Source organism: Nocardioides sp. (assembly GCF_964228225.1).
GTDB lineage: Bacteria > Actinomycetota > Actinomycetes > Propionibacteriales > Nocardioidaceae > Nocardioides.
Window position 1 is genome coordinate 1 of the sequence record NZ_CAXQZB010000059.1, and the last position, 55,549, is coordinate 55,549.

The following is a 55,549-nucleotide window of genomic DNA, read 5'->3' on the forward strand; positions in this document are numbered from 1 at the left end:
GCCGGGCCGGTCCCGAGGAGGACCGGTCCGGCCGGGGCCGTCGCGCTGATGCGTCGTGGTCGGCCGCGCCGCGCTCAGAAGCCCCAGGAGCCGCCCGCGGCACGCCACCAGGCCCGCACCCGGTGGTGCGACGACTCCGCCGGGCGACCGCTGGGTGCCACCACGCGGTTCTCGCAGCCCCTGAGGATGTCGGTGCGGTCGGCGATCACGGTGTCGGTGCCGCCTCCGCAGTCGATGGTCTCCTTGGTGCCGTCGGCGGCGACGATGTAGTCCGCGCCGACTCCGGCGTCGACGGTGTCCTTGCCGGCCTGGGCGTTGATGCGGTCGTCGCCGCTGCCGGCGTCGATGCGGTCGTCGCCGGTGCCGCCGTAGACGCAGTCGTTGCCGGCCTTGGCGTCGAGCAGGTCCTTGCCCGCGAGGCCGGTCAGGGTGTCGGCGCGTGCCGTGCCGCGCAGGGTGTCGTTGCGGCCCGTGCCGGTGATCGGACGGGCGGTGCCGCACCGGGTGGCGGTGGCCGGGGCGGCCTCGGTGGTGTCGCTCGCGGAGGTGCAGCCGAGGTCCTGGGGGAAGTCGGCCGCGCCGTTGCCGTCGTTGTCCTTGCCGTCGCCGCACGCGGCGCGGGGGGCGGCGGCGATCGTGATGCTCACCGTGAGGTCGTCCTCACCGGCACTGTTGGAGGCCGTCAGGGTCAGTGACGTGGTGCCTGCTCGGCTCGGGGTGCCCGAGATCGTGCCGGTGCTGGGGCTGAGGCTCAGCCCCGGCGGGAGCGCGGTGCTCGTCACCTGCACCGGTCCGGTGCCGGTCACGGTCGGGGTGTAGGTGAAGGGCGTCCCGACGGTGCCGGTGGCGGTGGCGGGGCCGGTGATGCCGGCCGGGCGGACGACGGTGACGACGAGGCCGAGGTCGGCGCTGCCGGAGGCGTTGGCGGCGGTGAGGGTCACCGGATAGGTGCCGGGGGTGGTCGGGGTGCCGGAGAGCACGCCGGTGCCGGCGGCCAGGGTGAGGCCGGGGGGCAGGGCCGAGGTGGTGGTGACCGTGGGTGCCGGGTGACCCCCCACGGTCGGGGTGTAGGTGAAGGGGACACCGACCGCCGCGTTCGCCGTGGCCGCTCCCGAGATCGTCGGAGCTGCCGGTGCGGGCTCGATGGTGAGGGTGATCGGCAGTGTCGCCGACGGTGTCTGGCCGTTGATCGCCACCAGGGTGACGGCGAAGGTGCCCGCCGTCGTCGGAGTCCCACTGATGATCCCCGTCGCGTCGGCGACGCTCAGGCCCGGCGGAAGTGTGCCGCTCTGCACCTGCACGTGCGGCGCGGGCGTGCCCGCGAGGCTGGTCGGGGTGTAGGTGAAGGGGCTGCCGACGGTGCCGGTCGCGGTCCCCGGACCGGTGAGGGTCGGGGGTACCGGGATCTCCTCGACGGTGAGGGTGACGTCCAAGGTCGCCGTCCCCGAGGCGTTGCTCGCCGAGAGCGTCACGGGGAAGGTACCGGCCGCGGTCGGCGTGCCCGTCAGGGCGCCGGTGCCCGGGTCGAGGGTGACCCCCGGCGGGAGCGCCGAGGTCGTCGTGATCGTCGGTGCCGGGGCGCCGGCGACGGTCGGGGTGTAGGTGAAGGGCGTGCCCACACGGCCGAGGGCCGTCGCCGCTCCGGTGATGCTGGGCGCGACCGGGACCTGGGTCCACTGGGCGTAGTAGGTCAGCGCGACGGCCGTTCCGTCGGTGCTGCTTCCGGGCAGGGTCGTGGTGGTGGTCAGCGTCGTGCCCGAACCGTCGGCGGCGCTGTTCCAGCCCTCGAAGGTGAACCCGGCGCGCGTCGGTGTCGGCAGGGCGCGGGAACCGGCCTGGAGACTTGCGGCGAAGACCCGGACGGTCCCCACGGCGGAGCCGCCCCGGGAGTCGAAGCTGAGCGCGTAGTGCTGTCCCTTGATCGGCACGCCGCCGGAGACCGAGGTGCTGGCGAGGGTGATCGCGCCCGCGTTCGCGATCGAGCCCGTCCCCTCGATGGTCCCGGGCGCGCTGCCGTCGGTGCCGGGGGCGCCGCCGACGATCCGTCCGCCGCTGAGGATCGAGACCTCGTCGCCGCCCGTGGAGTTGTTGATCAGCAGGCTGGTCCCGGTCGTGGCGTTGCCCAGGCGCAGCGTGCCGGACAGGATCAGGGAGCCGAAGGTCTTGTTGTTCTCCGCGGCGTTGCCCACGGCGGTGCCCCCGAAGACGGTGACGTCGGCGCTGTCGGAGATGGTGAGGTCGCCACCGTTGGCGACGCGACCGCCGCCGATCGCCGCGGCGAGCCTGCTCCCGGTCGCGGTCACCACGGCGTCGCCGCTGATCGTGACCGTGCCGCCTGCGCCGCGGTTGCCGCCGCCGATGGCGGAGGGACCCTCGCCGTTGGGGTTGCCCAGAGCGGTGGCGGTGACGGTGCCGCCACTGATCGTGATCGGTCCGCCGGCAGCACCTTGGCCGCCGCCGATCGCAGCACCCATCACCGAGGTCGCCGTCACCGTTGCGTCGCCGGAGATCGTGACTCCCGAGCTGGGCTGACCGGCTCCGCCACCGAGGGCGGCACCGGCGTCCGCAGACGCCGTCACCGTGGCGTTGCCGCTGATCGAGACGGTGCCCGAGGCCCCGTTGGAGCCGCCGCCGATCCCGGCCGCGCTGCTCTCCCCGGTCGCGAGGACCGTGGCGTTGCCGCGGATCGTGACCGTGCCTCCGGCGCCGCCGAAGCCGCCGCCGATGCCGGCCCCACCGATGGCGCCACCGCGTGCCGTGACGTCGGCGGTGCCCTCGATCGTGACGGTGCCGCCGGCGCCCAAGCCACCGCCGCCGATGGCGGCGGAGTTCTGTCCGCCGTCGACGGTGATGCGCCCGGCGTTGACGACCAGCGTCGCGCCCGAGGTGGAGATGCCGGGGCCGCTCGAGGTCGAGGCGTCGATCGAACCGCCGCCGACGCTGTCGGTGATGGTGAGCGTCCTGCCGCCCGCGATGCCGATGGTCCCGTTGGTGGTGATGTTGCGGCCGGAGAGGTCCAGCGTGAGCGAGCAGGCGACCGTGAATCCACCGCCGCTGATGTTGGCACCGATCGACACCACGTCGCCGTCGGCGCAGTTGGCGGCGCCTGTGGCTGCCACCAGGGCGCTCGATGTCGTCACGGTCGACGAAGCGGCACCTGCGGGGGCCGCGGACAGGCCGGCCAGGCCCAGGGCGAGCACCGCGAGGGTGACGGGCCGGGATCGACGGGTGCGGAGGGGGACGGATCTGATCACGACGCTCCTAGGGGGGACGGAGCCCGAGGGGCTCCGGACGGGGGAGTGCGGGACGACTCCTCGTGGCCCGGATCGGCCCGCCGGACCCGGCGATGCCAGGGGTGACCTGCGTGGGTTCTCGAACGCATCGGGTCCTCGGGGAGATGGGGCCGAGCGAGGAGGAGCCCGGCTGCGGGCACTGTAGTGGGCGTGACCGTCGTCACGACAGGACGCCGGGCGGGTGGTCTGGACCGGTGCCGCGGTCGCGGCACCGGCCCGGGTCCAGCCGGGTCGGGCGGGGCGTTACCGCTCGGTCGCCGGGGTCCCCGCGTGGCGGGCGGAGGCGATCGGTCGTGCGGGCCGGTCGGGGCGGGGGGTGGCCCGCCGCTCGCAGCCGCGCAGGACGTCCACGCGGTCGGCGATCACGGTGTCCGATCCTGCGCCGCAGGTCACGACGTCCTTGGCGCCGTCGGCCACCACGAGGTAGTCGTTGCCGGCGCCGGCGTCCACGGTGTCGGCGCCCGCTTGGGGATTGATCCGGTCGTTGCCGGGGCCGGCGTCGATGTCGTCGTCGCCCGCGCCGCCGTACACGCAGTCGTTGCCGGCCTCGGCGGTCACGGTGTCCTTGCCGCCCAGGCCGCTGATCGTGTCGGCCTGGGCCGTGCCACGCAGGGTGTCGTTGCGCGGCGTTCCCGCCACCGGGCGCCGGGTGCCGCACTGGGAGGCCGTGGCCGGGCTGGCCTCGGTGGTGTCGGTGGCGGCCGTGCAGCCCAGGTCCTGGGGGTAGTCGACGGCGCCGTTGCGGTCGTTGTCCTTGCCGTCGCTGCAGGCGGGCGGGACGACCGGCGCCGCGGCGATGGTCACCGACACGGTGTGGGTGGCGCTCCCCGCGGCGTTGGTGGCGGTGAGGGTGACCGCGGTGGTGCCGGCCGTCGTCGGGGTGCCGCTGAGCGCTCCGGTGGCGGGATCGACGCTCAGCCCGGGGGGCAGCGGCGCGGCCGTCACGGTCGGTGCGGGATCACCGGTGAGGCTCGGGGTGTACGCGAACGGCGCGCCGACCCGGCCGGTGGCCGAGGGTGCTCCGGTGAGCGTCGGCGCGGTCGGGGCCGCCGGATCGGTGACGGTGATCGTGACCGTGCGGGTGGCCTCACCCCCGATGCTGGTGGCGGTGAGCACGACGTCGGTGCTGCCCGCCGTGGTCGGCGTCCCGGTGATCGCGCCGGTGGTGGGGTCGAGGGTCAGCCCCGGCGGGAGCGTGTCGGCGTCGACGGTCGGCGTCGGCGTGCCGGTGAGGGTCGGGGTGTAGCCGAACGCGGTGCCGATGCTGCCGGTCGCCGTCGCGGGGCCGGTGATGCCGGGCCGGGTCGCGACCGTGACTGTGAACGAGACGGTGCGACCGGTCCGGTCACCGCGCACGACGTAGAGCCCGGACGCGGTGCCGAGCTCGGTGGGCGTCCCGCTGACCACGCCGGTGGCGGCGTCGAAGGACAGGCCCGCCGGGAAGACGACCGGGTCGCCGGCGTCGTTGGCGTACATCTCGTACGTGTAGGGCGGCAGGCCGGTCACCGTCGGGGCCCAGCTGAAGGGCTCACCGAGGATCGCGACGGGGTTCAGGTCCCCGGTGATGACCGGGCGCTGGCGCACCTCGAAGGTGATCGTGAAGTCGGCGAAGCCCGAGGGGTTGGTGGCGCGCAGCGTGGCCGTGGAGGTGCCGCGGGTGGTGGCCACACCGGCCACGCGGATCAGCCCGTTCTCGGTCACGATCGACATCCCGTCCGGCAGCGGGCCCGAGCCCGGCGCCAGCGCCACGGTGGGCGTGGGGTAGCCGGTGACGGTGAGCCGCACGCCGCCGGGCGTCGTGGTCAGCAGGACCACGTTGCTCAGGGTGCTGAGGGTGGGCGCGGCCGGACGTCGGTCGATCGAGATCGTCACCGGAAGGGAGGCACCGCCCCGGTCGTTGGTCGCCCGGATCGTCACCTCGCTGCTGAGCGGCGTCGTGAGCGCCTCGGTCGGGGTGCCGCTGATCGACCCGGTGTCGGGATCGAAGCTCAACCCGTCGGGCAGGACGCCGTCGAGGGTCAGGGTCGGCACCGGGAAGCCGGTCACGGTCGGGGTGAGGCGCAGCGACTCCCCGACGAAGCCCGACACGCTGCTCGGTCCGGTGATCGTGGCCGGACCGGGGGTGGCGTCGACCGTGATCCGCACGGACAGGTCGGCGGAGCCGGTGCCGTTCGTGGCCCGGAGCACGAGGTCGAACGTCCCCGCCTCGAGCACGCGGCCGGTGATCGCGCCGGTGGCGGGGTTCAGGCTCAGGCCGTCCGGCAGGGTGCCCTGGTGCAGCGTGACGACGGGGGCGGGCTCACCGGTGACCGTGGGTCGGTAGTCCACGACGTCGCCGGCGAGCACGGCCACGCGGGCGGCGCCGGTGATCGCGGGGGCCTGGGTCCAGCGGGCGAAGAGCGGCACCACCGTGGCCGCGCCGGTGGTGCTGGGGGAGGCGATCGCCGTGAGCAGGGTGTCGGCACCGACCGTGGTGCCCGTGCCGTCGGCGGCGGTGTTCCAGCCGACGAACGTGAAGCCGTCGCGGGTGGGGGTCGGCAGGGCGCGGGCACCCGTGGCGACGCTCGCGGCGAACACGGTCACGGCGCCGGCGGCGACGCTGCCGCCGCGCGGGTCGAAGGTGAGCCGGTAGTGACGGCCCTTCACCGCCGTGCTCACGCGGTCGGTGGCGAGCAGGATGGCGCCGTTGTTGGTCACCTGGCCGGGGCCGGTGAGGAACGCGCCGGTCCCGCCGGTGCCGTCGGCGCTGGAGCCGCGCAGCACCCCGGTGGTGCCGATGGTGATCTCGTCGCCGGCCCGGGTGTCGCGCACGGTGAGTCCGCCGCCCGTGGTGGTGAGCGCCGGTGGCGGGTCGATCTGGAGGGTGCCGCGCAGGTCGAGGCGACCGAAGGCGCCGCCGCCGTCGGCCGGCGCACCGACGGCGTTGCCGCCGCTGACCCGGGTGAGTCCGGTGGAGGTGATCGTGAGGTCGGCGCCGTCGCTGACCGTCGGGTTGTTCGCGCCGTAGCCGCCGCCGATGCCGGCGGAGCCGCGACCCACGGAGGCCGTGACCGCGGCGGTGCCGCCGATCGTCACGGTGCCGCCGGAGGGCCCACCGCCACCGGCGCCGATGCCGGCGCCGCCGCGGCCGGCGTTGTCGGCGCCCACGGTGGTGGTGATGGTGCCGCCGGTGATCGTGATCGACCCGCCGCTGCGGTTGCGGCCACCGCCGATGCCGGCGCCGCCGGTGCTGTACGTCGTGACGCTCGGCGTGCCCTCGATCAGGATCGTCGGGGTCGGCGCGGCAGCGTCGAACGCGCCCGCGCCGCTGCCGATCGCCGCGCCGCCGAACTCGCCGCCGTAGGCGACGACCTGGGCGGAGTCGCGGATCGTGATCGTGCCCGCGCCGCCGGCGTTGTCGCCGCCGCCGATGCCCGCACCCTGGGCCTGGTAGCTGCGGGCGAAGACGTTGGCGGTGCCGGAGATCGTGATGGTGCCGGCCGTGGTGCCGGGCGAGCCGGTGCCCCCGCCGCCGGAGCCGATGCCGGCGCCGTAGCCGGGGGTCTGCGTGTCGCCGGTGTCGGCGCCCACCGTGCCGCCGCTGATCTCGACGACGCCGCCGGAGGAGGTGATGGCACCGCCGATGCCGGCGCCGTGCGAGTTGCCGCTCGTGGTGGCGAACAGGGTCCCTCCGGTCACGCGCAGGGTGCCCGCGTCACCGCCCGTCGCGGTGCCGACGTTGATGCCCGAGCCCCCGACGCCGGCCGAGCTGCTCGCGCCCACCGCGGTGGTGCGGCCCCCGCGCACGACCAGCGTGGCGCCGGTGGTCTGGATCCCGGCGCGGAAGAACTGCTGGTTCGCGCTGACGAAGAGCTGGCCGCCGCCCGCCGCACCGGTGGGGTTGGTGCCGTCGTCGACGGTCAGGGTCTACCCGGTCCCGATCACGACCGGACCGATCTGCAGGTAGTGGCCGTTGATGTCGAGCGTGACGTCGCAGGAGACCGTGAGGACGGTGAGGTTGCCCTCCGCCATGTCGCCCGTGGCTCGAAGCACGGTGCCGTCCTGGCAGCCGGGGGCGACCGCGGCGGTGAGCGCGACGTAGTTCGCGACCTCGATCGTCGCGGCCGCGGCGGTGCCGGCCAGCGGGACGAGCGCCGTCGACACGGCGACCGTGAGCCCCAGTGCGGACCCGACACGGCGGCGACGGTGGCGTGGGGTGGCGGGACGGGTGGAGCGCAGCGGCATGGGGCACCTGGGGGGAGGAGGGGAGAGCCGTCTCGCGACGACCGGACGTGCGGCATCGTAGGGCTCCGGTCGGGGCGCCGGGGAGATGTCCGGCCGCCGACCCCGGCCGACGGTGACGGTGGTCTGGACCGGTCGGAACGCCGGTGCGTCCGCCGCGGGGGCGTGGGACGATCGGGTGCGTGTGGGGAGTGACCGACCTGGGCACCTACGTCGTGGGCCTGGTGCTGATCGTGCTGCTGCCGGGCCCGAACTCGCTGTTCGTGCTCTCGGTCGCCGCACGCGACGGGGTGCGGCGCGGCTACGCGGCCGCGGCCGGGGTGTTCACCGGCGACGCCGTGCTCATGGTGCTCTCGGCCGCCGGGGTGGCCTCGGTGCTCAAGACCAACGAGGTGCTCTTCGGGATCGTGAAGTACCTCGGCGCCGGCTACCTCGGCTGGCTCGCGATCGGCCTGCTGCGCGCCGCCTGGGCCACCTGGCGCTCGCGGCACGAGCGGGTCGTGGCGTTGGCGCCCGACCTCGAGCCCGAGGGGGTGGCCGGACCGGCGGCGCTGGACCGCGGGCTCGCCACCGCCTACCGCCGGGCGCTGATCATCAGCCTGCTCAACCCCAAGGCGATCCTGTTCTTCATCGCCTTCTTCGTGCAGTTCGTCGACCCCGACTACGCCTACCCCGCGCTGTCGTTCCTCGTGCTCGGCACCCTGGCCGAGATCGCCAGCCTCCTCTACCTCAGCACCCTGATCCTGTGCGGCGCCCGGCTCGCGGCGGCGATGCGGCGTCGTCGGGTGCTCTCGGCGACGGGCACCACCGCGGTCGGGGTCGTGTTCCTCGGTTTCGCGGTCAAGCTCGCGACGGCGAGCGCCTGAGTCGTCGGACGCGGCGGGCCGGGCGTGAGGCGGGCCCGGCAGGTCAGGCCTTGTGGGGGATCTGGTTGACGGTGCCGCCGTCGACCACGAACTCGGTGCCGGTGGCGAAGGAGGACTCGTCGCTGGCCAGGAACAGCACGAAGGAGGCGACGTCCTCGGGCTGCCCCGCACGCCCCAGCGGGATCGGGATGAAGTCGTCGGGGATGCCCTCGGTGATCGGGGTGCGGATCAGGCCCGGGTGCAGCGAGTTCACCCGGATCCCGTGCGGCGCCAGCTCCATGGCGACCGACTTCGTCAGCCCCCGCAGGCCCCACTTCGAGGCCACGTAGCCGTGGGCCCAGGGGGTGCCGCGCAGGCCCTCGATGCTGGAGTTGTTGATGATCGACCCGCCTCCGGCGGCGATCATCGCGTCGGCCGCGGCCCGCATCCCCAGGAACGGGCCGGTGAGGTTGACGTCCAGGATCTGGTGCCACTTGTCCATCTTGAACCGCTGCAGCTGGCCGCCGTTGGCGATGCCGGCGTTGTTGACCAGCACGTCCAGCCGCCCGAAGCTCTCCACCGCCAGCGCGACGGCGGCGGTCCAGCCCTCCTCGTCGGTCACGTCCAGGTGCACGTAGAGGGCCCGCCCGCCGTGGCCGGCCGCGAGCTCGGCGGCCAGCGCCTCGCCCTCGACGTCGAGGACGTCGGCCAGCACGACGCTCGCGCCCTCGGCGACCAGGGCCCGGGCGCAGGCGGCGCCGATCCCGCGCGAGGCGCCCGTCACGAGGGCGACCTTGCCGGCGACGCGTCCCGAGCTGCTGGGGGTGCTGGGGAGGGTGGTCATGGGACTCTCGCTCTCAGGAGTGGGGGAAGCCGGTCGCGAACAGACCGGTCGGCAGGGTCAGGGGCAGGTCCAGGGGCGTGCGCACGCCCGGCGCGGCCGCGACGACGTCGGGGATGGCGTTGACGATCCGTCCGGCGCCCAGGGCGATCGCGGCGTAGTTGTGGTCGCCTCGGCGGCTCGTGGGGCACACGTCGACGACGTAGGAGGGCTCGCCGTCGATCTCGAGGCGGTAGGAGCCGCCCTCCTGCGCCGCCTGCGGCCAGTCCGGCCGCAGGTCCGGGCGCAGCCGGGTGGTGTGGTCGACGACGAGCACCTCCCGGCCCCCCACGACGCCCGCGATGCGGAAGCGCACCGCGGCCACGCCACCGGCGGGGATGGTGCCCACGGCGACGTCGAAGTCCTCCGGGGCCGGCTCCTGCTCGAACCACTCGGTGATCTCGTCGAGCTCGAGGCCGAAGCCGCGGGCGAGCAGGCGCAGCGAGACGCCCCAGGCCGAGGCCAGCATCCCGGGCTGGAAGAGCATCGGCAGGTCACCCACCGGGCGCCCGAAGCCCATGACGTCGACCATCACCGGCGCGCCGTCGTAGGTGGCGTAGTCGGCGATCTCGTAGCAGCGCACCTGGTCCACCCGCTGGCAGGTGCTCGCCACCGCGAAGGGCAGCACGTCGTTGGCCCAGCCGGGGTCGACGCCGCTGACGAACAGGCTCACCCCGTGGGTGCGGCCGAGCTCCTCGAAGGGCTCGATCATCGAGTCGGGCAGCAGCCCCCACGGGTGCAGCATCGGCACCGGCGAGGTGGCCACGACGTCCGCCCCGGCGGCCAGGCAGGTCTGCAGGTCGGTGAGCGCCTCGAAGAAGCGTGTCTCGGCGAGCGCGCAGTAGACGACGACGTCGGGGGAGGTGGCGGCCAGCGCGGCCGCGAGGTCGTCGGTGGCGGTGACGCCGGTGCTGCGCCCGACCCCGGCCAGGGCGCCGGCGTCCTGGCCGACCGTGGCGGGCGTGGAGGTCACGACGCCCACCAGCTCGAACCGCGGGTCGGTGATGAGCTGGGCCAGGGCGATGCGTCCGACGTTGCCCGTGGCGACGTGGAGCACCCGGAGGGGGGTCGGCATGGCCGCTCCTCGGGGTCGTTCCGCGGTCGGGACCGCGGGACCGGACAGGTGTCCGCACACTAGAACCTGTTCTAGTCCGGCGGCAAGGGATCCGTCGGCGTCCCGGTCGGGGCGCCACTACGATCGCTGGTCGTGAGCGAGAGCACGACGTACGAGAACGTCACCCTGGACACCCGCCCCAACGTCTACTTCGACGGTGCGTGCGTGAGCCACACCTTCTTCCTCGCCGACGGCACCCGCAAGTCGGCCGGCGTCATCATGCCCGCGACGCTGGAGTTCGGCACCGCCGCCCCGGAGGTCATGGAGCTCACCGCCGGCCGGTGCCGCGTGCTCCTGCCCGGCGCCGCGGAGTGGGCCGAGCTCGGGGCCGGGGAGTCCTTCTCCGTGCCGGGCGACTCCTCCTTCAGCATCGAGGTCCTCGAGACCCTCGGGTACGTCTGCCACTACGGCTGAGCCCGGCCGCGCGGGTCCTCCCGGTCCCGGGGTGCGGCGTCGTGGCTCAGGCCTGTCGCGCCACCCCGACCAGGTCGCGCACGGGCCCGGCCGGTGGGGCCGCGGGGCCGCTCCACACCGCGCGGAAGGCGCGGGTGAGGTCCAGCCCCCGGGTCGGGACGACGACGAGGCGGCCGGCCTCGACGTCGCGCCCCACCAGCCGGGGTGAGAGGAAGGCAGGAGCGCTGCCCGCGATCACGGCCTCCCGCACGGCCGTCGCCGTCGTGTGCTCCACCACCGGCGTCGCTCCGGTCAGCGCGTGGGCCGCGAGTGCCCGTTCGACGACCTCCCGGGTGCCGGAGCCGGGCTCGCGGTTGGTGAGCGGGAGCGCTGCCACCTCCTCAGGTGCGAGGGCCGTGCGGCGTCGCGCGAGCGGGCTGCCCGGCGCGGCCACGAGCACGAGGGTGTCGGAGCCGACGGCCTGGGAGCGCAGTCCCGGCGGCGGCTCCCCGCCCTCCACGAATCCGAGGGTCGCGGTGCCCTCGCGCACCGCCTCCAACACCTGGCGGCTGTTCGTCGCGTGCAGGCTCACCGTCGTGGGCCGGTAGCCCTCGCCGGCCTGACGCTGCTGGAGCAGCACCAGCCACCGCGGGAGCAGGGTCTCGGCGACCGTCATGCTCGCCCACACCACCAGGTCGCGGTCGCGGTCGCCGCGCAGGCCGAGGATCGCGGTGTCGATCTCCTCGGCCACCTCGAGCAACCGCGCCCCCCACTCGGCCACGACGACGCCGGCGGCGGTGAGCGTCGAGCCGCGCGCGCCGCGCTGGACGAGCGTGAGCCCGGTCGTGGCCTCCATGCTGCGCACCCGCTCGGAGGCCGACTGCTGGGTCAGTCCCTGGGCGCGTGCGCTCGCCCCGATGCTGCCGTGGCGACCGATGCCGACCAGCAGTCGCAGCCCGTCGAAGTCCGGGACATGGTGGATGGTCACAGGCAGATCCTATGTCTCACCACAGGGCGAGCCTGTGGATCGACAGGATCCGGGCGGCTACCGACGTCGTCCGGGCTCGCCGAGGCTGGGGTCATGACGTCGCTCGTCCGCGCTCCAGGCCACTCCGACCGGCACACCCCCGTCCGTCCGGTCTCCTCGGGGGCGGCGGCCGCCGTGGCGCGTCCTCGGCCCGTGATCGGGCCCGCGTGGTGGTCGGCGGTGCTCGGCACCGCCACCGGAGTGCTGGCACCCCACGCCGTGGCGGCGGTGCCGGGGCTGCCGGCCGGGGTGTCCGAGAGTCTGGGGCTCCTCGCCCGGGCGATGGTGCCGGTGGTGCTCGTCGTCCTGGCGGGGGTGCTGGCCCTCAGCGTGGCGCAGTGGTGGCGCGAGCCCGCGGCGGCGCGCCTCGCCTGGGCGGATCCCCAGCAGGGCCAGGCCGCCGGTGCGCTGCCGATGGCCCTGATGGCCGTGGCCACCGCCGTGCTCGTCGGCGGCCCGGGGGCGTGGACGGCGCCGTGGGTCACCGCCGGTGCCGTGGGCTGCTGGGCGGTCGGTGCGGTGCTGGCGGTCGTGGTCGCGATCGCGGTGCCGCGCCGCACCTGGCGCGGCACGGAGTCGGACGTCACCGGCACCTGGCTGATGCCTGTCGTGGCGCCGATGGTCGCCGCTGCCACCGCCCCGGCGCTGCTGCCCGTGCTACCGACGGTGCTGCCGGCCGGGCTCGCCGACGCCGTCGTCGTCCCACTGCTGGTGGGTGGGCTCGCCTGCGGCGTCCTCGCCGGGGTCCTCGCGCTGCGGGTCGTGGCCCGTCTGCGGCTCCGGCTGCGGTGGCGCGCCTTCCCCGCGGCCGCGGTGCCCACCCTGTGGGTGGTGCTGGGCCCCTGCGGGCAGGCCGCGACGGCCGCCCACACGCTCAGCGCCGCGGCCGCGACGCACTGGCCCGACGCCGCGACCCCGCTCACGCTGCTGGGCGCCCTGCTCGCGGTGCCCCCGCTGGTGCTCGGGTTGGCGTGGCTGGCCGTCCTGCTGCGCCTCACGCCGGCGATGCGACGACGGGTCCCCGCCTCGGCGGGGCTGTCCTGGTGGGCCCTGACTTTCCCGGTGGGCACGCTGGTCACCGGTGCCGCCGGCCTGGCGACCGCCACCGGGGTGCTCGCCCCCGCCGTGCTCGCACTGGCGCTGCTCGCGGTGGTCGCCGCGGGGTGGGTGGTGGCGGCCCGGGCGAGCGTGGCGCTGCTGCGCAGCGGGGTGGAGTCGTCCGCGTCGCCGGGTAGGACGGAATCCTGACCCTTGCATCGGGGTGACCGCCGGTGTCGGCGGCGCCGTGCACCCGACCGAGGGCGGCCGACGTTGGCTCTTCACGCCGTCGTCCGATGGTCGCTACAGTCCGGCCCGTGCTGATCTCCCCGACGGTTCCGCGTGCCGCAACCTCCCTGATCGTGGCACTGCTGCTCACCACCGGCCTCGCGGCCTGCGGTGATGACGGTGATGGTGGCCCAGCAGGTGGTGGAACAGACCGGGCTGCCGCGTTGACCGACTGGTGCTCGGGTGCGCTGCCGGAAGCCACGCTGGCGGGTGCCGGCCTGCCGGGCACGTTCGCGACCGCCGCCGGGTGGGGTGAGCCTGGGGAGGAGGTGATGGGGGTGATCTGCGGCTTCACGTCCGACACTGCCGTCGGATTCGCGATGGGCCGCGCCGAGTTCCCGACCGAGGCGGACGCCGCCGAATTCGTGGGCCAGCTCCCGGACGAGACTGGTTCAGTGGACACCTTCGACAGCTTCTCGACGTCGCTGAACCCATACATGAACTACTCGATGAAGGTCCAGCGTGGCCGGATCGTCGTGCAGAGCTACATCGAGCAGTGCCCGGATGAGGAGACCTGTGACGAGGCCTCAGCAGCTCTCGCCATCGTCGTCGCCGATGCGGCGGCTCCCGACGTGTCCGGGGCGTGCGCAACGGATGACGGTGACGAGTACAAGGTCCTGCCTCTCGTCGCGGACGTCGAGGGAGAGCACGCCTTCGCGCTGCTCGATGACGCCGGCAAGGTCGCCTACCTCACCGCGACCGGTGCTGGTGGCCTGTCGACGAACGTCATGTTCACGATGGCGGGCCACGCCGTCTCGCCGGACGACGTCGAGTCCGACTCCTCCGGCGGTGTCGTCTCCGTCGAGGGCCGTGCGGTCCTGCGTGCAGGGGATGGACTCGAGGACCTCGGGTACGTCCTCGAGAAGTCGTGGGCGATCAACCTCGGCGGCGGGAAGGCTGCCGTGACCAGCTACGAGGGCGAGGCGGAGCCTCCGGCCATCGACGGTCGGTTCTTCGTGAGTTCGGCGACTCCCTGCACCACGCTGTAGCCGAGCCCACCCCGACGCGCCGTCCGGAACAAGCGGTCTGGCCTGCCCGCGCCGCGGCGGACCACCTCGCGCGCGCCTCCCGGCCCCAGGGCTTGTCGCCTTGGCACGATGCAGCCGACGGAGGAGGTATCCACAGACCCTTTCCGCAGGCGTCGGAACTGTCGGTGGTCCCGTGTTGACTTCTCATATGGAGATGGCCACCCCGGAGGCGAGCGTTGCGGCGCTGACGCACGCCGCTCGCACTGCGCTGGGCTCGGCGGCGTGTGGGGAGGTGTGGCGTCTCGGGGCTGCTGAAAGCCTGATGGTGCTCCAGGAGCTCGCTGAGCTGGAGGCCGTCGCGGCGGCGCTGCGGGCGCGGGTGCTGGTGCATGCCGAGACCACCGGAGCGCACGTGAACACGGGGGCGGAGTCCGTCGCCGTCTGGCACGCCCGCGCGACCCGGACCACGGTGGCCCAGGGGCGGGCGGCGCTGCGGGCGGCGGTCGCGCTGGAGGCGCGGCCCGACGTCGCGGCAGCGCTCGCGAGCGCTGACATCAACCCCGCGCAAGCGAAGGTGATCGTCGACGCGGTGGTGGAGGTGCCGGAGGAGGACCGCGAGCAGGCGTCGACGTATCTGCTGCAGAAGGCCGAGACGCATCACGCGAAGGACCTGCGGGTCCTCGGGCGGCGGATCTGGGAGGTCCTGGACCCGGTCGCGGCGGATGCCCGGGAGTCGGCGGCGTTGGAGCGGCAGGAGGCGCGTGCTGCGCAGCGTGTCCGGTTCTCGATGGTCGAGCACGACGACGGCACGATGGAGGGCTGGTTCCGGGTCCCGGTGCTGCACGGGGCGATGCTGCGCAAGATGCTGGTCGCGATCGGCGCCCCGAAAGCCAAGCGGGCGGCGGAGGGCGCTGGTGCTTACGACCCGACCGTCAGGACTCCGGCGCGGTGGGGGCAGGCGTTCTGCGACCTGCTGGAGCGCATCGAGGACAAGGACCTCCCCGACCGCGCCGGGTGCGGCGCCACCGTCGTGGTCACGATGACGATTGAGAACCTCCAGGGCCAGCTGGAACAGGCCGGGCTGCTGGACACGGGCGAGAAGATCAGCGCCACGGCCGCCCGCAGGCTCGCCGCGAAGGCCGGGATCATCCCCGCCGTCCTCGACGGCGCCGGCATGGTGCTGGACTGGGGTCGCACCCGCCGGTTCCACACCAGGGCGCAGCGTCTGGCGATCGCCACCATCCACCGCACCTGCGTCCACCCCGACTGCGACGTCTCCGCCAGCCACTGCGAGATCGACCACGACCCACCCTGGGAATCCGGTGGTGGCACCGACCTCACCGGGAAACCACGATGCCCGAAACACCACCGCGAACGACACCGGGACCAGGGCACCGACCCACCTCGCCGCGTCTCGTGACGGCGCCGGGGCGCCTCCTCGACGACCGCGTCGACGGACGGTCGTCGAGGAGCGAGCGCACGCGAGCGTCACGAGACGCGCGCACCCGCAGACCTGACGCGCCGTCTCGTGACGGCGCTGGCGCGCCTCCTCGGCGAACGAGGGGGTGGCGCCAGGACCACGGCGGTCGTGTCGGTCAGGTGGGGTGGCCCGAGAGCGGGAGGCGGGCCTGGGCCACGAACCGGTCCTCCACCGCCGAGGCGAACAGCGTGCCGCCCACGGCCGCCAGCCGACGACGCATGCCGGCCAGGCCCTGACCGCCGCCCGGGGTCCGCGTGCCGAGGTGGTTCTCGACCTCGATCACCAGCTCCGCCCCCCACCACTGCGTGACCAACACCGGTGCGGTGCGGTCGCCGTGGCGCAGGGCGTTGGCCAGCATCTCGCGCAGCACCCGCCCGGCGACGACGTCGAGGTCGGGGGGCAGGGGCCGCGGGGTGCCGTGCACGGCGCTGCGCAGCGCGGTGCCCGACGCCTCGGTCTGGGCCAGCACCTCGGCCACGGCGCCGCCGCGCGGCGGGGGCGCGGTGGTGCCGGCCAGCACCGCGCCCACCTCGCCGAGGGAGGTGCGGGCGGTCTCGGCGATCGCGGCCAGTCCGGCCCGGATCCGCTCGTCGACCTCGGCCCGGTCCTTCGCCGCGATCCCGCGGGGGTCCTCGCCCCGGGAGGCGGCGAGCAGGGCCGCCGCCTCGGCCTGCGCCAGGATCACCGCCAGGGAGTGTCCGACGACGTCGTGCACGTCGCGCGCGAGGTCGGCCCGCGCGCTCTCGGCCTCGGCGCGCGCCGCGGTGGCGCGTTCGAGGGCCGCGGTCTCGGCGCGGGCCAGCTCGGCCCGTTCCGCGGCGCGCCGGGACGCCTCCGCCCGGTCGCGCGCCCGCAGCGCCACGCCGACCAGCCAGGGCAGCACGGCGATCGTGCCGCCGAGCACCAGCACGAGCAGCGCGAAGCGGGGCCCCACCTGCAGCGCGTCGATGATCCCGAGCGCGCGCAGCAGCTCCACGATCTGGTCCCGGGCGTAGGTCACCAGGGTCACGGCCCCGGCCGGGACGGCGAGCAGCCCGAGCCACAGCGTGAGCGGGCGGCCGTAGCGCGCCGCGCCGTACACGACCAGCGTGCCCGCACCCTCGGCGAGCAGCAGCGGCAGACCGAGCACGACGTGCGAGCCCAGGACGCCCACCACGAGCAGCGCCACCGCGACCCCCGGCCGCCGTCGGCTCAGGGCGATCGCCCCCACCAGCGGCACGAGCGTGGGGGAGGCCGCGACCAGCGCCGCCGGCCCCGAGCTGTCGGAGCGCGCCAGTGCCTCCAGCGCCCCGAGCACGGCGGCCACGGTGCCGAGCAGCACCTCCACCGCCCATCCCCGGCGCTCGCCGGGGCGCTGGGGGGCCAGGGTGGGGGAGTCGGGCACGGATCGTCCTGTCGGCGTCGGGCGGGGCGGGTGGAGGGGCGTCGGAGGGGTCGGCACGGGCGTGCCGACCCCCATCCTCGCGCGTCCACGCAGCCCGGCGCCTCCGTCGCAGGTACCGGATCCACTCCGGTCCCGTGGTACCGGTGACGCGGTACCCGCGGTGGAGGCGCCCGCACCGGGCCGGCCCCGAGTCTGGACCCATGACCGCCACCCTGGGAACCCTCGGACCCGCCACCGGCACCACCCGCCGCCCGGCGCCCGCGCCGCTCACCCCGCAGGTGAGCCTCGACCCCGCCGCCGTCCGTCACAACGTGCGCACGCTGCAGGCCCACACCCACGCTGCGCTGATGGCGGTGGTCAAGGCCGACGGCTTCGGCCTGGGTGCCGCCGCCCTCGCCCGGGCCGCGCTCGACGCGGGCGCCCAGCGACTCGGGGTCGCGACGCTCGCCGAGGCCCGCGCGCTGCGCGCCGCCGGCGTGCGGGTCCCCCTGCTGTGCTGGCTGTGGCACGCCGACGACGTCGTCGCGCTCGCCGCGGCCGTGCGGAGCGGGGTGGAGGTCGCCGTCGCCGACCTCGCCCACCTGGCCGCCGTGTGTGCCTTCGCCCCCGGCGCGCGGGTGCACCTGCACCTCGACACCGGTCTGGGACGCGACGGCGCCGAGCCCGAGCGGTGGGACGCGCTCGTGGCCGCCGCCCGCAGCGCGGAGCTGGCCGGGCGGGTGCACGTCGTGGGCGTCATGGGGCACCTCGCCGAGGGCGCGCGCCCCGACGCCGCCTCCACGCGGCACGCCCTCGCCCTGATGACCTCCGCCGTCGCTAGGGCCGAGGCCGTGGGCCTGCGACCGCGGTGGCGCCACCTCGCCGCCACCGCCGCCACGCTCCACGTCCCGGCCGCGCACGGCGACGTCGTGCGGGTCGGCGCCGGGCTGGTGGGCATCGATCCCGCGGGTGGCGGTCTGCTGCGCCCGGCGGGCACGCTGCGCACCCCGATCCTCACGGTCCGTGCGGTGCGGGCCGGCACCGGCGTGGGGTACGGCCACACCTGGGTGGCCGCCCACGACACCCGCCTCGGGCTGCTGCCGCTCGGCTACGCCGACGGACTGCCCGCCACCGCGCCCGGCGTCGCGGACGTGCTCGTGGGCCGCCGTCGCCGCCCCCTGGTGGCGACCTGCATGGACATGGCGGTGGTCGACCTCGGGGCACCCGATCCCCGCGCTCCCGGCGTCGAGCAGGAGGCGGTGGTGTGGGGGCCCGGCGACCACGGTGAACCCACGCCGCGGGACTGGGCCGGCTGGGCCGCCGTCCTGGAGCACCAGGTGCTCACCGGCCTCGGCACGCGCGTGCGCCGGGTGAGCAGCGGTGCCCGATGAGCCGCGTGGCCGTGGTCGGCGGTGGCACCAGCCCCGAGCACGCCGTGTCGCTGGCCTCGGCCGCCGCGGCCGTCAGCGCCCTGGCCAGTGCCGGCCACGAGCCGGTCCCCCTCACCATCGACCGCGACGGCTGCTGGCTCGACCGGGGACGCCGCCCGCTCGGCCTCGCGGGCGCGGTGCACGTGCTGCGCAGCTGCGACGTCGTGCTGCCGATGCTCCACGGCCGGGGCGGGGAGGACGGCGCCCTGGCGGCGCTGTGCGACCTCGCCGCCGTGCCGGTGGTCGGCTCGCCCCTGGCGGCCGCGGCCACCGCGATGGACAAGTGGCTCACGAAGCTGGTCGCCGCCGCGATCGGCGTGGACGTCGCCCCCGGACGGCTCCTCGGCCGCGCGGAGGACCACGGGCCCGCGGCCGAGCTGCTCGCGCAGGGCCCCGTCGTCGTCAAGCCGGTCGGCGCCGGGTCCAGCCTGGGTGTCGCGCGGGTCGACCACGTCGCCGACCTGCCCGGCGCACTCGCGGCGGCCTTCGCCCTCGACGACCGGGTGCTGGTGGAGCAGGTCGTGGTCGGGCGGGAGGTCGACGTCGCCGTGCTCGGGCGCCCCGACGGGAGCCGCGAGGTGCCGCCGCTGCTGGAGATCCGGCCCCCGGAGGACGCCGCGCCCGGGGTCTTCGACCACGCGACCAAGTACGACGGCAGCGCCCGGTTCCTGGTGCCCGCGCCGCTCACCCCGGCCGAGTCCGCCGCCCTGCGCGCGGCGGCGGTGCGCGTCTACGACGCCCTGGGCTGCCGCGGGCTCGCGCGCGTCGACTTCTTCCTCACCGACGCCGGGCCCGTGCTCAACGAGGTGAACACCATCCCGGGCTTCACCCCGCACAGCCAGGCGCCGCTGATGTTCGCCGCCGGCGGCCTGTCCTACCCCGACCTGGTGGACCGCATGGTCCGCGACGCCGTCCCGGGCGCACGACGACCGCACCGCGCGGCCCGGACGGTCACCCCCGCCTGATCGGGGCCGGTGGGCCGCGCCGGCCGGGAACGGCGGGCGGGGGATGGCTGCCGGGGAATGGCGGGTCGGGGATGGCAGGCTGTGCTCGTGCCTGCCGCCGCCGACGCCGACATCCGGGTGCTGCTGGTCGACGACCAGGAGCTGTTCCGCGAGGGCGTGCGGGTGATCGTGGACGCCCAGCCCGGGATGGCCGTGGTCGGCACGGCGGCCGACGGGGTGGAGGCCGTGGCGCAGGTCGCCGCGCTCGAGCCCGACGTCGTGCTGATGGACATCCGGATGCCCGAGATGGGCGGGGTGGAGGCGACCCGGCTCATCTTCAGCCCCGACGCCGTGGCCGCCCGGGCCCGTCCGGTCCGGGTGGTGGTGCTCACGACCTTCAACCTCGACGACCGGGCGCTGACCGCCATCCGGCACGGCGCCAGCGGGTTCCTGCTCAAGCACGCCACGCCGGCGATGCTGCGCGAGGCCATCCGCACCGTGCACACCGGCAACGCCGTGCTGGCCCCCGACGACCTCGCCACCCTCCTGGCCGGCTCGCTCGCCGCGCCGGCCGAACCCGCGGCGCCCGCCGGACCGGACGCCGCCGGCCGGGCGATGATGGCGACCCTCACCGAGCGCGAGCGCGAGGTGTTCGACGGAGTCGCCCGCGGCTGGTCCAACGCCGAGATCGCCGCGGCCGTCTACGCCAGCGAGTCCACCGTCAAGACCCACGTCGGCGCCCTGCTGCGCAAGCTCGGTGCCCGCGACCGGGTGCAGCTGGTGGTGCTGGCCCACGAGCACGGCCTGGTGCCCCCGCGGTGACCCCGGGGCCCCGCGACCCGGTGCCGTCGGTCCAGTCGGCCCCGGAGCACCCGCCCGGGGGCCACACCGTGCTCGTCGTGCCGGTCCCGCCGCTGGAGGAGTTCGTGCGGGCCCGCACGGCCTTCTACGACGACTCCTTCGTCTCCACCGATCCCGGCTGGAGCCACGCCCATCTCACCCTGCTGGGGCCGTGGGCGCCCACGCCCGATCCGGCGCACCTGGCCCGGGTGGGCGAGGCCCTGACGGGCGTGGCCGCCTTCGAGGTGGTGCTCGCCCGGGTGGGCCGCTTCCCCGACGGCATCCTCCACGCCGTGCCCGAGCCCGACGCCGGCCTGCGCGCGCTCATCGCCCGCCTGGTCGCGGCGTTCCCCGAGTTCCCGCCCTACGGCGGCCGTCACGGCGTCGCCCCGGCGCCGCACGTCACCCTCGACCTCGACGGAGCCGCGGGACCCCACGGCCCGGTGACACCCGCCGCGCTCGCCGCCGAGGTGGCCCCGCTGCTGCCGGCCCGGCTGGAGGTGCGCGAGGTGCACCTGCAGCGCTGGGCCAACCACGGCTGCCGGCTGCTCCACCGCTGGTCGTTGACCCCCGCCGAGGAGGCCCCATGACCGCCCGCTCGATCCTGGTCACCGGCGGGGTGCGCTCGGGGAAGTCGCGGCATGCCGAGCAGCTGGTGGCGGGGCTCGACGGCCCCGAGGGCGTGGTCTACCTCGCCGCCGGCGACGCGGTGGGCGACGCCGACTGGCAGGCCCGGCTCGCGGCCCACCGGGACCGCCGTCCGGTGTCCTGGCGCACCGTCGAGGCCTCGCACCGGGTGCCCGAGGAGCTCGCGGCGCTGCCGGGCCCGGTGCTCGTGGACTGCCTGGGCACCTGGCTCACCGCGGTCCTCGACGACGCCGGCGTGTGGGACGCCCCCGAGCCGACGATCGCGGCGGCGCTGGCCCCGCGGGTGGACGCGCTCGTGGACGCGCTGGCGCGGCCCCGGTCCGGCCCGGTGGTGGTGGTGACGAACGAGGTCGGGCTGGGCGTCGTGCCGGCCCACCGGTCGGGGCGGATCTTCCGCGACCACCTCGGCAGCCTCAACCAGCGCGTCGGCGCGGTCGTCGACCAGGTGCACCTGGTGGTGGCCGGTCGCGTGCTGGTGCTCTGAGCCCGCTCACACGAGCAGGGTCACCAGCACGGCGGTGAGTGCGGTCTCCACCCCGGCCCCGAACACGTCGCCGGTCACCCCGCCCAGCCGCGCGGCGGCACGTCGCAGCAGCAGGGCGAGTGCGGCCGCACCCACGACCACGGCCGCCGCACCGCGCAGCGCCCCGATGCCGGGCACGTCCGCGATCGCCGCGGTGGCGGCCACGAGACCGACGGCCACGCACCAGCCCAGCACCACCCGCACGGCGGGCACGGTGCCCGCCATGGCCGCGCCCAGGCCGTCGGGGCGAGCGGCCGGCACGCCGGCCGCGCAGGCGCTCGGGACCGCCCAGCGGCTCACGACGACCGCCACCCCGGCGAGGAGGGCGCCCGCGTCGGCGGTGGAGAGCAGTCCGAACGCCGTGGCCTGCAGCCCGAGCACCACGACCAGCGCCACGGCGCCGCTGGGACCGACGTCGCCGCGCCGCATCACCTCCAGCGCCCGCGCGCGGTCGTAGGACGCGCTGAGCCCGTCGACGGTGTCGCTGAGCCCGTCCAGGTGCAGTCCCCGGGTGAGCAGGGCGAGGGTCGCTACGGCGATCAGTCCGGTGAGGAACGCCGGTGTCTCGGCCAGGTTCCCGATCAGCAGGACGGCCGTGACCGCCAGTCCGAGCGGTAGGGCGGCCACCGGCGCGAGCAGGGCCCCGGCGCGGGCCACGTCGCGGTCGACGCGGCTCGGGGGCGGGGTGGGGACGACCGTCAGGGTGCCGACCGCCAGCCGCAGCCCGTCGCTCCACACCCCGGGTGCCGGGGCCACCGACGGCACCGACGGCACCGACGGCGCCGCCGGGGGCGGGGGTGGCGGAGGCGGGGGAGCGGCGGGCAGGTCGCGCAGCGTCGGGTCGGGCTCGGGGCTCGGCGGGGTGACGTCGTCCACCCCTCGACCCTAGGCCGGGGCCCCGACCGGGACCGACCCCGGTCGCCTCGCCGTCAGGCGAGGGTCACCGGGTGCCGCACCACGGCGTCGAAGAAGTAGCCGGCGTCGTTGACGGCGGCGACGTCGGGTTGGGTGCGTCCCCGCACGTCGGTGGCCCGCACCGCGATCTCGGCCGGTCCGGCGGCCGGGGTGTCCCAGTCCAGGGACCACCGGGTCCAGGCGCTGCGCCGGTCGTCGAGGCGGGCGGGGTGCCAGGTGCGGGCGCCGTCGGTGCTCACCTCCACCCGGGTGATCGGTCCGGCGCCGCTCCAGGCCCGGCCGGTGAGCCGCACCCGGGAGCTGGCCGGCAGCGTCGCGCCCCAGGCCAGCTCGAGGGCGGAGCGCACCGGGTTGATCGTGAGCGGGGGACCGTCGGTGCCGAAGTCGCCGCCGGTGAGGCGGTAGAAGGTGGTGTTCCACGGCGAGGTCAGCTCGGTGCGGGAGACCTCCAGGGTGCCGAGCCACTTGATGCTCGCGATGCCGATCCAGCCGGGCAGCACCAACCGCAGCGGCGCCCCGTGGTCGGGCAGCAGGTCCGCGCCGTCGGCACCCCACGCGAGCAGGGCGTCGTCCCAGGCCACGTCGATCGGGAAGGGGCGCCGCACGCGCCCGTAGTCCACCCCGCCGCTCACGAAGGGGTCGTCGAGCCCGGTGGCCATCACCGAGACGGCCCGCCGGTCGACGCCCACACGGTCGAGGACCTCGCCCAGGCGCACGCCCTCCCAGCGCACCGCACCCACCGCGCCCAGGGTCCAGGGCGTGCCGGGAGCCGGTCGGCCCTGCTGGCTGCCGAAGAAGGAGCGGCCGTTGCCGGTGCACTCCAGCACGGTGGTCCGGGAGGTGCGCGGCATCCGCCGCAGGTCGGCCAGGCTCAGGCTCCGGGTGCGCGGGCCATCGCCGCGGCCGCGCAGGCCGTCGCCGACGACGGTGAGCCGGTAGGTGCGCGGATCCACCAGCGGAGTGCGCGTGTGGTTGCGCACGAACAGGTCGGCCTGCGGCGTGAGGTAGCGCCGCGGATCCACCGAGTCCCAGCGCATCTCGGCGTTGGTGCCGAGGTCGCGGAACCGGTCGGGCGGCAGCGGCTTGAGGATGTTCGGGGCGCCGGCGTGGGCGGGAGCCGCACCGATCCCCGGGAGGCCGATCCCGGGGAGCACGGGGGCGAGTGAGCCGGCGGCGGCGGCGGTCAGGACGGTACGACGAGAGGCCCGAGTCATACGGACAACACTAAACCGATCGACAATAAAGACTTCGGGTGGGTGGACCTGTCGCGGGCACTCCGGGCCGGTCCGGCCGCATCAGGGCAGGTCGGCGTCCATCGCGGCCACGAAGTCCCGCTTGACCGCGCGCCACGCCTCGTCGGTCATCGTGCGGCGCCAGTACGGCGAGCACGACATGTCGCCGCGCTCCAGACCCCGCTCCCCGAGCAGGTGACGCCGCACCGCACGGATCTCCTCGGCCTCGCCGTGCACGAACGCGTGCACCCGACCCTCGGAGAAGCGCAGGGCCGCCACCGCCTCGGCCAGCGCCGTCGTGTCGGCGGCCCCACCGGTGCGGTGGATCCACTGCAGGTCCAGGGCGCCGGGGGAGGACAGCGCCAGCTCGTGGTCCGGTCCGTCGCACAGCAGCCGCACGACCACCGGGACGCCCGCGGGCACCGCCTCGAGGGAGGCCGCGATCGCCGGCAGCGCGGACTCGTCGCCCACCATCAGGTGCCAGGCCGCGGTGGGGTCGGGACGGTAGCCGCTGCCCGGACCGGTGAGCACGAGCAGGTCGCCCGGCCGGGCCGCGCGCGCCCAGGGCCCCGCCACGCCCTCGGTGCCGTGCACCACGACGTCGAGGGTGAGCTCGCCGCGGGCGGCGTCCCAGGCCCGCACGGTGTAGCGCCGGCGCACCGGCCACCACTCCCGAGGGTGGGTGGCCTTGACCTCGTCGGGGTCGAAGGGCGCGGTGTAGGGCGCGCCGGCCGGGGGGATCGCGATGTTGACGTAGGCGTCGGTGTCGCCGTCGGGGCCGGGACCCGCGAACCCGGCGAGGCCGGGGCCGCCGAGGACCAGCCGCACGAGTGACGGGGTGGGGGAGGTGGTCGAGAGGACCGTGCCGTACATGGGGACTCCGATCGGGGGGTTCACTGCCGACCCTAGCCACCCCCGGCCACCGGCTCGCGCCCGCCGGCGGACGGCCGGCCCCCGGCGGCGCGGATCGCCCTAGGCTCTGCCGCTGTGAGACCCGTCACCCTCCTCGCCCCGGTGCGCCGCCACGCCCACCGGCAGTTCCACCGGGGGCTGCACGCCTCCTGGTCCTGGCTGCAGCGCCGCGGCGACATCGTGCCCGGTACCGCGGCGGCCGAGCGGTTCGGCAGCCTGGGGGAGGGCGCGGCCATCGGCTTCCCCCACGCCACCTTGATGAACGTCGGTTCCATCCACATCGGCGCCCACACCCTCATCGGCCGCCACGTGACCCTCTCGGTGGGCTACGGCCCCGGCGACCCCGGCGCGCCGGCCCGCGGACTGGTGATCGGCGAGCGCTGTGTCATCGGCGCGCGCTGCAGCCTCACCGCGCACGCCGGCATCGAGCTCGGGGACGCCGTGTGGCTGGGCCAGGACGTGTTCATCAGCGACGCCAGCCACGGCTACCAGGACCCCGAGGTGCCGATCGGGCGCCAGTTCGGCAGCCACCAGCCGGTGAGCATCGGCGCCGGATCGTGGATCGGGCACGGCGCGATCATCCTGCCCGGCGCCCGGATCGGCCGGCAGGTCGTGGTGGCCGCCGGGTCCGTGGTGCGCGGGGAGGTCGAGGACCACGCGGTCGTGGCGGGTGCCCCCGCCCGGATCGTGCGGCGCCTCGAGCCCGGCGTGGGCTGGGTGAGCGCCGGCGGCGACGTCCGGCCGGTGCTCGGCGGCACCGGCCGGGCCTGACGGCTCCCGAGCGCGGACCCGGAATCAGCGCACGACGCGGGCGGCCACGGCGAACCGCTTGCCGTTGTCGAGCGGCCGGCCCTGGCAGGCGAGGTCGGTCTTGACGCCGCAGCGGTAGCGGGTGGAGGCGTTGGCCAGCACGACCGTCACCCAGGCGACGTCCTTGCTGCTGAACGGCACCGTCACCGCGCCGACGCCGCGGCTGTTGAGCTTCACGCGCACGACCCGCAGTCCGCCGCCCCGCTTCTTGGTCACCACGACCGCGGCCGGGGAGGACTGGGCCTCCGGACCGTCGACGCCGATCTGCACCTTCCAGGCGCCGCGCAGCGAGTCGGCCGGCACCAGCCGGGCGGCGGCGGAGGAGAGGTGGTCGATCCGCACCGCGCCGGAGGTGCTGCGACGGCCCGTGCTCAGGGTCGTGGTCGAGCGCGGCTTGGCCGTGGGCCAGGCCTTGCCCTCGGGGTAGGTGCGGGCCGGGTCGAGGTTCGCCGCCGCATAGCCGGCGAAGTTCGCCGCCAGCCCGCCGCGCGTGCGCAGCACGCCCGCCAGACCCTGCACCGAGTAGTCGTCGGGCAGTCCCCGGCCGGTGCCGGTGCGCTCGATCACCTGACGCACGATCTTCTGGCCGTAGCGCTGCTGCAGGAACTGCCACCAGGTCCAGTTGCCGTACTGGTTGAACCCGCGGGGGTCGAAGACGTCCAGGGACGACCCGGGCCGCGCCACCTGGCCGTAGGGGAGGTAGTTGCGGTTGTCGTTGACGTCGTCGGCGTACCGCTCCTCCATCCAGGTCGCGGTGGTCTCGAGCAGCCAGCCGTCCTCGGTGAAGTCGTAGTTGAACTGGATCGCGTGGAAGAACTCGTGGGCCGCGGTGACCTTGAGGGTCTCCAGCGGCGCGCGGCCGAACTGGGCGCGGGCGAAGTCGTTGTCGAGCACGCAGAAGCCCGAGGCGCGCTTGCGGGCGCCGGGCACGCGGCGCTCGGGGGCGCAGTAGCCGTACAGGCCCTGCGAGCCGAGCTCCTTGAGGTACACGTCGAACTTGGCGTTGCCGCCCCGGCCGCGGTCGGAGGCCGGCGGCCGGTAGCCCAGACGCTTGACGTGGTGGGTCCAGACCTTGTCCATGACCTGCAGGGTGGCGCGCACCCAGTCCAGCGACGGCGGGGCGTCGGCGGTGCTGGTCACGTAGTGCACGCACAGGCGCCGGTTGCAGACCTCCTGGGAGCCGACGCTGTACCCGTCGCCGTAGGGGTCGCGCGCACCGTCGGTGGGACGGGCCAGCTGCGCCCGCACGAGCGCCTCGGCGGGACCGTCCAGGCGCGGGAGCTGGCGGAACAGGTTGCGCATCAGCAGGGAGGTGTCGAGGCCGTCGCGGCCGTGGCCGGCGGCGGAGGTGAGGGGGGCGGCGCCCGCGCGGTCGACCGGCTCGGCCTGCGCCGCGCCGGTGAGGCTCGGCAGCGGCGCCGCCAGGACGGCGAGGACGAGGGCGAGCAGCGCCACCCCGAGGTGCCGACCGGGGGCGGCGGGACGGGGACGGGCGGTGCGGGCGGGCCTGCTCACGGCGACCTCCGGCTGATCGGGACGGGACGGGGGCGGATGCACCCCGCGAGGGGCGCCCACGGCGCCCCGGACGTGGTGCTACCCCGTGGCGGCCGGGTGACACCCGTGACCTCCGAGTCTGGCACGGCGGCCCCGCGCCCCGGCGCACGACACGGGCTGGTCCGGGGTGGGTCCAGGACCGGTCCGGTGTGGACCGATGGGGAAGGATGCCCGCGTGAGCACCCACACCGAGCCGACCCGCCCCGCCGACCCCGGCTCGCACCCGGGGTCGGGCGCGGCGGCGCCGTCGTCCCCGCGCCGCGGCCCGAGCGTGCCGCGCGGGGCCGGGGCCGGACTCACCGACGACGATCGCCGGCGCGCCCTGCGCCGGATGCGGTCGGTGGCGCTGGGGCTGCTGATCCTCGCCGCCGGCGTCTATCTCGCCACCCTCGGGCAGGACGGCTTCTGGGGGTTCGTCAACGCCGGTGCCGAGGCGTCGATGGTCGGCGCGATCGCGGACTGGTTCGCGGTCACGGCGCTGTTCCGGCACCCGTTGGGGCTTCCGATCCCGCACACGGCCCTGGTGCCCCGGCGCAAGGACGACCTCGGGCAGGGCCTGGAGGACTTCGTCACCGAGAACTTCCTGGTGGCCGACGTCGTGCGCGAGCGCATCCTCGCCGCGGCCGTCTCCCGCCGGGTGGGGGAGTGGCTCGCCGACCCCGCCCACGCCGATCGTCTCGTCGCGGAGGTGGCCGACGTGGCCGTCGTCGCGCTCGGCAAGGTGCGCGACGACCACATCGAGGCCTTGGTCACCGAGGCGCTGGTGCCGCGGTTCCGTGAGGAGCCGATCGCGCCGCTGCTCGGCGGGCTGCTCAGCGAGGCGATGCACGACGACCTGCATCACGGCGTCGTCGACCTCGCGCTCGCCGAGCTGCACGACTGGCTGCGGGAGAACCCCGGCACGGTGCAGGAGGTGCTGGAGGAGCGGGCGCCGTGGTGGGCGCCGGAGAGCCTCAACGAGCGCATCAGCGCCCGGATCCACCTCGAGGTCGTGCGCTGGGTGGCCGACATCCGCCTCGACCCCCAGCACCGGGCGCGCCGGGCGCTGGACTCCCTGCTGCGGCGCCTGGCCGACGGGCTGCTCACCGATCCCGACACCCAGGCGCGCGCCGAGCGGCTCAAGGACCGCCTGCTCGACCACCCGGCGGTGATCTCCACCGGCATCGCCCTGTGGAACGCCCTGCGTCGCGCCCTCGGCTCCTCCCTCGACGACCCCGCCGGCGCGGTGCGGGTGCGGCTGCGCCAGGAGGCCACCGGCTTCGCCGAGCGCCTGCACACCGACGACGCCCTGCGCGCGCGCCTGGACGGCCTGCTGGCCGACGCCGTGGTGTTCGCCGTCGAGCGCTACGGGCGCGAGCTCACCACCGTGATCACCCACACGATCCAGAGCTGGGACGGGCGCGAGGCGGCCGAGCGGATCGAGCTGCACGTGGGCCGCGACCTGCAGTTCATCCGCATCAACGGCACCATCGTGGGTGGCCTGGTGGGGGTCCTGATCCACGGTGTGAGCCTGCTGGTGGGATGATGGCGGGGTGCCCGAGCCCACCAACGTCCGCATCGACGACGCCTCCATCAAGCTGGGGCAGTTCCTGAAGCTGGCCAACCTCGTCGAGTCGGGGTCGGAGGCCAAGGAGCTGCTCACCGCCGGCGTCGTCAAGGTCAACGGTCAGAGCGAGACCCGCCGCGGCCGTCAGCTCGCCGTCGGCGACGTCGTGTCCGTCGCGGCCGCCTCCGCGCGCGTCGTCGACCAGGACACCCCCGACGACTTCCCCTGGTGACCCAGCACCGCTGACCGCCGCACGCACGAGGGGCCCGGACCGCAGGATCGGTCCGGGCCCCTCGTCGGGTCGTGGCGGGTGCGGTCAGCGCACCTCGAGCAGGTCGACGACGAAGATCAGCGTCTCGCCGGGCTTGATGACGCCGCCGGCGCCGCGGTCGCCGTAGCCCAGGTGCGGCGGGATGACGAGCTGGCGGCGCCCGCCGACCTTCATGCCCTGCACACCCTGGTCCCAGCCGCTGATGACCTGGCCGATGCCGAGGCGGAACTGCAGCGGGGTGCCGCGGTTGTAGGAGGCGTCGAACTCCTCGCCGGTGGACAGGGCGACACCGACGTAGTGCACCGACACGGTCTGGCCGGCGGCGGCCTCGGGGCCGTCGCCCTCGATGAGGTCGGTGACCACGAGGTCGGCGGGCGGGGTGGGGTCGACGAAGTCGATCTCGGGCTTCTGCATGCGCCCCACCCTACGGCCGCCGCGGGCCCGGGCGGCCCTCAGCCCTGGTGGACGTAGGAGTCGAGCTGGTCGCGCTCGAACTGCAGCTGGGCCATCTTGGCGGCCACGATGTCGCCGATCGAGACCAGCCCGACCAGGCTGCTGCCGCTCACGACCGGGAGGTGGCGGAACCGGCCGCGGGTCATGGAGTTCAGCACGTCGTCGAGGGAGTCCTCGGGGGCGCAGGTGCTGACCTCGGCGGTCATGATCGCCGCGACCGTCTGGTTCACGACCGTGCCGTCGTGGTGCAGGTGGCGCACGACGTCGCGCTCGCTCACGATTCCCGACAGGGTCGTGCCGTCCTGCGACACGACGACGGCGCCGATGTTGTGCTCGGCGAGCAGGGCCAGGAGTGCACGCACCCCGGCCTCGGGCGCGATGGTGATCACGCCGGCGGTGGACTTGCGGGCGACGACATCAGCGATCCTCATGCGGGCAGAACCTACCCCGACGACGCCGTCGTGACCAGGATCACAGGGCACGGGGACCGACGCCCACCCCGGGGCCGCCGGGACCGGGGCCCTGAGGGAGGGCGGGGGGTCAGCCGTTCTCGGGCGCCACGGCGTACTGCACGATCGATCCCGAGGTGTCGGGGTTGGCGGTGGCGAACACGAACACGTTGTAGGTGCCGTTGCTGAAGTTCCCGCCGCCGGCGCCCAGGGAGTCGTCGCCGGTGTAGCCGGCGTCCTCGAGCAGCCCGCCGGCCTCGGCCAGGGCGGCGTCGGGATCGGCGTCGACCTCGATCGACACGGCGTAGCCCTCCTGGCCGTTCTCGTCGGTGGCCATCCCGAACTGCACCTCGCCGTCGACGAGCGGCACGTCGGCGGGGAACCCGTCGGGCAGGTCGCTGCCGGTGCTGAAGGAACCGTCGCCGGTGTCGACGCTCACCTCGCCGTCCTCGACGTCGACGTCGCCCTCGATGCCGTTGCTGGCCATCGCGTCCTCGATCTGACGCTCGGCGGCGTTGTCGGCGGCGTCGTCGCCCCCGCAGCCGGTGAGCGCGGCGGCGCCCAGCAGCACGGCCAGGGCCGCGGCGGCGGTACGCGAGGTGAGGCGGAGGAGAGGACGGCGCGGGGTGCTCATGGCGCGGGACGCTAGCGCAGCCCGGGGCCCGCGGCCAGGGGTGCTCAGGCCTCGGGGGCGCTGTCCCGACGACGCTCGCGCAGGTCGCGCACCGGCGCCCAGCCCGGCGGCGTCGGCAGGTCGGGGTCGTCGGGGTCGTGGGGCATCGAGCCCAGGAAGCTCAGCGCCGCCTCGTGGAGGTGGCCGTTGGAGGCGATCGCGTTGCCGCCCCAGGGCCCGTCGGCGCCGGCGAGGGAGGTGAACCGGCCCCCGGCCTCGCGCACGATGACGTCGAGCGCCGCCATGTCGTAGACCTCGAGCTCGGGCTCGGCCACCAGGTCCAGCGCCCCCTCGGCCAGGAGCATGTAGTTCCAGAAGTCGCCGTAGGCGCGGGTGCGCCAGCAGCGGCGCATCAGCCCCAGCAGGTCCTCCAGCTGCCCCCGCTCCTCCCAGCCGCCCAGGGAGGCGTAGCCCAGCGAGGCGTCCTCGAGGCGGCGCACGTCGGAGACCTGCATCCGGGTGGCCTTGAGCAGCGACCGGCCGGTGAAGGCCCCCGCGCCCCGTGAGGCCCACCAACGGCGCTGCAGCTGCGGGGCGGAGACGACGCCGACCACGACCTCGTCGTCGACCACCAGCGAGATCAGGGTCGCCCAGACCGGCACCCCGCGCACGAAGTTCTTGGTGCCGTCGATGGGGTCGATGATCCAGCGCCGCGAGCCGCTGCCGGTGGCCCCCTGCTCCTCCCCGGTGATCGCGTCGCGCGAGCGCACCCGCGACAGGGTGCGGCGGATCGCCTCCTCCACCGCACGGTCGGCGTCGGTGACCGGGGTGAGGTCGGGCTTGCTCATCACGTGCAGATCCAGGGCCTTGAAGCGCGACTCGGTGAGGGAGTCGGCGTCGTCGGCCAGCACGTGGGCGAGACGGAGGTCGTCGGTGAAGTCGTCGGAGGACGGCACGCGCTCACCCTAGTGGCCCGCCCACCGCCCCTCGGTGCGCCGACCGCGGGCGGGGTCAGTAGTCGGTGCCGCTGCGTGCCGCGAGCAGCCGCCGGAAGGACACGACCCGCTCGGGGTCGGCGCTGCCCTCGGCGACGGCGACGTCGAGGCCGCACTCCGGCTCGTCCTCGCCGTGGGTGCACCCGCGCGGGCAGTCCTCGGTCATCTCGTCGAGGTCGGGGAAGGCCTCGATGAGGTCCTCGGGCTGGACGTGGGCCAGGCCGAAGGACCGGATGCCGGGGGTGTCGATGATCCAGCCCCCCTCCGCCTCCGCTCCCGGGCTGCCGTCGGGGGCCTCGGGCCCGGGGGAGGTCGGCAGGGCCAGCAGGTACGCCGAGGTCGAGGTGTGGCGACCCCGACCGGTGACGGCGTTGACGTGCCCCACCTCGCGCCGGGCCTCGGGCACCAGGGCGTTGACCAGCGTGGACTTCCCGACGCCGCTGTGGCCGACGAGCACGCTGGTGCGGCCCGCGAGCCGGGCCCGGAGCTCGGTGAGGTCGCCGCCGCGCTGCGTGACCACCCACGGCACGCCGAGGGAGCGGTAGGTCGTCAGCAGCGTCTCGGGGTCGCGCAGGTCGGCCTTGGTCAGGCACAGCAGGGGGGTCATGCCGGAGTCGTAGGCCGCCACCAGCGCCCGGTCGATGAGCCGGGGGCGGGGCTCGGGGTCGGCCAGTGCCGTGACGACGACGAGCTGGTCGGCGTTGGCCACGATCACGCGCTCCACCGGGTCGTCGTCGTCGGCGGTGCGCCGCAGCGTCGTGCTGCGCTCGACCACCTCCACGATGCGCGCCAAGCTGCCCTCCTCCCCGGAGGTGTCGCCCACGATCCGCACGTGATCGCCGACCACGACGCCCTTGCGGCCCAGCGGGCGCGCCTTGACGGCGTGCAGCAACCGGCCCTCCAGCAGCAGCGTGAACCGGCCGCGGTCGACGGTCACGACCCGCGCGTCGAGGGCGTCGTCGTAGGTGGGGCGGTCCGTGGTGCGGGGGCGCGTGCGCCGGCGGGGTCGGTCGTAGTGCTCGATGTCGTGCTCGGAGTACCGCCCGTGTCCCACGCCTCGCGCCCCCTGTCCCGACCGGTGTCCGCGCGTCAGCCGGCGGGGGTCGGGGTCGGGAGCAGACCGGCCCAGAAGCCGGGGAAGTCGGGGAAGGTCTTGCTCGTGGTCGTGACGTTCTCCACGAGCACCCCGTCGGTGACGGCGCCGATGATCACCGCGGCGTGCGCCATCCGGTGGTCGGCGTAGGTGCGGAACACCCCGCCGCGCAGGGGCCGCGGCACGATCGAGAGCCCGTCGGCGTGCTCGGTGACCTCCGCGCCGAGGGCGGTGAGCTCGGTGGCCAGCGCCGCCAGCCGGTCGGTCTCGTGACCGCGGATGTGGGCGACGCCGCGCAGGTGGGAGGGTCCGTCGGCCAAGGCGCACAGCGCCGCGACAGCGGGGGTGAGCTCGCCGACGTCGTGCAGGTCGAGGTCGACGCCCTGCAGCCGGTCGGGTCCGGTCACGACCAACACGCCGTCGGCGGTGCGCTCGACCGCGCACCCGAGGCGGGTGAGGATCCCGCGCAGGTCGTCGCCGGGCTGGGTGGTGCGCTCGGGCCAGTCGCGCACGCGCACGGTGCCGCCGGTCACCGCGGCCAGCGCCAGGAACGGTGCGGCGTTGCTGAGGTCGGGCTCGATCACGTGGTCCACGGCCGCAACGGGTCCGGGCGCGACCGCCCACCGGTTGGCGTCGGCGTCGTCCACCTCGACGCCGTGGCGCCGCAGCACCTCCACCGTCATGTCGATGTGGGGCAGGGAGGGCACCGGCTTGCCAACGTGGCGCACGTCGACGCCCTCGGTGAAACGCGCGCCGGCCAGGAGCAGGGCGGAGACGAACTGCGAGGACGCCGAGGCGTCGATGGTCACCGTGCCGCCGCGCACCTCGCCGGTGCCGCGCACGGTGAACGGCAGGCCGCCGCGCCCCTCGTCGTCGACCGCGACGCCGAGGGCGCGCAGCGCGGTGAGCACCTCGCCGATGGGCCGCACCCGCATGTGCGGGTCGCCGTCGAAGGCGGTGGCGCCGCGGGCGAGCCCCGCCACCGGTGGCAGGAAGCGCATCACCGTGCCGGCCAGGCCGCAGTCGATCGCGGCGTCGCCGTCACGCACCCCGGGCACGACCCGCCAGTCGGCGTCGTCGGTGTGCACCTCGCAGCCCAGCGCCCGGAGTCCGGCGGCCATGAGCAGGGTGTCGCGCGAGCGCAGCGCCCGGTGCACGGTGGAGGGGCCGTCGGCGAGACCGGCCAGCACGAGTGCCCGGTTGGCCAGCGACTTCGAGCCGGGCAGCGAGACCGTGAGGTCGACCGGTCCGTGCGCGCGGGGCGCGGGCCACGGGTCGGTCACGGCGGGCGGCACGGCGTCGGTCACGCCCCGCAGACTACCGAGCCCCGCGGGGCCCCCGGAGCGCCGTGGGACTCAGGTGAGGGTCGCCCGGGCGAGCTTGGCCTCGCGTCGGGCGCTGCGGGCCAGGTGCTTGGCCTCGCGGCGGGCGTCGCGGGTGGCGCGGCGGGCGCGCCAGGCCACGCCCGGACGCCCGTCGGTGTCGCCGGCCGCGATCACGAGCGCTCCGGTGAGGGCGGTGTTCTTGGCGAACTGCATCGTGTGCAGCTTGCGCGCCACGGGGTCGGACTCGGCCCAGAACGCGTGGCCCGCGATCGTGGTCGGCACCAGCGAACCCGCCAGCACCGCCGCCCCCAGCCGCGGGGCGCGCCCGGTCCCCAGCAGGGCGGCGCCGCCGATCTGGGCCGCGGCGTTGAGACGCACCAGGGCGGCGGTGTCCTGCGGCAGCGGCAGTCCCAGCCCCCGCAGGCGCGGGACGACGGCGTCGGTCACCCGCGCCGCCTTCGGGGCGAGGGGGGCGGGGTCGCGCAGGGCGCCGAGGGCGAGGTACCCGATCCCGGCGGCGACGAGGGGACGGGCGAGGCGGCGGCTCAGACTCATGCCTTCAACCTGCCACCGTGGTGGGTGGATCGAACCCTCCCCCCGGGCGGAGCACCCGGCATGGGCGGGTCGTGGGCCGGTGAAGGGGCGCAGCGACGCCCTAGGGTGAGCCCCATGTGCGGTCGGTACGCCTCCTCCCGGACCAGTGACGACCTCGCCGAGGAGTTCGAGGTCGCCGAGGTGCGCGTCGACGCGCCCCTGGCCCCGGACTACAACGTGGCCCCCACCAAGGAGGTCTACGCGATCGTCGAGCGCCCCCCGGGGGACGCGGCGGAGGTCGCGGTGCCCGAGCGCCAGCTGCGGGTGCTGCGCTGGGGCCTGGTGCCCTCGTGGGCGAAGGACCCGGCCATCGGGTCGCGGATGATCAACGCCCGGCGGGAGACGGTGGCGGAGAAACCGGCCTACCGGCGGGCCTTCCAGAGGCGCCGCTGCCTGCTGCCGGCCGACGGCTACTTCGAGTGGTACGCCACCGAGCAGCGCACCGCCTCGGGCAAGCCCCGCAAGCAGCCCTTCTTCATCCGCCCCGCCGACGGCGGCGTGCTCGCCATGGCCGGGCTCTACGAGATCTGGCGCGACCCCACCCGGGCCGACGACGACCCCGCACGCTTCCGCTGGACCTGCACGGTGATCACCACCGAGGCCGAGGACGCGCTGGGTCGCATCCACGACCGCATGCCCCTCATGGTCGAGCCGGAGCGCCGGGCGGCGTGGCTCGACCCGCGCACCGAGGGTCCGGGGCTGCTCGACCTGCTGACCCCGGCCGCTCCGGGGCGGCTGGAGGCCTACCCCGTGTCGAGCCTGGTCAGCAACGTCCGCAACAACGGCCCGGAGCTGGTGGTCCCGCTGCCCGCCGAGGAGGCGCTGGGATGAGCGGTGCCGCGGATCCGGTCGACCTGCTGCTCGACACCCCCCACGGCGAGGCCCGCTGGGTGATCCACCCGGCCCGCGACCCCGTCGCGGTGCTCGCGCTGGGGCACGGCGCCGGGAACGGCGTGGAGTCGCGCGACCTCGCCGCCCTCGCCGCCTGCCTGCCCGAGCACGACGTCACCGTCGCCCTGTTCGAGCAGCCGTGGCGACGCCGCGGCGCGAAGGTCGCCACGCCGCCGCCCACGCTCGACGTCGCGTTCGCGGCGGGGGTGGCCGACCTGGCCCGCCACGGCTCACCCGACGCCCACAGCGACACCCACACCGACACCCATGCCGGCCCCGCGCCGGGGGGCCCGGCAGCCGGCCTGCCGGGGGTCCCCGACGCCGTGCCGCTGCTGGTGGGCGGACGCTCCGCGGGAGCCCGGTCCGCAGCCCGCACCGCGCGGGCGGTGGGGGCGGCGGGCTGCGTGGCGCTCGCCTTCCCCCTGCACCCGCCGGGCCGGCCGGAGCGCAGCCGCCTGGCCGAGCTGGCCGACGCCGACGTGCCACTGCTGGTGGTGCAGGGCGAGCGCGACTCCATGGGACGTCCCGAGGAGTTCCCGGACCTCTTGCCCGGCGGCCTCGCCTACGACCTGGTCACGGTGCCCGGGGCCGACCATGGCATGGCGGTCGCGCGCCGGGGGCCGCTCACCCAGGAGGAGGCGCTCGACGTCGTCGTCGAGGCCGTCCTGGAGTGGGTCACCCGCCAGGTGGTGGGCAACGCGCCCCGACGGCCCTGACGCCCCGCCGGAATACACCGCCCGGGCGGGTGGTTGACGATGATCGTGATGGCCTTGCTGGACCGCCCCTCCGAGGGAGCCGCCGACCTCACCGTCCCCGTAGGCTGGACGGTGATGACCGAGCCGCTCTCCACCCTGGACCCCCTCGACCCCGCCGCGTCGGCCGCCGAGCCGATCGACCAGCCGGCCGACCAGCCGATCGACGTGGCGTCCGAGACCGACGCCGAGCGCTCGCTGCGCTTCGAGCGCGACGCCCTGCCCTTCCTCGACCAGCTGTACTCGGCCGCGCTGCGGATGACCCGCAACCCCGCCGACGCCGAGGACCTCGTGCAGGAGACGTTCGCCAAGGCGTTCGCCGCGTTCCACCAGTACAAGCCCGGCACCAACCTCAAGGCCTGGCTGTACCGGATCCTCACCAACACCTTCATCAACAACTACCGCAAGAAGCAGCGCCAGCCGCAGCAGTCGATGGCCGAGGACGTCGAGGACTGGCAGATCGCGCGCGCGGAGTCCCACACCTCCTCGGGCCTGAAGTCGGCCGAGACCGAGGCGCTGGAGCACCTCCCCGACTCCCAGGTCAAGGACGCCCTGCAGCGACTGCCCGAGGAGTTCCGGCTCGCGGTGTACCTCGCCGACGTCGAGGGGTTCGCCTACAAGGAGATCGCCGAGATCATGGACACCCCCATCGGCACGGTCATGTCGCGGCTCCACCGCGGTCGCCGGCAGCTGCGCGACCTGCTCGCCGACTACGTACGAGCCCAGGACCTGCTGCCCGCCGAGACGGTCGACGCCGCCGCTGCGAAGGGGGCCCGCGCATGAGCACCGCCCACCAGCACGGCGACCACGGGGTCGGCGCGGTCGGGGAGGACCCGTCCGAGGCCGACTGCGCCGACTACCTCGAGCGGATCGTCTACTTCCTCGACAACGAGCTCGACGACGCCGACTGCGCCGTGGTGCGCGAGCACCTCGACACCTGCAACCCGTGCCTGCAGCGCTTCGACCTGCAGCGCACCGTCAAGGCCGTGGTGGCCCGCTCCTGCTCGGAGCCGGCGCCCACCGACCTGCGCGACCGCGTGCGCGCCCAGATCCAGGCCGTGCAGCGTCGACTGGCCGAGTCCTGACCCGACCCCGGTTGCGGGGACCCGATTTCGGATCCGGGCGCGCCACCTGAGACACTGCACTGTTCGTTCAACTCCCACGAAGGAGTCCACCATGGGCAAGACCGGCCGCAAGCGCCGCGCGCGTCGCAAGAAGGGCGCGAACCACGGCAAGCGCCCCAACAGCTGAGGCGCCCCGCGCACAGCATCGCCACGACCCCCGGCCCGCGGCCGGGGGTCGTGGCGTTCTCAGCGGGGGTGGCTCCGGCGGCGGAGCCCGGGCGGGGTCAGCCGGAGAGCCGGCCGAGGAACCGCTCGGCGTCCACGACCACCCGTCGCACCTCGCCGGTGGCCACGACCCGGCCGTCGTCGTGACGTGCCACGACGCTGAACAGGTGCAGGCGGCCGTCGATGTCGGTGGTCGTGGCGCTCACCTCCACGCGGGCGCCGACCGGGGAGGGTGCCTGGTGGTCGAGCGCGACGCGAGTGCCGACCGACGTCGACCCGGGGGAGAGCGTGGGCTCGAGGGCCGCGCAGGTGGCGGCCTCGCACCAGGCCAGCAGCCGTGGCGTGCCCAGCACCGGCAGGGTGCCGGAGCCCACGGCCGCCGCGGTGTCGGCGTCAGTGACCGTGAAGCCCAGAGTGGCGGTGAGCGGGCCGGTCGAGCGGTCGGTCATCGCCCGCCCCTCAGATCCCGAAGGTGGCCCGCGGGTAGGCCGCGTCGACGTCGGTGATGATGTTGACCAGGTAGGGCACCCCGGAGGCGAACGCGCGGTCCAGGGCCGGACCGATCTGGCGGGGGTCGGTGACGGCCTCGCCGGCGCCGCCGAGCGCCGTGACCACCTCGTGGTAACGCGTGCGCGGGGCGAGGTCGGCCACGACGTCGTAGCCGTAGAGCATTTGCATCGGACCCTTCTCCAGGCCCCAGGCGGAGTTGTTGCCCATGACCATCACGACCGGCAGCCCGTGGCGCACCAGGGTGTCGACGTCGAGCAGGGAGAAGCCGGCCGCGCCGTCGCCGAGCAGCAGCACCACCTGCGAGGACGGGCGGGCGAGCCGGGCCGCGATCGCCGCACCGAGGCCGGCGCCGAGGCAGCCGTAGGGGCCGGGGTCGAGCCAGCAGCCGGGCCGCTTCGGCTCGACGAACTTGCCGGCGAAGCTCACGAAGTCGCCGCCGTCGCCGATCACGACGGCGTCGTCGGCCAGCCGCGGCACCAGCTCGCCGTAGATGCGGGCGGGGTGGATCGGGTCGGCCTCCGCGCCGAGCAGCAGGGCGTCGCGCCGGGCCGCCGCGGCGGCGGTGTCCTGCAGGTCGGTGACCCAGGCCGCCCAGTCGGGCTTGGGGCCGCGCTCGAGGGCGGCGTGCAGCTCGCGCAGCACGGTCGTGAGGTCGCCGCTCACCGAGGCCGCCAGGGTGGCGTGGCCCGAGACCTGGCCGGGGGAGTCGGCCACGTGCACCACCTGGGCGTCCCCGAACACGCCGTAGCCCAGCCGGAAGTCCAGCGGGGTGCCGACCACGACCACCAGGTCGGGCTCCTTGAGGGCCTTGCCCCGGGCCTTGGTGACCAGCAGGGGGTGACCGCCGGGGATCACGCCGCGGCCCATGCCGTTGGTGATCGCCGGCAGGCCGACGCCCTCCACCAGCTCCAGGGCCGCCACCTCGGCGCCGTCGGCCCACACGTCGGTGCCGAGCACGATCACCGGCCGCGACGCCGCGGCCAGCAGGCCCGCGATCCGCTCGACGGCGTCGCTGTCGGGCTGGGCGCCACGGGCCCGCTCCCCGGTGGGGATGAGCCCGGAGCCGGTGTTGAAGAACTCGTCCATCGGGACGTCGACGAACACCGGCCCGCGGTGGCTGGAGCCGGCCGCGCTGAACGCCTCGTCCATCCCGGTCACGACGTCGCCGGCGGTGGGCAGGGTGCGCGCCAGCTTGGCGACCGGCGCGATGATCGGCGGCTGGTCCAGCTCCTGCAGGCTGCCGGTGCCCCAGCGGTTCTGCGGCGCCCGGCCGCCGACCACGACCATCGGCGACCCGGCGAACTGCGCCTGCGCGATCGCGCTGACGCCGTTGGTCACGCCCGGGCCGGCGGTGAGCACGGCGAGGCCGGGCACGCGGGTGAGCTTGCCGGTGGCCTCCGCGGCGAAGGCGGCGGTCTGCTCGTGGCGCACGTCCAGCAGCCGCATCGGCGGATCGGCCTTCACCGCACCGTCGTACATCGGGAAGACGTGGGCACCGGAGAGCGTGAACATCGTCTCGACCCCGTGGGCGGCCGCCACCGCGACGGCGAGGGCGCCGGCGTGGGCCGTGGTGACCGGGGCGTGGGTGGCGTCGTTCGTCATGTGGCGAACGTTACTCGCGGGTCATCTCAGGGGAGGAGAGGCGGGGCCGAGGAACTCCGGGTCGAGCGCGCGGAGCACCTCCACCAGCACCAGCAGCAGGTCGGCGCGACAGGCCGGGGGGCGCGGCCCGAGGGCCAGCAGCAGGTACAGGGCGCGCAGGAAGGCCTCGATGTTGCCCGTGGCGAGGTCGGGGTCGCGGTGCAGCGTCAGCTGCTGCCCGTGCCACGGCGGCGGGGCGCCGATCGTGCGCACCCACCGCTCGACGACGTCGAAGGGCACGCGGTCGCGCCGCAGCACCTGCACCGTGGCCTGGGCGAGCCGGTCGGCCTCGCGATTGGTCCACAGCCCGTCGACCGGCGCCGCCACCCGCTCGCCGATCACCTGGAGCACGATGCCCAGCTCCGCGGCCCCGAGGTGGGGGGAGCGGGCCAGCACCCGCAGCGCGTCGGCGCCGTGGGCGATCGCATGGGCCCACCCGCGGCCGGGGACGTAGCCGCGCACGTCGCGCTCGGCGAGCACCCAGGTCGCGATCCGATCGCCCCAGTCGAGCACCTTGCCGCCCGGCACCAGCGGGCGCGAGACGTCGCGGGCGATGCAGGAGGCCAGCACCAGGGCGGAGAAGCTGCGCCGGAAGACGGTGTCGGTGCCCCGCTCGCCGAGCCCCACCCGCAGCCCGGCGGCCATCCCGTCGCCCAGGCCCGGCAGCAGGTCGTCGTAGACACCGCGATCGATCCACGTGGCGAGCACGGTGAGCGCCAGCTCGTCGCGAAGGTGCGGGTCCGGATCGCCCAGCAGCGTGGTGAGCTCGGCGGTCAGATCGGCGAGCGGGAGGTGCGCGGGCACGGCGAAGTCGTCGTCATGGACGGCTTTCCAGTTCACCCGAGGCACTCGCCCCATCCTTCCAGAACGGCTCGGCCGCGACGCCGTGGGGGCGACCCTGCCCCCGGCGCCCCGACCAGGATCGCGACGCCCACGATCCTGACACCCCCGGGGGTCCGGACTCCATTCCCCGAGGCCGCCGACCGTGGCGCCGCCCTAGGCTGGGCGGCGTGACGTCGTTCGCCGAACTGGTCCGCCAGCACACCGACCTCGACGCGGCCGACGTCGCGTGGCTGCAGCTGCTGCAGGCGGACTGGCAGATCATCGCCGACCTCTCCTTCGCCGACCTCGTGCTCTGGCTGCCCGACCGCGAGGGGCGGGGGTTGTGGGCCGTGGCGCAGATGCGGCCCACCACCGGGCCGACGGCCTACCTCGACGACGTCGTCGGCACCTACGCCGCCACCGGCACCTGGCCGCTGCTCGACGCCGCGCTGGTCCAGGGCCGGGTCGTGCGGGAGGGCGACCCGGAGTGGCGCGACGACATCCCCGTGCGGATCGAGGCGATCCCGGTGGTGCACGACGGGCGCACCATCGGCGTCATCGGCCGCCACACCAACCTGCTCGGTGTCCGCACGCCCTCGCGCCTGGAGCTCACCTACCTCCAGACCGCGGCCGACCTCACCCAGATGATCGCGACCGGCACCTTCCCCGACACCGGCCAGCGCAGCGACCACGCCGACAGCCCGCGCGTCGGTGACGGGTTCGTGCGCCTGGACGCCCCCGGCCACGTCGTCTACGCCAGCCCGAACGCCCAGTCGGTCTACCGGCGGCTGGGCCTGCAGGGCGACCTCACCGGGCTGGTGCTGGCCGACCTCGTGCGCACCCTGGTGCCGCCGCGACGCCGCCCCGACGAGGAGACGCTCAGTGCCGTGCTCGGGGCCCGCGCGTGGCGCGAGGTCGAGATCGGCAGCGACGAGGTCTCGCTCATCGTCCGCGCCATCCCGCTGCGTCCGGCCGCGCAGCTGATCGGGGGCTTCATCCTGGTGCGCGACGTCTCCGACCTGCGTCGCCGCGACCGCGAGCTGGTCACCAAGGACGCCACGATCCGCGAGATCCACCACCGCGTGAAGAACAACCTGCAGACCGTGGCCGCGCTGCTGCGCCTCCAGGCGCGCCGCATCGACTCCGCCGAGGCCAAGGCCGCGCTGGAGGAGGCGGTGCGACGCGTCGGTTCGATCGCGATCGTGCACGAGATGCTCTCCCAGGCGGTGGAGGAGACCGTGGAGTTCGACGAGATCGCGGATCGGCTCGGCAGCATGGTCACCGAGGTCTCCGCGCTCACCGGACGGGTGCGGGTGACCCGGACCGGGCACTTCGGCACCCTGCCCTCGGAGTCGGCCAACGCCCTCGCGATGGTCCTCACCGAGCTGCTGCAGAACGCGGTCGAGCACGGCTTCGCCGACCTCGGCGCCCAGGACCCCGAGGCCGCCGGGGCGATCCGGGTCGGGGTGCGGCGCGACGCGACCCGACTGGTCGTCACCGTCGAGGACGACGGCGCCGGCCTGCCGCCGGGCTTCAGCCTGGAGGGCTCCACCAACCTCGGGCTCTCGATCGTGCGCACCCTGGTGGAGTCCGAGCTCGGCGGGGTGCTGACCCTCACCGGCGGTGCGTCGGGCGGCACCTGCGCGCGGTTCGAGATCGAGACCTGAGGTCCGCGCCGTGAGGGTCCGGGATCGCGGGGGCAAAGCGGAGGGGCGCCGCCGCGGCCGCTGCCACGGACGACGCCCCGTCGTCGGTCGAGTGGGTGCCGGTCAGGCCGTGCGCACCCGGGCCCGGGCGTTGCGGCGCTTGAGCGCGCGACGCTCGTCCTCCCCGAGACCGCCCCAGACCCCGTGGTCCTGGCCGGCCTCGAGCGCCCACGCGAGGCACTGCTCGCGCACCTCGCAACGACGGCACACCTGCTTGGCCTCCTCGATCTGGAGGATGGCCGGACCGGTGTTGCCGATCGGGAAGAACAGCTCCGGGTCCTCGTCCAGACACGCGGAACGGTGGCGCCAATCCATGGCTGAGTGGTCCTTGATCTCTCGAACGTGCAGGTCGGGGGTCTACCCGCCTGCGGGCACGCGAACATGTCGGCCTGTGAAGGATTTCACGACCAACCCCTGAACTCTCGCAACGATCGGGGCTGCGATCAAGCGTTTCGCGCGGTCTGTTGCATCACAATGCCCGATCCGGGGCCGCGCCACCTGAGGTTCGGATGAGAGTTCACTCCGATCGTGGTGGATCGATCGGGAGGTCCGGCGCCCGTCGGGGTCCGGGAGCCACCACCCGCCACTGACTAGGCTGGGCGGGTGGCCAGCGACGATCCCCGACTCTTCACCGTCCCGGCGCCGCTCCAGGTCGCGTCCTCACTCGCTGCGGTCGAGGGCCTGGTGCTGCTCGGCCTCGCCGCGGCCGAGACCGCCGACCTCGACGGGTCCCGGCTGGGTACCGGCATCAGCACCGCGGTCTTCTTCGCCCTCTACGGTGCGGTGCTGGGGTGGGCGGCGTGGTCGCTGCGGCAGCGGCGCACGTGGGCCCGGGGCCCGGTGCTGCTCACCCAGCTGATCATGCTCGGCCTGGCGTGGAACGTGCGCGACGCCCCGGTGCTCGCGATCTGCGTGGCACTCGTGGCCGTCATCGCCCTGGTCGGCATGGTCCACCCCGACACCGTCGCGGCCCTGGAGCGCGAGGAGGCCTGAGGGCTCAGGGCTCCTCGTTCAGGGAGGCCCGCAGCTGGTCCAGGGTGCGGCTGAGCAGCCGGGAGACGTGCATCTGGGAGACGCCGATCTCCTCGGCGATCTGCGACTGCGTCATGTTCTTGAAGAACCGCAGCAGCAGGATCTTCTTCTCCCGCGCCGGCAGCTGCTCCAGCAGCGGCTTGATCGACTCGCGGATCTCGACGTGCTCCAGGCCCTCGTCGTCCACCCCGATGGCGTCGAGCATGCTCGAGCCGGCGCCGTCGTCGGCGTCGTCGGTGGCGTCGAGGGACAGCGTGGAGTAGGCGTTGCTGGACTCCATGCCCTCGAGGATCTCCTCCACGCTCACCCCGATCGACTCGGCGAGCTCGCGCGGGGTGGGGGAGCGGCCCAGGCTCTGGGTGAGCTCGGCGGAGGCGGCGCTGATCTGCATCCGCAGCTCCTGCAGCCGCCGCGGCACCCGGATCGCCCAGCCCTTGTCGCGGAAGTACCGCTTGATCTCCCCGATCACGGTGGGGGTCGCGTAGGTCGAGAACTCCACACCGCGGTCGGTGTCGAAGCGGTCGATGGACTTGATCAGGCCGATCGTGCCGACCTGCACCAGGTCCTCGTAGGGCTCGCCGCGGTTGCGGAAGCGGCGGGCGCAGTGCTCGACCAGCGGCAGGTGCAGGTGCACGAGGTCGTCGCGCGCCGTGCTGCGTTCGGCGTCGCTGCGCTCGGGGTCGCGGGTGAGGGCGAACAGCTCGGCGCTGCGGCGTCGGGTCTGCTCGATACGGGTCTGGTGCTCGGTGAGGACCGGCTCGGGGGTGGGGAGATCGTCCGAGATCGGGTCCGCGGTGCCGCGGTCGTCCATGGCTGCCCGACTCAGGCCCGGTCGAGGAGGGAGGAGGTGGCGGCCAGGGTCAGGCGCAGCGCGGTGCCGTCCTGACGGGCGTCGGCGTCCGGTGCGAGGGTCGAGAGCATCAGCCAGGCGAAGCCGTCGCGGTCGATCGTGGCGCCCGGCACCACCGTCGCGCTGAGCGCGAGGTCCAGCCGGCCCTCGCCGAGGTGGAACTCCACGGTGAGGTCGCTGCCCGGCTCGGCGAGCTCGAGCAGCAGCGCCCCGGCCTCGCCGACCACGATCTTGAGGTCCTCGATGTCGTCGATCGTGAAGTCCAGCCGCGCGGCGAGACCGGCGGTGGTGGAGCGCACGACGGCGACGTACGCGCCCTCGGCGGGCAGACGCAGTTCGACGTCGGCGCGATCGGTGGTCGGCACGGCGGTCCCTCCAGGTGGTGGTCGGATGCCCTCGGACCCTACCGCTGCCGGGGACCGTGTCCGCACCGGTGGCGGTCCCGGGCGCCGGGGCCCCGGACGCGACACGGGCGCGGCCCCCGCGGGGACCGCGCCCGTGTGACGGACGGCGAGGTGCTCAGGCCTTCTTGGTCTCCCAGAAGATCTCGGCGATCTCGTCGATCTTGGCGAGCAGCTGGTCGGCCACGCCGGCGTCGAGGGTGCCCTTGCTGCCGGCGGCACCGGCGAGCTTGGTGGCCTCGTTCACCAGGGTGTGCAGCTGGGGGTACTTCTCGAAGTGCGGGGGCTTGAAGTAGTCGGTCCACAGCACCCACAGGTGGTGCTTGACCAGCTCGGAGCGCTGCTCCTTGATCAGGATGGCGCGGGTGCGGAAGTCGGGGTCGTCGTTGTCGGCGACCTTGGCGATGACGGCCTTGATGGACTCCGCCTCGATCCGGGCCTGAGCGGGGTCGTAGACGCCGCAGGGCAGGTCGCAGTGAGCGGAGGCCTCGACAGTGGGGGCGAAGATGCTCGAGAACATGCAGCAGATCCTCTCGGACGTGAGTCGTGCGGGGAGGCGCCGGACGGCACCCGGTGCTTGCGACACTACTCGTCGTGTCCGATCCCGAGTCCACCCGCCCGGCCGAGCCCGGCCCGTCGGCGCCGCTGGGGTTCGTCGAGGTCGTCGGACGGTCCATGGAGCCCGCCCTGCGTGCGGGGGACCGGCTGCTGGTCGCCTACGGCCGCACGCCCCGGCCGGGCCAGGTGGTGCTCGCCCGGTTCGCTGACGGCACCGTGGTGGTCAAGCGGGTCGCCGAGCGCCGTGAGCGCGGGTGGTGGCTGCTCAGCGACAACGCCGCCGAGGGCGTCGACTCACGGCACCGAGGCGCGGTGGGGGACGCCGACGTGCTCGCCGTCGCCCTGGGCCGGTGGTGGCCGCGCCCCTCTCTCGTCCTCTGACCGGCGTCCTATGACCGGCCTCACGTCCGAGACGCACCCCGGGGGAGGCGGCGGCGTGTGACAGGATCATCCCCCGTGGCAGACGACACGCACCCGCGCGCAGGCGACCCGGTCTTCGACCTCCACCACGGCGGCAAGATGCAGACGGTCGCGACGGTCGCCCTCGACGGCGCCGACGACCTCTCCCTCGCCTACACCCCCGGGGTGGCCCTGGTGTGCGAGGCGATCGCCGCCGACCCGTCGATGACGCGCCACTACACCTGGGTGCCCAACACCGTCGCCGTCGTCACCGACGGCACCGCCGTGCTCGGTCTGGGCGACATCGGCCCGGCCGCGGCGATGCCCGTGATGGAGGGCAAGGCGGTGCTGTTCAAGGCCTTCGGGGGCGTCGACGGCGTGCCGATCTGCCTCGACACCACCGACACCGAGGAGATCATCGAGACCGTCGTGCGGCTGGCCCCCAGCTTCGGCGGCATCAATCTCGAGGACATCTCGGCCCCGCGCTGCTTCGAGATCGAGGACCGGCTCAAGGAGCTGCTCGACATCCCCGTCTTCCACGACGACCAGCACGGCACCGCCGTCGTCGCCCTGGCCGCGCTGCAGAACGCGCTCAAGCTCACCGGCCGGTCGCCGGGGTCGACGCGCGTGGTGATCAGCGGCGCCGGCGCCGCCGGGGTCGCGGTCGCCAAGATCCTGCTCGAGGCCGGGATCACCGACCTCGCCGTCACCGACCGCAAGGGCGTGCTGCACTCCTCGCGCGACGACCTCACCCCGGTCAAGCGGGCCCTGGCCGAGCTCACCGCCGACCGCACCGGCCGCACCGGCACCCTGGCCGAGGTGCTCGACGGCGCCGACGCCTACCTGGGCCTCTCGGGCGGCACCGTGCCCGAGGCCGACATCGCCCGGATGGCGCCGGACGCCATCATCTTCGCGATGGCCAACCCCACGCCCGAGGTGCACCCCGACATCGCGCACAAGTACGCGCGGGTCGTGGCCACGGGGCGCTCGGACTTCCCGAACCAGATCAACAACGTGCTGGCCTTCCCCGGCATCTTCCGGGGCGCCTTCGACGTCAACGCCACCGCGATCACCGAGGGCATGAAGCTCGCCGCCGCGGCCGCCCTGGCCGACATGGTGGGGGAGCAGCTCAGCGAGGAGTACATCATCCCCTCGCCGTTCGACGAGCGCGTCGGCCCGGCCGTGGCCGCGGCCGTGGCCGCCGCTGCGCGCGCCGAGGGCGTCGCCCGCCTCTGACCCCTCGCCCGGGGGCAGTTTGCTCGGTCAGCCGAGCAGACTGCCCGACACGCCGACGTGAGCACGGCGTGTCGGGCAGTTTCCTCGGTCAGCCGAGGAAACCGCCCGCCGCCTGCCGGTCGTGTCAGGCCGGGCCGGTGGTGGTGACGGTGGTGTCGCGCCAGGAGCGCTCGAAGGGCAGCCGCCAGGCGCGGGGCGCGATGAGCTGGTGGATCGCGTTGGGGCCCCACGAACCGGGTACGTAGTGCCGCACCGGCGGCGGGTTGTCGAGCAGCACCTGGGACTTCTCCCACAGCGTCTCGATGCCGGCGGCCGAGGTGAACAGCGTGTGGTCGCCACGCATGGCGTCGAGGATGAGCCGCTCGTAGGCCTCCAGCACCGCCCCCGACCCGGAGGTGTCGACGGTGGCGAACTGCATCGACAGCTTCTCCAGCTTCATGCCCGGTCCGGGACGCTTGCCGTAGAACGACAGCGACATCCGCGACTGGTCGGCCAGGTCGAAGGTGAGGTGGTCGGGACCGGCGGTCCCGGCGTTGGACCCGGCGGGGAACATCGTCAGCGGGGGCTCCTTGAAGGCGATGGAGATGATCCGCGCCCCCTCGGCCAGCTTCTTGCCGGTGCGCAGGAAGAACGGCACCCCGGCCCAGCGCCAGTTGTCGATCTCGACCTTGAGCGCGATGAAGGTCTCGGTGTCGGAGTCGTCGGCCACGACCTCCTTGCCGCGGTAGCCGCTGTACTGCCCCCGCACCACCTGGGCGGGCTCGATGGGCCGCATCGAGCGGAAGACCTTCAGCTTCTCCTCCCCGATCGGTCCGGGTGCCAGCGACGTCGGCGGCTCCATCGCCATGAACGCCAGCACCTGCATCAGGTGCGTCACGACCATGTCGCGATAGGCGCCGGTGGACTCGTAGAAGGCGGTGCGGCCCTCCAGACCCAGCGTCTCGGGCACGTCGATCTGCACGTGGTCGATGAAGTTGCGGTTCCAGATCGGCTCGAAGAGCCCGTTGGCGAACCGGAAGGCCAGGATGTTCTGCGCGGCCTCCTTGCCCAGGAAGTGGTCGATGCGGAAGACCTGCTCCTCGTCGAAGACCTCGTGCACCTCGGCGTTGAGCCGCTGGGCGCTGGCGAGGTCGGTGCCGCACGGCTTCTCCATGATCACGCGCGCCCGCTCCACCAGCCCGGCCGCCTTCAGCTCGTGCAGCACGTCCATCGCCGCGCGCGGGGGCACCGAGAGGTAGTGCAGGCGCCGCACGTCCGTGGGCGGGCCGAGCTCGGCCTCGAGCTCCCGCACCAGGTCGGCGAGGGCCTGCGGGCCCGCCGAGGTCGGCACGTACCGCAGCCGGGAGGAGAACGGCGCCCAGCGGACGTCGGTGATGTCGCCCTTCCCGTGCTCCTCGCAGGCCGCCCGGGCGATGGCGTCGAAGGCCTCGGTGTCGATGTCCTCCAGCGAGGTGCCGAGCACGCGCAGCTCGGGCACCAGCCCCGACTCGAACAGCCGCAGCAGGCCCGGCAGCAGCTTGCGCCGGGCGAGGTCCCCGGTGGCTCCGAACAGGACGACGACGTGCGGATGGTCCATACGTCCACCGTAGGGTGCGCAGGTCACATCCGGGTGACGGAACGCTACGGTCGGAGACATGTTCGCCGTCTACGCCCAGTCCTTCTCCTCCGACAACCCGCTCGACGGCCTGGTCGTCGGCGAGCGCCCGGACCCCGAGGTGCCGGCCGGCTGGACCCGGGTGCAGGTCAAGGCCGCCTCGCTCAACCACCACGACGTGTGGTCGCTGCGCGGGGTCGGGCTGCGCGAGGAGCAGCTGCCGATGATCCTGGGCTGCGACGCCGCCGGCCTGGACGAGGACGGCAACGAGGTCGTCGTGCACGCCGTCATCAGCGACCCCGCCTGGACGGGCGACGAGACCCTCGACCCGCGTCGCTCGCTGCTCTCCGAGCGCCACCAGGGCACGTTCGCCGACACCGTCGTGGTGCCGAGGGCCAACGTGGTGCCGAAGCCGGCCTCGCTGTCCTTCGAGGAGGCCGCCTGCCTGCCCACCGCCTGGCTCACCGCCTACCGGATGCTGTTCACCCGCGGCGGCCTCAAGGCCGGCGACTCGGTGCTGGTGCAGGGCGCCGGCGGCGGCGTCGCCACCGCCTGCATCATCCTCGCCCGTGCGGCCGGGCTGCGGGTCCTGGCCACCAGCCGCGACGAGGCCAAGCGGGCGCGCGCCCTGGAGATCGGCGCCCACGAGGTGTTCGAGTCCGGCGCCCGGCTGCCGATCAAGGTCGACGCGGTGATGGAGACCGTCGGCCGCGCGACCTGGTCGCACTCGATCCGGGCGCTGCGCCCCGGCGGTGCCATCGTCATCTCCGGCACCACCTCGGGGCCGAAGCTCGACGACGCCGAGCTCACCCGCATCTTCGTCCTCCAGCTCTCGGTGGTCGGCTCCACGATGGGCACCCGCGCCGAGCTCGCCTCGCTCGTGCAGCTGCTCGACGCCACCGGCGCCCGGCCGCTGGTCGACCGCACCCTGCCGATGACCGAGGCCCGCGAGGGCTTCGCGGCGATGGCGGCGGGCGACGTGTTCGGCAAGATCGTCTTCACCCGCTGACCGGCCGTTCACCGGCCCGCTGACCGAGTGCTGATCGAGCGATGACCGCCACGGTCCTGGTGACGGGGGCCGGCTCCGGGATCGGGGCCGCCCTCGCCGCACGTCTGCACGCCCGCGGTGACCGGCTGGTCCTGCCCGCCCGCTCCGCATCGCGGGCCGCCGATCTCGCCGCGAGGTTCGCCGGGGCGAGCACCCCGGTGCTCGACCTCGCCGACCTCGCGGAGCCGGCCCGCCTGGAGGCTGCGCTGGCCGCCGTGGAGGTCCCGGACCGGCTCGACGCGCTCGTGCACTGCGCCGGCGTCGTCGACCTGGCGCCGGTCGCCTCCGCGACCCTGGCCTCGTGGCGCGAGCAGGTCGACGTCAACCTCCTCGCCCCGGCGATGCTGACCCGGCACGCACTGCCGGCCCTCCGGGCGGCGCGGGGCACCGTCGTCCTCGTCAACTCCACCGCGGGCATCAACGCCAACGCCGGCTGGGGCGCCTACGCCGCCTCCAAGTTCGGCCTCCACGCGCTGGCCGACAGCCTGCGCGCGGAGGAGGCCCCGCACGGCGTCCGGGTCACCACTGTGTTCCCCTCCCGCACCGCCACGCCGATGCAGGAGCGCGTGCACGCCCAGGAGGGCAGCGACTACGACGCCGCCCGCTGGATCCGGGCCGAGACGGTGGCCGAGTCGATCCTCGGCGTCCTCGACCTCCCGGCCGACGCCACCGTCACCGACCTGGTGCTCCGCCCGGGCCCGGGCGGGAACGCGGTGGGGTGAGGGCGGCGTCGCCGCCTACAGCGACGGGCGCCGATCGGCCCACGGCGCGGCGGTCTCGAGCTGCGCGGCCAGCCGGAGCAGGAGGCCGTCCTCGCCGAGCCGGCCGACGAAGTGGCTGCCGATCGGCAGCCCGTCGGGGGTCCAATGCAGCGGGACGCTCATCGCCGGGCGCCCGGTGAGGTTGGCGATCGGGGTGTAGGGCACCCAGCCGGCGTTCTCACGGATCAGCTGATCGATGATCGGCGTGAAGCGCAGGGTGGCCCCCGCCCGCGCCACCAGCAGGGCCTTCTGCGCGAGGCGGATCGGCAGCGGCGGGACGAACGAGCCGATCCGCGGCGGGGGCGTGGCGGTGGTGGGCGTGAGCAGCAGGTCGTGCTCGGTGTGGAACGCCGCCAGCGCGCGGGTGTGCTCGTGGCGTCGCTCCACGGCGGCCTGGAAGGCGGTGGCCGAGGTGGCCCGGCCGATCGCAGCCAGCAGCTGGGTGTCGGCCTCGAAGCCGGAGTCGCCGCTGCCGCTGAGCTCCTTGACCTGCGCGACGGTGTGGGCGAGGTAGGCGAACCAGCAGGTGAGGAAGTCCTGGGCCAGGGCGGCGTCGTCGACGGGCTGCCGGTCGAGCTCGACGACGTCGTGGCCGAGGTCGGAGAGCAGGTCGGCGGTGCGTCGCAACGCCGCGAGCGCCTCGGGATGCGGGGCGTCGTTGAGGGAGGAGGCGGCGGTGATCCCGATCCGCAGCGGCTCGACCGGCGTGTCGAGGCCGGCGAGGTAGCCCTGCGCCGGAACGGCCGGCAGGTAGGGGGAGTCGGGTGTGGCGCCGGCGAGCACGTCGAGCATGGCGGCGGAGTCGCGCACGCTGCGGGAGATCACGCCCTGGGTGGCCGTGCCGCCGAGGGACTCCGCCTCGGCGGGGCCGGCCGGCACCAGGCCGCGGCTGGGCTTGAGGCCGAACAGGCCGCAGGCCGAGGCGGGGATGCGGATCGAGCCGCCGCCGTCGCTCGCCCCGGCGACCGGCACGATGCCCGCGGCCACCGCGGCCGCACTGCCGCCGGAGGAGCCGCCCGGCGTGTGCTCGGGGTTCCAGGGGTTGCGGGTCGGGCCGAACAGGTCGGGCTCGGTGATGCCCTTGAGGCCGAACTCGGGGGTGTTGGTCTTGCCGAAGATCTGCAGCCCGGCCCGGCGCCACCGCGCCACGACCGCGGCGTCCTCGGTGGCGACCGTGCGTGCGAGTGCCTTCGACCCGCCGGTGGTCACCTGACCCGCGAGGTCCTGGTGCAGATCCTTGAGCAGGAACGGCACGCCGGCGAACACGGCGTCCTCGGGGGTGTCCGCCGGAGCGGACGGCGGATCGAACCGGGCCACGACGGCGTTCAGCGTGCTGTTGACCTCGGCGGTGCGGGATCGGGCGGCGGAGAGCAGCGTCTCCGCGTCGGTGTCGCCCGAGCGGACGAGGGCGGCCAGGCCGAGGGCGTCGTGCTGTGCGTAGTCCTCCACGTCGGCGATGGTAAGCCCCGCGGAGGGCCCCCGCGGGGTGTCGGCCGAGCGGTGAGGGAGCTCAGGGGCGCGAGCGCCACTGGAGGGCGCCGATCAGCGCCATCCGCAGCTGGGTGCGGGCCCGCTCGGTGACGTACTTCTCCATGTCGGGGCGGCCGGCGCTGAGCAGGACGGCCTCGGCGGTGGCGACCATCGCGGTCACCATCAGGTTGGCGAGCACCTGCAGGTCGTGCTCGGACCACGGGGCCGGTCCGGTCAGCCGGGCGAGGTCGACGGCGAGCTCGCGCTCGCACAGCTCGATCTCGTCGCGGATGCGCTCGCGCACCACCACGGGCCCGGCCGAGCGCTCGCGGGCGATGAAGGCGAAGTGCGCGCGCCGCTGGTGCACGTGCGAGACCAGCGTGTCGACCGAGCGGTCGACGATGTCGGCGAACGCCGGGTCGTTGCGTCGGACGTCGCGCAGCATCATCCGCAGCGACACGAACGACTCGTCGACCAGTTCGAGGCCGAGGTCCTCGAGGGAGTCGAAGTGCCGGTAGAACGCGGTGGGCACGATGCCCACCTCCTTGGCCACCTGCCGCAGCGAGACGGCGACCAGGCTGGAGTCCTCGCAGAGCGCGAGGGCGGCGTCGAGGATGGCGCGTCGGGTGCGCTCCTTGCGCTCGCCACGGGACTCCGACACCTGCTCATCGTACCGGGGGACGGCCCCGGAGGCCGTCGGACGGGTGGCGGAGTGGGCTCCGGGGCGGCGTTCGGTGTACATGTGTTCACCACCACGTCGTGTCGGCCTTGACCCTGTCGGACGGCCTCGGTGATAGTTCCAGTGTACGGACGTTCACCGAAATGCCGATCCCTCCGGAGGCCCTGATGAGCACCCTCAGCCCGATCCGCGTCACCCGCGGCCTCGGCCGCCGCGTCGGCGTCAGCCTCGCCCGCTCCCGCGTGCTGGAGGCCCTGACGAGCCCGCACGGCGTGGACCGCTACCTCGAGCTCGTCAACCCGATGTGGGCGGCCACCGAGGTGCGCGCCCGCGTCGTCGCCACTCACCGCGAGAACCCCGACTCCGACGCCGCGCCCGTCACCACGCTGACGCTGCAGCCCACCGCCACCTGGCGCGGGCACCGCGCCGGCCAGTACGTGCAGGTGGGTGTCGACCTGCCCGGGTCCGCCAAGCGCATGACCCGCTGCTTCACCATCTCCTCCGCCGCCTCGGTGCCGGGGGAGACCATCACCCTCACCGTCCGCGGCCACGACGAGGGCCAGGTCTCGAAGTTCCTGGCCCAGCAGGCGCAGGTCGGCCAGATCCTGCACCTGAGCCAGGCCCAGGGGGACTTCACCCTGAGCGAGAGCCCGGCCACCCCGACGCCCAGCCACCTGCTGTTCATCACCGGCGGCTCCGGGATCACCCCGGCGATGTCGATGGTGCGCACTCTGCTGCGCGACGGCTACGACGGCCGCGCCGGACGCAAGGTCACCTTCCTGCACTACGCCCGGTCGGAGGCCGACCAGATCTTCGCCGCCGAACTCGCCGAGATCGCCGCGGCCGACAACGACGTGACCGTGCACCTGCGCCACGGCGACCACGTCTTCTCCGAGTTCGAGCTGCGTCGCCTCGTGCCCGACTTCCGCGACATCGACACCTGGGCCTGCGGCCCGGCGCCGATGATGGAGCTGGTCGTCGACGCCTTCGCCGAGAGCACCCGTCTGCGCACCGAGTTCTTCAAGCCCCCGCGCACCACGCCCGGCAGCGCCGAGGGCGACGTCAGCTTCGCCCGCTCCGGGGCCGAGGCGCCCAACACCGGCGCCTCGCTGCTCGAGCAGGCCGAGGCCCTGGGCCTGAAGCCGGAGTTCGGCTGCCGGATGGGCATCTGCTTCTCCTGCACGACCCGCAAGACCGAGGGCACCGTGCGCAACGTCCTCACCGGTGTGGAGTCCTCCCTGCCGGACGAGGACATCCAGATCTGCGTGACCTCCCCGGTCGGCGACTGCGTCGTCGACCTCTGATCACCCCGACCCGCCACCCGCACCCACCACGAGAGGGAGACCCGGGACATGACCGCCGCCCCGATTGACCAGACCCGCGCCGAGGAGATCCTCGCCGATTTCGACCTCGACGCCGTCCGCACGCTCACCGAGGAGGAGCTGACGCGCTTCGGTGAGGAGATGGACGCCATCCGCCAGCGCGTGCTCGCCGACCTCGGCGAGGCCGACGCGTCCTACATCCGCAAGGTCGTGAAGTGGCAGCGCGGCCTGGAGGTCGCCGGCCGCGCGCTGTTCTACCTGCCCCCGGCGTGGCCGCTGGCCGTCGCCGCGCTCTCGGTGTCGAAGATCCTCGACAACATGGAGATCGGGCACAACGTCATGCACGGCCAGTACGACTGGATGGGCGACCCGGCCCTGAACTCCCGGATGTTCGACTGGGACAACGTCTGCCCCGGCGAGCAGTGGAAGTACAGCCACAACTACATCCACCACACCTTCACCAACATCGTGGGCAAGGACCGCGACGTGGGGTACGGCATCCTGCGCATGGACGAGGGCCAGAAGTGGCACCCGTACTACCTGGGCAACCCGCTGTACGCGTTCCTGCTCATGGTGTTCTTCGAGTGGGGCGTGGCCATGCACGACCTCGAGGTCGAGAACATCGTCGCGGGCAAGCGCACGATCAGCGAGAACAAGGCCCTGCACGCCGGCATCATGCGCAAGGTCAAGCGCCAGGCCTTCAAGGACTACCTGCTCTTCCCGGCCCTCACCGGTCCGCTGTTCCCGCTCACGCTGGCCGGCAACGCCACCGCCAACCTGGTGCGCAACATCTGGGCGTTCAACATCATCTTCTGCGGCCACTTCCCGGCCGGGGTGCGCACCTTCACCGAGGAGGAGTGCGAGAACGAGAGCCGCGGCCACTGGTACTACCGCCAGCTGCTCGGCTCGGCCAACATCACCGGCGGCAAGCTGATGCACCTGATGTCGGGCAACCTCTCCCACCAGATCGAGCACCACCTGTTCCCCGACATCCCGGCCCGCCGCTACCCCGAGGTGGCCGAGGAGGTCCGCGAGATCTGCGAGCGGTACGGCCTGCAGTACAACACCGGGCCGCTCGGCAAGCAGCTGGCCAGCGTGGCGCGCAAGATCTGCCGGATGGCCCTGCCGCCGCGCGAGCAGCACGCCTCGGCGTGACGAAGGACCCGTTGGAGGAACGCCGGACGGCTGGGAGAATCACCGACATGACCTCCCAGCCCTCGCCGGACAAGACCCCCGTCGGTCAGGACCGCATCTCGCGCGCCGAGATCGGCAAGGACGCCCTGCAGTCCACCGCCGAGGCCACGGCCCAGGCGGTGGGGGAGGTCGCGGTCATCGTGACGAACGCCGTCAAGGACGTCGCCACCGCCATCGGGGGCCTCGCCACCGAGGTCTTCGAGATCCGCGACTCCGCCCGCAAGGCGGCCCGTGAGGCCGACAAGCACGCCGAGCTGGAGGACTGAGGTCCACCTGCCACCATCACGCCCCGCCCGATGCTCATCGGGCGGGGCGTGCTGCCTCCGGTCCCGGCGGGTCCGTTCGGCGTCGCAGCGAGATCGGCGCCCGCACCCGCCAACTCTCGGCCACGAGGTCGGCGACCTCGTCCCAGTCGGTGTCGTCGTCGAGCACCATCCCGATGGCGGTGGGCGACCACGGCTGGTCGTGGAACGGCGGCCCGACGGCCTGCAACGTCATCAGGTCGGCGCCCTCGGCGTGCACCGTGAGCACGGTGGCGGGCAGGGCGCGGAAGCCGGCGACGTGCCGCCCGGCGACGTAGCCCTCCTGGGCCACCATGACGTGGGCGAAGGTGCGTCGTCGCACGCTCCACCGGACCCCGGTCCAGGCCTCCTCCTCGACGACGTCGGGCAGGGGGCCGCACAGGGCACGGAGGCGCTCGACGATCGCGGGGTCGGGCTCGAGACGAGCGGGCCTGCGGGACACGGGGTCGCCGGCGCGGGTCGCCGTCAGCCGAAGCGGAGCCGGAAGGCGGCCTGGCGCACGGAGGCCAGCTGGGTGGCCCCGCGCAGGAACGCCAGCGGGCCGTCGGCGGCGAAGTCCCAGCGGGCCCGGGCCGGCAGGGTCTTGGAGGAACCCTGCAGCACCGCGACCTTCTCGCCCCCGCCCTCGGGCAGCTCCGGCTGCCACGTGGCGCCCTTGAACGGCAGGCGCGGCGCGAGGCGCGAGACGTCGGTGAAGGTCGCGCTGGCGATGGGGGAGCGGCCCAGGGACGCCGACCACGCGGCGGTGCTGAGCGGACCCTTGCGCGCGGTCTCGTAGTCGAAGTCGCACAGCCCCTTGGGGATCGCCCACAGCTCGCGACCGCCCGCCACGGAGGCCGGGGAGTCGACCCAGATGTCGGTGATCGTGACCCCCCGACCGGCTCCGGGCATCGGCGAGCCGTCGGTGGGGCCCTCGCCCTTGCGCAGCGCCCGCGCCACCAGCAGCTCGCCGTAGGTCAGCGGGCTGCCCTCCTCGTAGGACACGAACGCGGCGCCGTAGATCCCCGCCGGGCGGGTGGCGTCGACGTCGCGCTT

57 protein-coding genes (1 of these 57 cut by a window edge) are annotated in these 55,549 nt (G+C 74.6%); 27 read left to right on the forward strand and 30 right to left on the reverse strand.

Annotated elements, in window-relative coordinates; all coding sequences use genetic code 11:
- Nucleotides 1-74: 74 nt before the first annotated feature.
- The 3 genes from ACERUJ_RS14800 to ACERUJ_RS14810 all read right to left on the reverse strand — a co-directional run bounded on the left by ACERUJ_RS14800 (nt 75) and on the right by ACERUJ_RS14810 (nt 7,436).
- Entirely contained in the window at nt 75-3,119 is a 3,045-nt protein-coding gene (locus tag ACERUJ_RS14800; RefSeq protein WP_370249479.1) for a putative Ig domain-containing protein, read from the reverse strand.
- A gap of 417 nt (nt 3,120-3,536) precedes the next feature.
- Complete coding sequence (locus ACERUJ_RS14805; RefSeq protein ID WP_370249480.1) at nt 3,537-7,079, reverse strand: beta strand repeat-containing protein; 3,543 nt, start codon at nt 7,077-7,079, stop codon at nt 3,537-3,539.
- A gap of 120 nt (nt 7,080-7,199) precedes the next feature.
- A complete protein-coding gene (locus ACERUJ_RS14810) occupies nt 7,200-7,436 on the reverse strand; it encodes a hypothetical protein (RefSeq protein WP_370249482.1) in 237 nt (78 codons plus the stop codon).
- A 260-nt stretch (nt 7,437-7,696) separates the two neighbouring features.
- Between ACERUJ_RS14810 and leuE the strand changes: the two genes are divergently transcribed.
- Nucleotides 7,697-8,380, forward strand: coding sequence for a leucine efflux protein LeuE (gene leuE / locus ACERUJ_RS14815; protein WP_370249483.1), 684 nt, complete (start codon nt 7,697-7,699; stop codon nt 8,378-8,380).
- Nucleotides 8,381-8,423: 43 nt separating this feature from the next.
- Here the strand turns inward: leuE and ACERUJ_RS14820 are convergent, their stop codons facing one another.
- A complete protein-coding gene (locus ACERUJ_RS14820) occupies nt 8,424-9,203 on the reverse strand; it encodes a glucose 1-dehydrogenase (protein ID WP_370249485.1) in 780 nt (259 codons plus the stop codon).
- Nucleotides 9,204-9,216: 13 nt separating this feature from the next.
- Nucleotides 9,217-10,314 carry a diacylglycerol kinase gene (locus ACERUJ_RS14825; RefSeq protein WP_370249486.1) on the reverse strand — a complete coding sequence of 366 codons (1,098 nt, stop codon included), beginning with the start codon at nt 10,312-10,314 and terminating at the stop codon, nt 9,217-9,219.
- A 132-nt stretch (nt 10,315-10,446) separates the two neighbouring features.
- Here ACERUJ_RS14825 and ACERUJ_RS14830 point away from each other — a divergent pair, with 132 nt between their 5' ends.
- Nucleotides 10,447-10,767, forward strand: a complete 321-nt coding sequence (locus tag ACERUJ_RS14830) for a pyrimidine/purine nucleoside phosphorylase (protein ID WP_370249487.1) — start codon at nt 10,447-10,449, stop codon at nt 10,765-10,767.
- A 46-nt stretch (nt 10,768-10,813) separates the two neighbouring features.
- On the opposite strand, the gene ACERUJ_RS14835 is transcribed toward ACERUJ_RS14830, so the two are convergent.
- Nucleotides 10,814-11,734 carry a LysR family transcriptional regulator gene (locus ACERUJ_RS14835; protein ID WP_370249489.1) on the reverse strand — a complete coding sequence of 307 codons (921 nt, stop codon included), beginning with the start codon at nt 11,732-11,734 and terminating at the stop codon, nt 10,814-10,816.
- A 93-nt stretch (nt 11,735-11,827) separates the two neighbouring features.
- On the opposite strand from ACERUJ_RS14835, the gene ACERUJ_RS14840 reads away from it, so the two are divergent.
- The 3 genes from ACERUJ_RS14840 (at nt 11,828) to ACERUJ_RS14850 (ending at nt 15,487) form a co-directional block, all read left to right on the forward strand.
- Entirely contained in the window at nt 11,828-13,021 is a 1,194-nt protein-coding gene (locus ACERUJ_RS14840; RefSeq protein WP_370249490.1) for a hypothetical protein, read from the forward strand.
- A gap of 107 nt (nt 13,022-13,128) precedes the next feature.
- Entirely contained in the window at nt 13,129-14,088 is a 960-nt protein-coding gene (locus ACERUJ_RS14845) for a hypothetical protein (protein WP_370249491.1), read from the forward strand.
- Between the two features lie 193 nt (nt 14,089-14,281).
- Nucleotides 14,282-15,487, forward strand: coding sequence for a DUF222 domain-containing protein (locus ACERUJ_RS14850; protein WP_370249492.1), 1,206 nt, complete (start codon nt 14,282-14,284; stop codon nt 15,485-15,487).
- A 175-nt stretch (nt 15,488-15,662) separates the two neighbouring features.
- On the opposite strand, the gene ACERUJ_RS14855 is transcribed toward ACERUJ_RS14850, so the two are convergent.
- The gene (locus ACERUJ_RS14855; RefSeq protein WP_370249493.1) at nt 15,663-16,931 is read right to left on the reverse strand and encodes a sensor histidine kinase; all 1,269 of its coding nucleotides are present in this window, start codon (nt 16,929-16,931) and stop codon (nt 15,663-15,665) included.
- A 200-nt stretch (nt 16,932-17,131) separates the two neighbouring features.
- On the opposite strand from ACERUJ_RS14855, the gene alr reads away from it, so the two are divergent.
- The 5 genes from alr to cobU all read left to right on the forward strand — a co-directional run bounded on the left by alr (nt 17,132) and on the right by cobU (nt 21,256).
- A complete protein-coding gene (alr, locus tag ACERUJ_RS14860) occupies nt 17,132-18,301 on the forward strand; it encodes an alanine racemase (RefSeq protein ID WP_370249494.1) in 1,170 nt (389 codons plus the stop codon).
- A complete protein-coding gene (locus ACERUJ_RS14865; RefSeq protein ID WP_370249496.1) occupies nt 18,298-19,305 on the forward strand; it encodes a D-alanine--D-alanine ligase in 1,008 nt (335 codons plus the stop codon). The genes alr and ACERUJ_RS14865 overlap by 4 nt, the downstream gene beginning before the upstream one ends.
- Nucleotides 19,306-19,392: 87 nt before the next feature.
- Nucleotides 19,393-20,106, forward strand: a complete 714-nt coding sequence (locus ACERUJ_RS14870) for a response regulator (RefSeq protein WP_370249497.1) — start codon at nt 19,393-19,395, stop codon at nt 20,104-20,106.
- 77 nt (nt 20,107-20,183) lie between these two features.
- Entirely contained in the window at nt 20,184-20,714 is a 531-nt protein-coding gene (locus ACERUJ_RS14875) for a 2'-5' RNA ligase family protein (protein ID WP_370249498.1), read from the forward strand.
- A complete protein-coding gene (cobU, locus tag ACERUJ_RS14880) occupies nt 20,711-21,256 on the forward strand; it encodes a bifunctional adenosylcobinamide kinase/adenosylcobinamide-phosphate guanylyltransferase (RefSeq protein WP_370249500.1) in 546 nt (181 codons plus the stop codon). The genes ACERUJ_RS14875 and cobU overlap by 4 nt, the downstream gene beginning before the upstream one ends.
- 6 nt (nt 21,257-21,262) lie before the next feature.
- On the opposite strand, the gene ACERUJ_RS14885 is transcribed toward cobU, so the two are convergent.
- From ACERUJ_RS14885 to ACERUJ_RS14895, 3 genes are all read right to left on the reverse strand, one after another.
- Nucleotides 21,263-22,171: an adenosylcobinamide-GDP ribazoletransferase gene (locus ACERUJ_RS14885; RefSeq protein WP_370249502.1), complete on the reverse strand. Its 909-nt coding sequence runs from the start codon at nt 22,169-22,171 to the stop codon at nt 21,263-21,265.
- Between the two features lie 53 nt (nt 22,172-22,224).
- Nucleotides 22,225-23,424 (reverse strand): sulfite oxidase, encoded by a 1,200-nt coding sequence (locus tag ACERUJ_RS14890; protein ID WP_370249504.1) that lies wholly within the window; start codon nt 23,422-23,424, stop codon nt 22,225-22,227.
- An 81-nt stretch (nt 23,425-23,505) separates the two neighbouring features.
- Nucleotides 23,506-24,315, reverse strand: a complete 810-nt coding sequence (locus ACERUJ_RS14895) for a siderophore-interacting protein (RefSeq protein WP_370249505.1) — start codon at nt 24,313-24,315, stop codon at nt 23,506-23,508.
- A 114-nt stretch (nt 24,316-24,429) separates the two neighbouring features.
- Between ACERUJ_RS14895 and ACERUJ_RS14900 the strand changes: the two genes are divergently transcribed.
- Entirely contained in the window at nt 24,430-25,125 is a 696-nt protein-coding gene (locus ACERUJ_RS14900) for a DapH/DapD/GlmU-related protein (RefSeq protein ID WP_370249507.1), read from the forward strand.
- A gap of 24 nt (nt 25,126-25,149) precedes the next feature.
- Here ACERUJ_RS14900 and ACERUJ_RS14905 read toward each other — a convergent pair whose 3' ends face one another.
- Nucleotides 25,150-26,679 carry an MXAN_6640 family putative metalloprotease gene (locus tag ACERUJ_RS14905; protein ID WP_370249508.1) on the reverse strand — a complete coding sequence of 510 codons (1,530 nt, stop codon included), beginning with the start codon at nt 26,677-26,679 and terminating at the stop codon, nt 25,150-25,152.
- A gap of 214 nt (nt 26,680-26,893) precedes the next feature.
- Between ACERUJ_RS14905 and ACERUJ_RS14910 the strand changes: the two genes are divergently transcribed.
- Together ACERUJ_RS14910 and ACERUJ_RS14915 are read left to right on the forward strand one after the other, a co-directional pair.
- Nucleotides 26,894-28,243, forward strand: a complete 1,350-nt coding sequence (locus ACERUJ_RS14910) for a DUF445 domain-containing protein (RefSeq protein ID WP_370249510.1) — start codon at nt 26,894-26,896, stop codon at nt 28,241-28,243.
- 7 nt (nt 28,244-28,250) lie between these two features.
- Nucleotides 28,251-28,496 (forward strand): RNA-binding S4 domain-containing protein, encoded by a 246-nt coding sequence (locus ACERUJ_RS14915; RefSeq protein WP_370249511.1) that lies wholly within the window; start codon nt 28,251-28,253, stop codon nt 28,494-28,496.
- A gap of 84 nt (nt 28,497-28,580) precedes the next feature.
- Here the strand turns inward: ACERUJ_RS14915 and ACERUJ_RS14920 are convergent, their stop codons facing one another.
- From ACERUJ_RS14920 to ACERUJ_RS14950, 7 genes are all read right to left on the reverse strand, one after another.
- Nucleotides 28,581-28,949 (reverse strand): FKBP-type peptidyl-prolyl cis-trans isomerase, encoded by a 369-nt coding sequence (locus ACERUJ_RS14920; protein ID WP_370249512.1) that lies wholly within the window; start codon nt 28,947-28,949, stop codon nt 28,581-28,583.
- Between the two features lie 38 nt (nt 28,950-28,987).
- On the reverse strand, nt 28,988-29,419 hold the full coding sequence (locus tag ACERUJ_RS14925) for a CBS domain-containing protein (protein WP_370249514.1): 432 nt from the start codon (nt 29,417-29,419) through the stop codon (nt 28,988-28,990).
- Between the two features lie 109 nt (nt 29,420-29,528).
- On the reverse strand, nt 29,529-30,071 hold the full coding sequence (locus ACERUJ_RS14930) for a hypothetical protein (RefSeq protein WP_370249515.1): 543 nt from the start codon (nt 30,069-30,071) through the stop codon (nt 29,529-29,531).
- Between the two features lie 44 nt (nt 30,072-30,115).
- Nucleotides 30,116-31,006, reverse strand: a complete 891-nt coding sequence (locus ACERUJ_RS14935) for an inositol monophosphatase (RefSeq protein WP_370249516.1) — start codon at nt 31,004-31,006, stop codon at nt 30,116-30,118.
- Between the two features lie 55 nt (nt 31,007-31,061).
- Nucleotides 31,062-32,099, reverse strand: a complete 1,038-nt coding sequence (gene rsgA, locus ACERUJ_RS14940) for a ribosome small subunit-dependent GTPase A (protein ID WP_370249517.1) — start codon at nt 32,097-32,099, stop codon at nt 31,062-31,064.
- A 35-nt stretch (nt 32,100-32,134) separates the two neighbouring features.
- Nucleotides 32,135-33,454 (reverse strand): 3-phosphoshikimate 1-carboxyvinyltransferase, encoded by a 1,320-nt coding sequence (aroA, locus tag ACERUJ_RS14945; protein WP_370249593.1) that lies wholly within the window; start codon nt 33,452-33,454, stop codon nt 32,135-32,137.
- A gap of 39 nt (nt 33,455-33,493) precedes the next feature.
- Complete coding sequence (locus ACERUJ_RS14950; protein ID WP_370249518.1) at nt 33,494-34,018, reverse strand: hypothetical protein; 525 nt, start codon at nt 34,016-34,018, stop codon at nt 33,494-33,496.
- A gap of 114 nt (nt 34,019-34,132) precedes the next feature.
- On the opposite strand from ACERUJ_RS14950, the gene ACERUJ_RS14955 reads away from it, so the two are divergent.
- The 5 genes from ACERUJ_RS14955 (at nt 34,133) to ACERUJ_RS14975 (ending at nt 36,951) form a co-directional block, all read left to right on the forward strand.
- Entirely contained in the window at nt 34,133-34,888 is a 756-nt protein-coding gene (locus ACERUJ_RS14955) for an SOS response-associated peptidase (protein WP_370249519.1), read from the forward strand.
- Nucleotides 34,885-35,664 (forward strand): alpha/beta family hydrolase, encoded by a 780-nt coding sequence (locus ACERUJ_RS14960; RefSeq protein ID WP_370249520.1) that lies wholly within the window; start codon nt 34,885-34,887, stop codon nt 35,662-35,664. Before ACERUJ_RS14955 ends, ACERUJ_RS14960 begins: the two co-directional genes overlap by 4 nt.
- Before the next feature lie 45 nt (nt 35,665-35,709).
- The gene (locus ACERUJ_RS14965) at nt 35,710-36,483 is read left to right on the forward strand and encodes a sigma-70 family RNA polymerase sigma factor (RefSeq protein WP_370249595.1); all 774 of its coding nucleotides are present in this window, start codon (nt 35,710-35,712) and stop codon (nt 36,481-36,483) included.
- Nucleotides 36,480-36,785 (forward strand): mycothiol system anti-sigma-R factor, encoded by a 306-nt coding sequence (gene rsrA / locus ACERUJ_RS14970; protein ID WP_370249521.1) that lies wholly within the window; start codon nt 36,480-36,482, stop codon nt 36,783-36,785. The genes ACERUJ_RS14965 and rsrA overlap by 4 nt, the downstream gene beginning before the upstream one ends.
- 91 nt (nt 36,786-36,876) lie before the next feature.
- On the forward strand, nt 36,877-36,951 hold the full coding sequence (locus tag ACERUJ_RS14975; RefSeq protein WP_370249596.1) for a 50S ribosomal protein bL37: 75 nt from the start codon (nt 36,877-36,879) through the stop codon (nt 36,949-36,951).
- Between the two features lie 97 nt (nt 36,952-37,048).
- On the opposite strand, the gene ACERUJ_RS14980 is transcribed toward ACERUJ_RS14975, so the two are convergent.
- Genes ACERUJ_RS14980 through ACERUJ_RS14990 form a run of 3 tightly spaced genes read right to left on the reverse strand, consistent with a single transcriptional unit; the run spans nt 37,049 to nt 39,980 of the window.
- The gene (locus tag ACERUJ_RS14980) at nt 37,049-37,438 is read right to left on the reverse strand and encodes a thioesterase family protein (RefSeq protein WP_370249522.1); all 390 of its coding nucleotides are present in this window, start codon (nt 37,436-37,438) and stop codon (nt 37,049-37,051) included.
- Between the two features lie 10 nt (nt 37,439-37,448).
- A complete protein-coding gene (locus tag ACERUJ_RS14985) occupies nt 37,449-39,101 on the reverse strand; it encodes an acetolactate synthase (RefSeq protein ID WP_370249524.1) in 1,653 nt (550 codons plus the stop codon).
- A 21-nt stretch (nt 39,102-39,122) separates the two neighbouring features.
- The gene (locus ACERUJ_RS14990; protein WP_370249525.1) at nt 39,123-39,980 is read right to left on the reverse strand and encodes a DUF2785 domain-containing protein; all 858 of its coding nucleotides are present in this window, start codon (nt 39,978-39,980) and stop codon (nt 39,123-39,125) included.
- A 170-nt stretch (nt 39,981-40,150) separates the two neighbouring features.
- On the opposite strand from ACERUJ_RS14990, the gene ACERUJ_RS14995 reads away from it, so the two are divergent.
- A complete protein-coding gene (locus tag ACERUJ_RS14995) occupies nt 40,151-41,629 on the forward strand; it encodes a histidine kinase N-terminal domain-containing protein (protein WP_370249527.1) in 1,479 nt (492 codons plus the stop codon).
- 102 nt (nt 41,630-41,731) lie between these two features.
- On the opposite strand, the gene ACERUJ_RS15000 is transcribed toward ACERUJ_RS14995, so the two are convergent.
- Complete coding sequence (locus tag ACERUJ_RS15000) at nt 41,732-41,983, reverse strand: WhiB family transcriptional regulator (RefSeq protein WP_056686333.1); 252 nt, start codon at nt 41,981-41,983, stop codon at nt 41,732-41,734.
- Between the two features lie 288 nt (nt 41,984-42,271).
- Between ACERUJ_RS15000 and ACERUJ_RS15005 the strand changes: the two genes are divergently transcribed.
- Entirely contained in the window at nt 42,272-42,661 is a 390-nt protein-coding gene (locus ACERUJ_RS15005) for a hypothetical protein (protein ID WP_370249528.1), read from the forward strand.
- Between the two features lie 4 nt (nt 42,662-42,665).
- On the opposite strand, the gene ACERUJ_RS15010 is transcribed toward ACERUJ_RS15005, so the two are convergent.
- From ACERUJ_RS15010 to sodN, 3 genes are all read right to left on the reverse strand, one after another.
- The gene (locus ACERUJ_RS15010) at nt 42,666-43,511 is read right to left on the reverse strand and encodes an RNA polymerase sigma factor SigF (RefSeq protein WP_370249529.1); all 846 of its coding nucleotides are present in this window, start codon (nt 43,509-43,511) and stop codon (nt 42,666-42,668) included.
- An 11-nt stretch (nt 43,512-43,522) separates the two neighbouring features.
- Nucleotides 43,523-43,915, reverse strand: a complete 393-nt coding sequence (locus tag ACERUJ_RS15015) for an anti-sigma factor (protein ID WP_370249531.1) — start codon at nt 43,913-43,915, stop codon at nt 43,523-43,525.
- A gap of 154 nt (nt 43,916-44,069) precedes the next feature.
- Nucleotides 44,070-44,471, reverse strand: a complete 402-nt coding sequence (sodN, locus tag ACERUJ_RS15020) for a superoxide dismutase, Ni (protein ID WP_370249533.1) — start codon at nt 44,469-44,471, stop codon at nt 44,070-44,072.
- A 74-nt stretch (nt 44,472-44,545) separates the two neighbouring features.
- On the opposite strand from sodN, the gene ACERUJ_RS15025 reads away from it, so the two are divergent.
- Together ACERUJ_RS15025 and ACERUJ_RS15030 are read left to right on the forward strand one after the other, a co-directional pair.
- On the forward strand, nt 44,546-44,890 hold the full coding sequence (locus ACERUJ_RS15025) for a S24 family peptidase (RefSeq protein ID WP_370249534.1): 345 nt from the start codon (nt 44,546-44,548) through the stop codon (nt 44,888-44,890).
- A gap of 138 nt (nt 44,891-45,028) precedes the next feature.
- Nucleotides 45,029-46,144: an NADP-dependent malic enzyme gene (locus ACERUJ_RS15030; protein WP_370249597.1), complete on the forward strand. Its 1,116-nt coding sequence runs from the start codon at nt 45,029-45,031 to the stop codon at nt 46,142-46,144.
- A gap of 124 nt (nt 46,145-46,268) precedes the next feature.
- Here ACERUJ_RS15030 and zwf read toward each other — a convergent pair whose 3' ends face one another.
- Nucleotides 46,269-47,720 carry a glucose-6-phosphate dehydrogenase gene (gene zwf / locus ACERUJ_RS15035; RefSeq protein WP_370249536.1) on the reverse strand — a complete coding sequence of 484 codons (1,452 nt, stop codon included), beginning with the start codon at nt 47,718-47,720 and terminating at the stop codon, nt 46,269-46,271.
- Between the two features lie 58 nt (nt 47,721-47,778).
- Here zwf and ACERUJ_RS15040 point away from each other — a divergent pair, with 58 nt between their 5' ends.
- Both ACERUJ_RS15040 and ACERUJ_RS15045 read left to right on the forward strand, forming a co-directional pair.
- The gene (locus ACERUJ_RS15040; protein ID WP_370249537.1) at nt 47,779-48,747 is read left to right on the forward strand and encodes a zinc-binding dehydrogenase; all 969 of its coding nucleotides are present in this window, start codon (nt 47,779-47,781) and stop codon (nt 48,745-48,747) included.
- A gap of 41 nt (nt 48,748-48,788) precedes the next feature.
- Entirely contained in the window at nt 48,789-49,508 is a 720-nt protein-coding gene (locus ACERUJ_RS15045) for an SDR family oxidoreductase (RefSeq protein ID WP_370249538.1), read from the forward strand.
- 15 nt (nt 49,509-49,523) lie between these two features.
- Here the strand turns inward: ACERUJ_RS15045 and ACERUJ_RS15050 are convergent, their stop codons facing one another.
- Together ACERUJ_RS15050 and ACERUJ_RS15055 are read right to left on the reverse strand one after the other, a co-directional pair.
- The gene (locus tag ACERUJ_RS15050) at nt 49,524-50,996 is read right to left on the reverse strand and encodes an amidase (protein ID WP_370249540.1); all 1,473 of its coding nucleotides are present in this window, start codon (nt 50,994-50,996) and stop codon (nt 49,524-49,526) included.
- A gap of 61 nt (nt 50,997-51,057) precedes the next feature.
- Nucleotides 51,058-51,678 carry a TetR family transcriptional regulator gene (locus ACERUJ_RS15055; RefSeq protein WP_370249542.1) on the reverse strand — a complete coding sequence of 207 codons (621 nt, stop codon included), beginning with the start codon at nt 51,676-51,678 and terminating at the stop codon, nt 51,058-51,060.
- 185 nt (nt 51,679-51,863) lie between these two features.
- Here ACERUJ_RS15055 and ACERUJ_RS15060 point away from each other — a divergent pair, with 185 nt between their 5' ends.
- Genes ACERUJ_RS15060 through ACERUJ_RS15070 form a run of 3 tightly spaced genes read left to right on the forward strand, consistent with a single transcriptional unit; the run spans nt 51,864 to nt 54,478 of the window.
- A complete protein-coding gene (locus tag ACERUJ_RS15060) occupies nt 51,864-53,000 on the forward strand; it encodes a flavin reductase family protein (protein WP_370249543.1) in 1,137 nt (378 codons plus the stop codon).
- Between the two features lie 48 nt (nt 53,001-53,048).
- Entirely contained in the window at nt 53,049-54,173 is a 1,125-nt protein-coding gene (locus ACERUJ_RS15065; protein ID WP_370249544.1) for a fatty acid desaturase, read from the forward strand.
- Nucleotides 54,174-54,220: 47 nt separating this feature from the next.
- A complete protein-coding gene (locus ACERUJ_RS15070) occupies nt 54,221-54,478 on the forward strand; it encodes a hypothetical protein (RefSeq protein ID WP_370249546.1) in 258 nt (85 codons plus the stop codon).
- Nucleotides 54,479-54,512: 34 nt separating this feature from the next.
- Here the strand turns inward: ACERUJ_RS15070 and ACERUJ_RS15075 are convergent, their stop codons facing one another.
- Nucleotides 54,513-54,956 carry an MmcQ/YjbR family DNA-binding protein gene (locus ACERUJ_RS15075; RefSeq protein ID WP_370249547.1) on the reverse strand — a complete coding sequence of 148 codons (444 nt, stop codon included), beginning with the start codon at nt 54,954-54,956 and terminating at the stop codon, nt 54,513-54,515.
- 23 nt (nt 54,957-54,979) lie between these two features.
- Nucleotides 54,980-55,549: the 3' portion of an acetoacetate decarboxylase family protein gene (locus tag ACERUJ_RS15080; protein WP_370249548.1), read on the reverse strand. Its footprint extends 90 nt past the window's final position; the window shows 570 of its 660 coding nt (coding positions 91-660); the start codon falls outside the window, past its right edge — the gene reads right to left on this strand; its stop codon occupies nt 54,980-54,982.

Bases quoted from the DNA above. Each gene is read 5' to 3' on its own strand.
- ACERUJ_RS14820 (WP_370249485.1), bottom strand. From the start codon at position 9,203: ATGACCACCCTCCCCAGCACCCCCAGCAGCTCGGGACGCGTCGCCGGC.
- ACERUJ_RS14825 (WP_370249486.1), bottom strand. From the start codon at position 10,314: ATGCCGACCCCCCTCCGGGTGCTCCACGTCGCCACGGGCAACGTCGGA.
- ACERUJ_RS14840 (WP_370249490.1), top strand. From the start codon at position 11,828: ATGACGTCGCTCGTCCGCGCTCCAGGCCACTCCGACCGGCACACCCCC.
- ACERUJ_RS14850 (WP_370249492.1), top strand. From the start codon at position 14,282: ATGGCCACCCCGGAGGCGAGCGTTGCGGCGCTGACGCACGCCGCTCGC.
- alr (WP_370249494.1), top strand. From the start codon at position 17,132: ATGACCGCCACCCTGGGAACCCTCGGACCCGCCACCGGCACCACCCGC.
- ACERUJ_RS14865 (WP_370249496.1), top strand. From the start codon at position 18,298: ATGAGCCGCGTGGCCGTGGTCGGCGGTGGCACCAGCCCCGAGCACGCC.
- cobU (WP_370249500.1), top strand. From the start codon at position 20,711: ATGACCGCCCGCTCGATCCTGGTCACCGGCGGGGTGCGCTCGGGGAAG.
- ACERUJ_RS14890 (WP_370249504.1), bottom strand. From the start codon at position 23,424: ATGACTCGGGCCTCTCGTCGTACCGTCCTGACCGCCGCCGCCGCCGGC.
- ACERUJ_RS14895 (WP_370249505.1), bottom strand. From the start codon at position 24,315: ATGTACGGCACGGTCCTCTCGACCACCTCCCCCACCCCGTCACTCGTG.
- ACERUJ_RS14920 (WP_370249512.1), bottom strand. From the start codon at position 28,949: ATGCAGAAGCCCGAGATCGACTTCGTCGACCCCACCCCGCCCGCCGAC.
- ACERUJ_RS14925 (WP_370249514.1), bottom strand. From the start codon at position 29,419: ATGAGGATCGCTGATGTCGTCGCCCGCAAGTCCACCGCCGGCGTGATC.
- ACERUJ_RS14930 (WP_370249515.1), bottom strand. From the start codon at position 30,071: ATGAGCACCCCGCGCCGTCCTCTCCTCCGCCTCACCTCGCGTACCGCC.
- ACERUJ_RS14950 (WP_370249518.1), bottom strand. From the start codon at position 34,018: ATGAGTCTGAGCCGCCGCCTCGCCCGTCCCCTCGTCGCCGCCGGGATC.
- ACERUJ_RS14955 (WP_370249519.1), top strand. From the start codon at position 34,133: ATGTGCGGTCGGTACGCCTCCTCCCGGACCAGTGACGACCTCGCCGAG.
- ACERUJ_RS14960 (WP_370249520.1), top strand. From the start codon at position 34,885: ATGAGCGGTGCCGCGGATCCGGTCGACCTGCTGCTCGACACCCCCCAC.
- rsrA (WP_370249521.1), top strand. From the start codon at position 36,480: ATGAGCACCGCCCACCAGCACGGCGACCACGGGGTCGGCGCGGTCGGG.
- ACERUJ_RS14980 (WP_370249522.1), bottom strand. From the start codon at position 37,438: ATGACCGACCGCTCGACCGGCCCGCTCACCGCCACTCTGGGCTTCACG.
- ACERUJ_RS14985 (WP_370249524.1), bottom strand. From the start codon at position 39,101: ATGACGAACGACGCCACCCACGCCCCGGTCACCACGGCCCACGCCGGC.
- ACERUJ_RS15000 (WP_056686333.1), bottom strand. From the start codon at position 41,983: ATGGATTGGCGCCACCGTTCCGCGTGTCTGGACGAGGACCCGGAGCTG.
- ACERUJ_RS15010 (WP_370249529.1), bottom strand. From the start codon at position 43,511: ATGGACGACCGCGGCACCGCGGACCCGATCTCGGACGATCTCCCCACC.
- sodN (WP_370249533.1), bottom strand. From the start codon at position 44,471: ATGTTCTCGAGCATCTTCGCCCCCACTGTCGAGGCCTCCGCTCACTGC.
- ACERUJ_RS15030 (WP_370249597.1), top strand. From the start codon at position 45,029: ATGCAGACGGTCGCGACGGTCGCCCTCGACGGCGCCGACGACCTCTCC.
- zwf (WP_370249536.1), bottom strand. From the start codon at position 47,720: ATGGACCATCCGCACGTCGTCGTCCTGTTCGGAGCCACCGGGGACCTC.
- ACERUJ_RS15040 (WP_370249537.1), top strand. From the start codon at position 47,779: ATGTTCGCCGTCTACGCCCAGTCCTTCTCCTCCGACAACCCGCTCGAC.
- ACERUJ_RS15045 (WP_370249538.1), top strand. From the start codon at position 48,789: ATGACCGCCACGGTCCTGGTGACGGGGGCCGGCTCCGGGATCGGGGCC.
- ACERUJ_RS15060 (WP_370249543.1), top strand. From the start codon at position 51,864: ATGAGCACCCTCAGCCCGATCCGCGTCACCCGCGGCCTCGGCCGCCGC.
- ACERUJ_RS15065 (WP_370249544.1), top strand. From the start codon at position 53,049: ATGACCGCCGCCCCGATTGACCAGACCCGCGCCGAGGAGATCCTCGCC.
- ACERUJ_RS15070 (WP_370249546.1), top strand. From the start codon at position 54,221: ATGACCTCCCAGCCCTCGCCGGACAAGACCCCCGTCGGTCAGGACCGC.